Source organism: Lentzea cavernae (assembly GCF_014653695.1).
In the GTDB taxonomy this organism is placed as follows: Bacteria; Actinomycetota; Actinomycetes; order Mycobacteriales; family Pseudonocardiaceae; genus Lentzea; species Lentzea cavernae.
This window is the reverse complement of record NZ_BNAR01000010.1, coordinates 111,960-167,614: the sequence shown is the minus strand read 5'-3', so window position 1 is coordinate 167,614 and position 55,655 is coordinate 111,960. Positions and strand designations below refer to the sequence as shown.

Below are 55,655 nucleotides of genomic sequence, written 5' to 3'. Positions count from 1 at the left end.
CGAACCGATGGACTGGTAGCGGCCGAAGCCGCGGCGGGTTCAGGTCACCTTCTCGACCTGGGCCCGTTTGATCACGTTCTTGCCGGACTCCCCGACCAGGTCGAAGGCCGCGCTGTTCACCACGACGCAGGCCGATCCGACACCGACGACCGGCACGGTCGTCTGCTTGCCGTTGTCCAGGTTGGTGATCCGAACCGACGTCCCCACCGGCAACTGCGATGAGAACGCCCCAGGCGCCCCGCCCACCGCCGACAACCCGACGGTCGCGCCGTCGCACACGACCTGCCCGACGGTTCCGGACTGCCGGACCCGGGAGGCGGACGCGCGTGTGGTCGGTGTGGACACCGGCGCCGGAGCGTTACCGACGATCTCCACTCGAATGCCGCGGAGAACGCTGCTCGCCCCGCCTGCCTCATTCTCGGCTGAGGACAGGGAATCGAGTGCGGCGGTGTTCAGCACCGCGCAGCCGGTCGAGGTTCCGATGACCGAGACGGTGATCGCTCGGTCGTTCGCGGGGTTCGAGAGGCGCAGCAGAGTTCCCACCGGGAACTGGTCCGACAGCACGCCCGCGGGACCTTTGGCGTTCGCCGCCTTCAGCTGCTGGCCGCTGCACACCTCTTTGCCCGCCACCCCCGACTGCGATGAGGGCGCGCCGGATCCGGCAAGGGCGAAGGCCGCACCCCCGATGACCGTGACGACCGAGAAGACCCCGGCGCCTGCGATCCAGCCCTTCGACCAGCGCATGCACAACACCCGACCTTTCTGTCAGGCCTACGGCCCGCAGATCGGGAAGGTTCAACGGCGCGTGGCGCGGAGCAGTGCCGTCGGGTCGCACGACGCCAGGTGATCGCGCAGGGCGACGTGGGCGAAGCGGTACTCGCCATCGACGCGGGTGAGCAGCAGGCGGTCCTGCGCGAGGTGGAGCAAAGCCTTGCGGCGGAATGACAACTCGCCCAGTGACAGGGGGCGTGTGACGCCTTCGGCGGCGACTTCGGCGAGTGCGTCGAACGGCCAGACGTAGTCGCGTGCGGCGGTGGGGGTCACCAGCAAACCGAGTGCGATTCCCAGTGCGGTTCCCCAGGAACCCAGCGCGCCCATTCCGCCCAGCAGGCCGACCGTGCCGAGTACCGGGACAGCGGGCTGTACCCACCACGGGCGTCCCAGGCGCATGCGTTGTTCTTGTGCCGGGCGCACCGTGCGCCACACACGTCCCACTGCGGCGGCGAAGACTCCGCCTGCCACGCCGGCGGAGAAGCCGACGCCCATACCCGCCAGCACGGTGTAGGGGCCGGTCCAGATCATCGACACCCCTGGGGCGGCGGCGATCAGCAACGCCCACGGCACGGGTGCGACACCCGGTATGAAACCCAACGCCAAGAAGAATGACGCCACCACCACGAACACGTACGCGACGAGATAGGGCCACGGCGTGCCGATCTCACCCAGCCACAAACCGGCGAGCCCGACGAGCAATCCTCCGAAGACCCCGGCGAGGAAACCCAGGGCGGCAGTCACGATGCCGTGCGCGCGTCCGGGTGGATGGAACACGTGCGGCAATTTGTTCACCAGCACGAGCAACGAAGAAGCAGCCACCACGAACACCAAGGCTGGCCACAACCCGAGGCGCAGTCCCGTCATGAACGCGACGGCGCACACACCACCGGCATATGCGGCAGGCACCGCGCGCACGAACAGCAACCACAACGGACGCGTCGGCAGCAGCGGGAGCCACGCACGGCGGTGAGGCATGTGCACGGGCGCGCCGAGGTCCGGGCGTCCCAACCGTGCGAGGAACTTCAACGCGCGGATGGTGGGGCCTGCGCCGCGTTGCCCGGAAAGCCTTTCCACGACGAAGGAGCCCACGAAGTCGGTTCCGATCGTGTCGACCTGCTTGTCCAGGTGCGTCAGGGCCAGCAGGTTCAACGCGAGTGGTGAGTCCAACCGCTCCCAGATGTCCGGGGTGAGGGCTGCTTCGAGGCTGTCGAGCCGAGGGCTGACCGAGGCGATGTACTCGAGGACCTGACCCCGCGACAACGGTTCCACGCACACCGAGGGGAGGTTCTCGATCGGTCCTGTCGAGCAGACGACCGAGGCGAAGGGGGCGAGTTCGGACTCGCAGTGCGCGCGGTCGACAGACGGCACTTCGTCCAGGCCGTCGATGAGCACGGCCACGCGCTCGCGGCGGAGCCAGATCGTTCCGGCCGAGCGGCTGATGCCGTAGCGGCGGTTCATCTCGCGCAGCAGCCACGCGGTGAACTCCGTCGGTTTGCGCGTGCCGTACGCACGCCATGTCGCGAGGTCCACGACGACGGGGATCGGTGCGTCCGGATCGTTTCGTGCTCGTTCGACCAGCACCAGGCACAGTTCGCGCAACAACGTCGACCGCCCGCTGCCGATGGGACCGACCAGGACCATGCTGTGGCCGAGGCGGTCGTAGACGCTCGCGAGGTCGGTCGACGAGACCTCTTCGCCCTCCACGCGCACGGAGAGCTTGGGCTGACGCAGGGCGCCGAGCTTGACCTGCGTCTGAGCCGCCAGGGAGGCGGCGAGCAGTGCTCCGACCCGCGACTCGACGCGGGCGAGGGCGGCGGTGCGGTTGCTGGTCTCATGCCCGCGGAGGCGTTCCCAGAGGGCGAGACCGATCGCGACGAGCACCATCACGCCGACTGCGGGCCACAGCCACCGGCCGAACTCGCCGAAGAAGCCAGGCAGGGCCCCGCCGGTGCTGACGCTGATGGCCGCCGGAAGCAGCAGAACGATGGTGACCAGGCACAACGCGGCCAACGCCGTCAGCCGTGCCGCTCTCGTCACCCCGCTCGGATCCACCTTCACCTCCGCGATCCCGGCGAACGACGGTAACCGTGTCGCCGGGATCGCGGTAGTGAATCCGATCAGGCTTAACTCACACGCGAACCAACCGCCTGTGGCGCCTCAGAACCCACTCCACACAGGTTCTGTCACTGCTGTTGCTGGCCGCCGAAGTTCCGGAGGCCTTCCTTGAGCTTGTCCTCGCCCTTGTCGATGTGCTCGCTGTGCTTGCCACCGGTCTTGTCGTCGGCGAACTGGCCCGCGCGCTCGACACCGTCGTCGACCTTGTCGCCGTGCTGGCCGATGAGGTCCTTGGCCTTGTTCTTCAACTCGTCGAATCCCATGACTGCATTACCTCCCTATGCAGTTCGGGTACCCCACCTGGAATCCCGTACACCTCACTGGATCGGGTGAAGTGCCGCGACCGGGCTCGTCCGTGCCGCGTACCAGGGACAGCTGAGTGATCCGTTAAGGCTTGCCGGGCCGCCACCGGCTCGGCTAGGAAACGCGCATGAGGCGAATCGCAGCTGGACTGGCAGTGGCGGCGCTGGCCGTTGGTTTCATCACGACGGGCACGGCGTCCGCGGACGGTCAGACGGCCCGGCCCGACTGCGGCTACACCGCGACCCCGGAGGAACCGGCCGCGCGGCCCGTGTCGATCCCGCGCGACCCGTGGTTCACCAAGGGCAAGGTCCTGGTCAAGGTGAAGACCAACCAGGGCGACGTCCCGCTGGTCCTCGACCGCACCAAGGCCCCGTGCACCGCGCACAGCTTCATCCACCTGGCGCTCCGCGGGTTCTACAACCAGACCGAGTGCCACCGGCTCACCGCGTACCCGACGCTCAAGGTGCTGCAGTGCGGCGACCCGTCGAACACCGGCGAGGGCGGCCCCGGTTACAAGTACGAGGACGAACTTCCGACTGACCTGCAGCCGGCTCCGAACGACCCGACCGGCGAGCGCCGCATCTACCCGCGCGGCACGCTGGCCATGGCGAACGCCGGCCCCGACACGAACGGCTCCCAGTTCTTCCTCGTGCAGTCGGACTCGATCCTGCGCCCGAACTACACGGTGTTCGGCCAGATCCTGCCCGAGGGCCTGAAGACCCTGGACAAGATCGCGGCCGGCGGCATCGCGGGGGAGAACCCGCTCGACGGCCGCCCGAACGTCAAGTCCGAGCTCAAGTGGGTGCTCCCGCTCGGCATCTAGCGCGAGGCCCAGCCCGTGAGCGCGCCGTAGAACGCGTCGGAGAGCCGCCGGACCACCTGATCGTCAGGTAGTCCGGCGGTTTTCGTGAGGTCGAGGATCTCCCGCGGGTCGAACAACGCGTTGTGCAGGAACCGCGCCACGTCCAGCAGGGATTCCGGCAGCCCCAGGACTGCCAGCACGCCCTTCAACGCCGGGTCCCACGCGTCGCCCGACAGCGCCGCCATCGACTCGGCGCCGCGCAGGCGCTCCAGGAACCCGCGCTGCGAACCGGACCGCACGATCACCGGGCCGTGCACCTTCTGCAGCTTCACCCAGCACGCGGCTTGGTGCTCGAACAGTTCCTTGCCGGTCTTGCGAGATCGTTCGCCGTGTTCGACCAACGACGTCATGACCTCTACGTGATAGGCCACCACGAGAGCTTCCACGGACGGAAAATGCCGATACGCCGTCGCCTGTGAAAGCGCCGCCTTGCGCGCGATCGACTGCATCGTCGCCGTTGCCGGTTCAGCCCGCAGGACGTGCGTCGCGGCGTCCAGCAATCGTTTGCGGTTGCGACGCGCGTCACTGCGGCTGTTTGTCTCCTCCGCCAGAACGTCCTCCCACCCGCGAACCCAGTGCGAGGTGCAGGATAGGGCGAACGATCAACGAAATGAGGCGATTCCGGTCAACGCGTGGCCGATGGATAGCAGGTGGATGTCGGAAGTGCCCTCATAAGTCAGCACGGATTCCAGGTTGTTGGCGTGACGCAAGGGCGAGTACTCCAAAGAGATGCCGTTCGCGCCGAGGATGGTCCGGCTTTCCCGCGCGATCGCGATCGCCGACTCGACGTTGTTGTACTTGCCGACGCTGATCTGCTCGGGCTTGAGCGTGCCGGCCTCCTTAAGTCGCGCGAGGTGCAACGCCAGCAGCATCGAGTTGCTGACCTGCACCGTCATGCTCGCGAGCTTGCGCTGGGTGAGCTGGAACGCGGCGATCGGCTTGTCGAACTGGATGCGCGTGCCCGAGTACTCGAGCGCCGCCTGCAACGAATCCCGGGCGGCCCCGACAGCGCCGAACACGATCCCGAACCGCGCCTCGCTCAAACACGTGAGCGGCGCGCGCAAGGAAGTCGCGAGCGGCAGCCGAGCGCTTTCCGGCAGCCGCACGTCCTGCAGGACCAACTCGGAAGTGACGGATGCTCGCATTGACAGCTTCTGCTTGACGTCCTGAGTCGAGAATCCCGGCGTGCCGCGAGGAACGAGGAATCCTCGAATTCCCTCCTCGGTCCGGGCCCACACCGTCGCCACGTCCGCGAGGCCGCCGTTCGTGATCCACATCTTGGTGCCGTTGAGCACCCAGTCCGCACCGTCGCGCACGGCTCGTGTGCGCATGCCGGACGGGTTCGAGCCGAAGTCCGGCTCGGTCAGCCCGAAGCACCCGATCGCCTCACCGGCGGCCAGCCGCGGCAGCCACTCCTGCTTCTGCTCCTCCGACCCGTACTTCCAGATCGAGTACATCGACAGCGACCCCTGCACCGACACGAAGCTGCGGATGCCGCTGTCCACGGCCTCCAGCTCCAGGCACGCGAGCCCGTACGCCAGCGCCGACGTGCCCGCGCACCCGTACCCCTCCAGGTGCATGCCGAGCACGCCGAGCTTGCCGAGCTCCCGCGCCAGCTCCCGCGCCAGCTCCCGCGGCAGGATCCCCTCCTCGAACCAGGAGGCGATGTGCGGCCGGACGTGGTCGGTCAGGTAGGCCGCGACCGTGGCCTGGATGGCACGCTCCTCGTCGCTCAGCAACGACGGGATGTCCAGCAACTCCAACGGGTCCTGCACGTCACTGCTCCAGCTTCGGCGGGCGCAGCCGGTAGGTCACCGGCGTGCGCGACAGGCGGATGGGGTTCGCGACGAGCGTCATGTCGCCGATCATCGCGGTGGGGCCGAGGCCCAGCGACTCGGCGAGCGCGAACGCCCGCGCGACATCGTTGACAGGACCGCACGGGACGCCGAGGGGTGTCAGAGTCTCGAACCAGTGCTGCGCCGGACGCGCCCGCAGCCGCGCCGAGAGCACCTCGAACAGCTCGTCCACGTGCTCCACCCGGACGGAGTTCGTGACGAACCGCTCGTCGGTGGCGAGCTCCGGCACGTCCAGCACCGAGCACAACCGGCGGAACTGCCGGTCGTTGCCCACCGCGAGCACGATCGGCTGGTCAGCCGTCGGGAACACCTCGTACGGCGCGATCGACGGGTGCCGGTTGCCCATCGGCTTCGGCACCGAGCCGGCCAGCGTGAAGCCCGCGCTCTGGTTCACCATGCTCGACAGCAACACCGTCAGCAGGTCCAGCTCGACGAGCTGCCCCAGCCCCGTCGCCTCGCGGTGCCGCAACGCCGCCAGGATGCCGACGCACGCGTGCAACCCCGTCAGCACGTCGACCAGCGCCACACCGGTCTTCACCGGCTCGTAGGGACCGGGCCCCGTCACGCTCATCAACCCGCCCACGGCCTGCACGAGCAGGTCGTAGCCGGGCAGGTCCGCGCCCTTGCCGGAACCGAACCCCGAGATCGAGCAGTAGACGAGGTCGTCACGCCCCAACGACTCGTAGTCCAGCCCGAACTTCTTCATCGTGCCGGGCTTGAAGTTCTCGACGACGACGTCCGCCCGGGCGATCAGTTCGCGCGCCTCCTCCCGGCCCGCCTCCGTCGACAGGTCGATCTGCACCGACGTCTTGTTCCTGTTGACGGACAGGAAATACGTCGCCTCGTCCTCGTAGTGCGGCGGACCCCACGTGCGGGTCTCGTCGCCCCTGCCGGGCTGCTCGACCTTGACGACCTCGGCACCGAGGTCGCCCAGCACCATCGTCGCGTAGGGCGCCGCCAGCACCCGGCTGAAGTCCGCGATCACCACGCCTTCGAGCGAACTCATGCGCACCGCCTCTGCTGCTTCGACATCGTGTGCCCGGCGCGCCTGTTTCCGCGCACGCCGGCACGCGGCACGGGTCCACGGCCGCCAACCCTTCCGGCCGGCTCGCGTGTTTCCGCGCACGCTTCACACACCGCCGCAAGGACGCGGCACGTGGCCGCCACACCTCGCCGCGGCCTCACGCGACCCGGCCCTTCAGCTTCATCGCGGCCAGCACGCGTTCCTGCGCCAGCTCCCGTGCCGCCACATGTGTTGTGACGCCACGACTTCGGGCCTCGGCGACGATGTGTGCGGCGTTCGCCCGCAGCTTCTCCGACACGGCCTGCAGCACCGTCGCCGGGTTCACCGGGAACGGCGAGTACCGCGCGTCCATCCCGAACGCCGCCGCGACCACGCCGCCGGCGTTCGCGATGAAGTCCGGCACGACCGTGATCCCGCGCCGCGCGAGAACCTCCTGCGCCGCAACGGAAGTCGGCAGGTTCGCGCCCTCGACCACCAGGGTGGTGTCGAGCTCGCCCGCGAGGTCCGCGTCGATCACGTCCTGCAACGCCGCCGGCACCAGCACGTCGCACGGCACCCGCAGCTCCACGCCGAGGGGACGCACGCCGCCGTACTCCCGCACCGCGAGGTCGCCGAACTGGCTTCGCAACGCGAGCAGTCGTGCGACGTCGAGGCCACCGGAGTCGACCACTGCGCCGTGCACCGACGACACGGCGACGACGACAGCGCCGAGCTCGGCGAACCGCTTCACCGCCGCGGCGCCGACCGCGCCGAAGCCTTGTACCGCCACGCGTGTGCCGCGCAGCTCCACCAACTCGTCCGCCACCTCGGCCACGCCGTACCCGGTGACGCCCAGCTCGTCGTACGGAAGACCGCCGAGTTGAGCCGGTCCGCCCATCATAGCGCCGCGGTCCGACAGTTCGTCCTGGACGATCGCCGCGTCCCGTTCGGTGAGGCCCATGTCGAGCCCCAGCACGTACTCGCGCGGCACCTCGTTGGAGAGCTTGCGCGCGAACGACCGCAGCGCCGCCTCCTTGCCGGGAGAGGAAGGATCGAACGCGATCCCCGCCTTCGCACCGCCGAAGAACAGGTCGGCCCCCGCCCACTTCCACGTCATCACGCGCGCGAGACGCGCGATCTCCTCGACCGTCACGTGCGGGCTCATCCGCGTGCCGCCCTTGCCCATGCCGCGCGCGGTGTTGTCGATGACGAGCACGCCCTTCATGCCGGTGCGGCGGTCGGACACGCAGACGACCTTCTCCGGCCCCCACTCGTCCATGAGCTCGAGAACGTCCATCCCATTCCTCACACGCAGTTGAGTTCCGGCCGTGCCTGGTCGGCGGCGAACCTCGACGCGTCCAAACTGGACACGTCGACGAAGGGCTCGCGACCGAGCACGAGGTCGCGCACGACCTCGCCGACCGCGGGACCCTGCAGGAAACCGTGCCCGGAGAACCCCGTGGCGTAGAAGAACCGGCCCGCCGAGCCGATCAGCGCGTTGTGGTCGGGCGTCACCTCGTACAACCCCGCCCACCCGTTGCGAACGCCGACGTCCAGCAGCCTGGGCGCGCGTCTCCCGATCGCCTCGGTCAGGCGGGGGAGCCACGCGTCGGACACGTCCAGCTTGAAGCCCGGCGTCTCGTCCGGGTCGGACATGCCGAACAGCAGTCCCGGCCCCTCGCGGTGGAAGTAGAAGGTGCTGCCGAAGTCGATGGTGAACGGGGTCACCCGATCGTGTAGCTCCGGCATGGGCTCGGTGAACATGATCTGCCGTCGCAGCGGGGAAACCGGCAGGTCAACGCCCACCATCTCGCCGATCTGCCGCGACCACGCACCCGCCGCGCACACCAGATTTCGGGCGTCAACGGTCCCCCGGCTGGTCTCGACGCGAAAACTGTCGGACCCCGTCCCTAGTATCGATTCCACGGTCGTTCTGGTGCAGAAACGGGCACCGGATCGGCGGGCCGCGGTGGCATAACCGAGGACGACGGATTCAGGCGTGCAGTGCCCGTCGTCCGGGGAGAAGGTCGCCGCGAGCAGGCCGTCCGTTTCGATCAACGGCGACATCCGCCGGGCTTCCTCGACAGTCAGCATTCGACTGGGCACGCCGAGGGAGTTCTGGAGGTCGACGTTGCGCTCGAACGCCGTGACGTGTTCCCGAGAGGAGAGGAGGAACAGATAGCCGACCTGGTGCAGATCGATCTCCTGCCCAGGGCGCTGCGGAAAGCGTTGGAACAGTTCGATGGATCGAGCTCCGAGCCTGATGTTCAGTTCGTCGGAGAACTGGGCGCGCACTCCACCCGCCGCTTTGCAGGTGGAGCCGGACCCCAGTTCATCCCTCTCCACGACCACGACATCCCGGACTCCTGCCTCGGCCAGGTGAAAGGCGATGGATGTGCCGATCACCCCGCCGCCGATGACGACCACCTCCGCCCGAGCGGGCAGCTCAGGCGAGGCGGTGGTCAAGGTCCGCCTCGATCTCGAGAGTGTCCATTCGCGTTTTCCGCGGTGCCCCCGCGCGGTCCGAGTTCGCGGACTGCCGGAGGGCGGGGCGGTCGAGCACCGACACGCCCGGCTGCCGGGAGCCGTTGCCGCTCCTGCCGTCTCCGCCGAACGGCAGGTGCGCCTCGGCCCCGGACGTCGATCCCGTCGGCCTCGCCGGACGTGTCCGGCGGGTCGTGGAGACGTGGGCCATGCATCCCACCCTGGTAGGTGCGTGGTGGTTGCGCCAGAGGTCGCAGAACGAAACCTCGCGAAGCCGAGCATAAGCTGGCCTGGTGCTCAACCCGGTCCATCTCCGCACGCTCGTCGAGGTCGTGAAGACGGGTTCCTTCGCTGAGGCCGCCCGTCGTCTCGGCTACACGTCGTCGGCCGTGTCGCAGCAGATCTCGGCGTTCGAGCGTGCGGTCGGTGTGCCGCTCTTCGAACGCGAGGCGCACTCGATCAGGCCGGCCGCCGCCGCACTGCTCATCGCCGACCGCGGCGGTGAGCTGCTCGCCGCGCTCGACGGGTTCGAGCACGAGGTGAAGGCGATGGTGCAGGGTCTGCGCGGGCGCCTGCGGATCGGCACGTTCCCGACGGCGAGTTCGCGGATCGTGCCCAGGGCGCTGGCGGCGTTGCAGGCCGAGCTGCCGGGCGCCGAGTTCCGCCTGGACGAGGCGGAGCCGGACGACGTGCTGCCGCTCGTCCTGACCGGCGAGCTCGACCTCGCGCTGGTCTACGCGTACGACCTCGTTCCGCGCACGTGGCCGGGGGAGCTGACCGTGCTCCCGTTGCTGGACGAGTCCCTCCTGGTCATGGTGCCGGCCGGGCACCAGGCCGCGAAGAACAACGTCAGGCTCGAAGACCTGCGGGACGAACGGTGGATCGCGTCGCGTGACGGGACCTCCGGTGCCACCTGCCTCACGCGGCTGTGCGCGGCGGCGGGTTTCGCTCCCAGGATCACGTTCCGGAGCAACGACTACGAGGTCGTGCAGTCGCTCGTGGCGGCAGGCGTCGGTGTCGCACTGGTGCCCGCGCTCGGGTACAAGGAGCTGCCGGGCACGCACGCGATGCCGTTGCGGCACAAGCCGTTGCGCAGACACGTGCACGTCGTCCACCGCACGGCGAACACCAACCCGCTGTTGCGTGACGCGGTGAACGCACTCCAGGACGTCTGCCGCAGCGGTGTGGGCAGCTACACGAACCAGCCGTGACGGAGGACCGTCGTCACTCGCCGGTCTGGCCGTCGGCGAGTTCGCGCAGCAGGTCCAGGTGGCCGACGTGTCGTGCGGTCTCCTGCGCCACGTGGGCCAGGATCCACCGCACGGTGCGCTCGCCGTCCGCCGCAGTCGCGTCGGGGGCCAGCTTCTTCAGCGCCTCGGCGTTCGCCCATTCCTCGCGATAGGCCTGGATGAGCGATGCGGGGGTGTCGTCGGCGTCGAGGTCCCAGGACGGGTCCGGGTCGCCCTTCCACAGCGACGGCAGGTCGAGACCCGCGCCCGCGATGCCCAGCCAGTAGCGCTCGACGGCGGTCAGGTGCTTGAGCACGCCGAGCGCCGTCAGCTTCGGGGACGTCGCGATCGGGGCCGTCGCGGCCTGCTCGCGGGTCAGGCCGTCGACCTTCAGCACGGCGGTCTTGCGGAGGAAGTCGAGGAACTCCCAGGCGAGCACGCCTTCGTCGGTGGCGTGCTTCTCGGGCCAGGTTCGGGTCACCGGGCGAGTTTGTCAGCCTTCGTCGCGGCGAGGAACGCGGACCAGGCGGCTGTTCCGAGTGCGATGCGGGAGGCGGGAGCCTTGCTGTCCCGCACACCGACGCCGCGCCCGATCTCCACGCAGTCGGTGCCGTTGGGGCTGTAGCTGCTCTTACGCCATTCGGTCATCGCGATCGGCTCCTCAGGAGATGATGCTGACGATCAACTCCTTCGATTCTTCCACGCCCAGCGCGGTCTGATCGAGTGCCTTGAGGATGCGCGAGTAGGCGTCGATGGAGGCTTTGTCGTCGAGATAGACGCCGTGGTTCTCGGCGTCGATGAAGACGACGGAAGGCAACTTGTCGAACTTCATGAAGGTGAAGGAACCTGCCGTGCCCGCGTGAGCGCCGATCGACGTGGGCACGATTCGGTAGGTGATGTACGGGCGGACGCTCATGGTCACCAAGTGGTCCAGCTGATCCGACATCACCTCAGGGCTGCCGATGGGAAGCCGCAGCGCCTGTTCGTGGATGAAGAAGGTCATCGCGCACCGGCGGTTGATCAGCTGTTGCTGGCGCGCGGTCCGGGTGGCGACGCGTTCGTCGGCTTCCTTCGCGGGTGAGTTCGGATTGCCTGCGATCAACGCGCGCAGGTAGTCCGGGAGTTGGAGCAGACCGGGGATGAGATGCGTGCTCCAGCAGATCACCTCCGTGGCGACCTTCTCGTTCTCGCCGAGGGTGCGCGGCCAGCCGGGGGACCTCTCGCCGTGGACCTGGAGCCAGCCGGACCGGTCCGCCTCGCGGAACATCGTCAGCAGGTGGTCCGACTCGGCGATCGGGGTGCGGCACACGCCCAGCAGCCGGACGAGGTCGTGCTCGCTGATGCCGCCTTTGCCGTTCATCAGGTCGGACAGCTTGGCAGGATCCCACCCGGCGAGTTGTGATGCGCCTCGGCCGGTGAGGCCTGCACTTTCGATGGCCGCGCGTATGCCCGCGCCGAACTCGCGGCCTCGGACCGTGGAGTCTCTCTTTGGCATGAAATGACGTTAGGGCCAAACAACGAGCGATTCCAACAGGATCCGCCGAATTCAGCCGAAGAGGGGTGCGTGGTGGAAGGCTTCCAACGTCCTAAGTGGCCGGTGTTGTTTCAGTAGTAGTGACGCAGTTTTGGCCAGAAGGTGTCCCATGGTTCCGTTGGTGCCGTGCACAGCTTTATCTCCGTGCCGTCTTCTTCGTTCTCCACGGGGTTGTGGTGCTGGGCGACGACCTTGCACTCGTTGAACGGCGGCTCGCGGAATCCGACCAGGAGCACCTGCCTGGCGCCGGAGGGTGGAGGTCCCCAGTCGTAGAAGGACATGTGGCCGGAGAAGACGGGGAGTCCGGTGTGGGTTTCGATCGCGCCCGCCTGGCCGTAGTTGCGGGTGATGATGACGGGACGGTCGTTCGCGAGGTGGGTGTCCTGGACGGTGAGGGCCAGTTCGCGCCAGCCGACCTGTTCGCCCTGTTCGGGGTTGATGGCGATGACCGGGGTCAGGGCGCCGGCCGGCAGGACCGGTAGGGAGCCGATCACGGCCGGTGCGACGCTCAACGCCACCAGGACGCTGCCGATCGCCTTGCGGCGCAGCAGCCATTCCTGGGCTTGGCGTGCTCCTGCGGCCATCAGCACGAGGAGCAGCGGGACGGCGTAGTAGGGCTTGCCGCCGGTGATGAGGCACAGGACGCAGAGGATCGGGTAGGCAAGCGCGATCGAGCGGAAGGTCCTGTCGCGCCACAGGTTCCGCAGGCCGATCACCCACACCGGCACCAGGAACGGGGACAGCAGCAGGAGCTGCATGGGGATGAACATGATGCGGTTCTCGGTGCCGTCGTCCTCGCTGATGCCCTGGGCGACGGTGAGCAACGGGAAGTCGTGCAGTGCTTGCCAGATGACGACGGGTGCGGCGAGCACCGCGCACGCCGCGAGGCCGGCGAGGAGCCACCAGGTGCGCAGGACGTTGCGCGGGCCGACGGCGAGGAGTGCGATCGTCATGGACGCCAACAACAAGAGCAGCAGCCACTTGTTGGCGAGGCCCACGCCGGCCGTTGCGCCGAGGGCGAGCCACCAGCGGCCGTCGCCGGTCTTGAGGAGCTTGATCGCGAAGTAGCCGATGAGCACCCAGACCAGCAGGTCGACGGTGGCGGTGGAGAGCATGTGGCCCAGGGCCAGGACGAACGTCGACGTCGCCGAGGCGGCCGCCGCGAAGATCGAGCCGCCGCCCAGTTCCTTCGCGATCAGGGCTACGACGACGGTGGTGGCCAGGGCGAGGGGGGTGGCGATCACGCGGAGTCCGGCGGGGGTCTCGCCGAACAACTCCGTCGTGAGGCGGGCGAGGAGCGGGGTGATCGGTGGCTGGTCGACGTAGCCCCAGTCGGGGCGTTTGCCCGCGGCGATGAAGTAGAGCTCGTCGCGGTGGAAGCCGTAGCGGCCCGACAACGCGGTCAGCACCAACGCCTGCACGGCGAGCACGATCCCCAGCCCACGTCCCATGGACGGACGGTACCCAGCGGGTGCGTGATCAAGTGGTGGTTTTGCGGTACCAGCGCGGGGATGTGGTGATCGGCGGCTTGAGGCTCGCGTTGACCACGATCATGTTCGGGCCCTTCGCCGCGGAGAGGGCGGTCCTGAGGTCGTCGAAGCCGGTGAGGGTGACAGCGGGGATGCCGAAGCTCTCGGCGAGCTTGGCGAAGTCCGGGCGGGTGAGGTCCACGCCGCTGATGGTGTGGTTCGCGATCTGCTGGTCGTAGCGGAGCATGCCGTAGCCGCCGTCGTCCACGAGCACGATGGTGAGCGGGAGGCCCTCCTGTTTCGCCGTCGCGAGATCACCGCATGCGAAGAGGAAGCCGCCGTCGCCGACCACGGCGATCGTGCGGTGGTGGACGGCCGCTCCGATGGCCGCGGGGAAACCGAAGCCGAGCGTGCCCCAGCCGACCGGGTAGGCGAGGCCGCGGGGTCTGGTGACGTGGTGGAAGCCGCCGATCCAGTAGCCGGGGATGCACATGTCGGCGACGATCGTGGCGTCGGTGCCTTCCAGTGCCTGCAACAGTTTCACGGCTTCCGGCGAGTCGGCTTCGGCCAGCGCGCGCACCTCGGTGCCGACCGCCGCCAGGTCGACGCCGGCCTGCTTGGAGGTCACCTCGGCGGCGAGGGCGGCGGTGACGGTGGCCGCGTCGCCTTCCAGCGTGACGTCCGCCGGGTAGTTCTTGTTCGCCTCGGCCTTGTCGATGTTGACGGCCAGCAGGGCGCGCGGCCGCGGTTGCAGCCAGTTCTGGGTCATCATGCCGTCGAAGTCGGTGCCGATGGCGATGACCAGATCGGCGTCGTCCCACAGCTTTCCGACGGGCGGCGCGTGCACTGGACCGCGCACGACGTGAGGGCTGTCCGTGAGGCCGCGCGCGCCGTACGTCGTGATGATCGGTGCCTGCAGCTTGGCGGCCAACGCGCTGACGGCGGTGCCTGCCCCGGACCGTGCCGCACCGCCGCCGGCCCAGATGAGGGGCCTCGACGACTCGGCGACGAGTTGTACGGCTTCGGTGAGGTCGACGGTCGTGTGAGCGGGCTCGATCTTCGTCACGGTGTGGTGCGGGGCTTCGGCGGACAGGAAGTCCGTCGGGACGCCCAGGTACACCGGGCCGTGCGGGCTTCGCAGGGCTTGCCGGACGGCCTTGTCGGTGTGCGCGCCGAGTTGCTGAGCGGACGGCACGTCGAACGACGCCTTGGTGACGGACGCGAACATGGCCTTCTGGTCGCGTGTCTCGTGCAGGACGCCGCGGTGGACACCGGGCCGGCGGAGCGTCGACGGGATGTCCGTGGCGATCACGAGCACCGGGCTGCCGGACGCCCACGCCTCGCCCGTGGCGCCCAGGGTGTTCGCCGCGCCGGGCCCGGTGGTCACCACCGCCACGCCGAGCTTGCCGGTGGCGCGTGCGTAGCCGTCTGCCGCGTAGACCGCCGTCTGCTCGTGGCGCACGCCGATCATGCGGATGCCCGGATTCCGTTGCAGTGCCTCCCAGATCGCGAGGTTGTGCACTCCTGGCAGGCCGAACACCACCTCGACGTCGTGCGCGGCCAGCACTTCCAGCAACCTCTCGGCACCCCTGGGCATGCGTCCGACGCTAAAGCCCGTTCACCGGGTGGGCAACGAGTGCGGAGCAGCTCTGGTGCTCAGCGTCAGCGGTGCTGTGAACGTTCCGGGCCGGGGAATGGTCTTCTGGATCGTGCAACGGAATTCGAGCGGGGGTTTTCGCTTTGTCGAGTGAATTGTCCGCCGGTCCCTGAATTGTTTTCGCATGTGATTGACATGTGAACCATGTGCGGCAAGTGATTCTTGTGCCACGATGTGCGGCGACCGCACGACCTGGGGGTGGAGATGCTGTACTTCGGTGGGCTGTTCGGAGTGCTGATGCTGGGACTGACGATCTTCGCCGTGGTGGACGTCATCACGACGGATGAAGGCTCGGCGCGCAATCTGCCGAAGTTGTTGTGGCTTCTCCTGGTCCTGCTGTTCCCGTTGGTGGGGTCGATCGCCTGGCTCGTCGCGGGCCGTCCGGTGGGGACCGGGCGCGCGCGTTTCGCGGCACACGAGCGCGGCGCTCCTGCCTTTCCCGAGTACGACCGGCCGGGACGTTTCTCGGCCACCGATGCTGACGACGACCAGGAGTTCCTGCGCCGCTGCCGTGAGCGCGCGGAGGAACAACGACGCAAGGGACGCGAGAACCAGTGAGGATTGTCCTGCTGTTCTTAGTTGTTCTGCTCGCCGGTTGTGGCGGAAACGCGCAAATGGCGGCACAACCCCCCTCCCCGCAGACGTCCACTTCGGACAGGCTGGCGCCGGCCGACTTCCAGGCGCGCTGGTGGACCTGGGCCTCCCAGCCCTCGAACAGCAACCCCGTCTCCGACACCTCCGGGCGCTACTGCATGCGCGACCAGCCCGTCGAGGTCTGGCTGCTCGCCGGGTCGCTCGGTGAGGAGCCCGTCGAGCGGCAGTGCCGGGTCCCCGCCGACAAACCGTTGCTCGCGCCCGTCGTGAACCTCGCGAGCGACATCGCCTCCTGCGAGACGTTCATGAAGAGCGCGCAGGGCGAGGTGCTGGTGGACGGTTCCACCCAGACGCTCACGAAGGTCTCCGCCACGCCGTTCACCTACGTTGCCCGCGCGGGCAACCCGTACGGCGCCCAGACGGGCCGGATCAACTCGGTCGGGTGCGGCCTCTACGCGTGGATCCCCGCTCCCGCGTCCGGTGAGCACGAGCTCGTGATCCGCGGGTCGGCGGGCGGCAGGGCGGTCGACGTCAAGTACAAGCTGATCGTGGGCGCCGACTAGAAAATCAGGTGCGCCGGTCCGGTACCGTGGTTCCTGGCGTCCGAGCAGACGTGAGGCTGGAGCCGCTCCCCGGCAGTGAGCGGCACTCTCCGCCGCAGTGTTCAGCAACTCCTGCTCGCCGAAGCGAACCGACCACGTAGACGCGTGACACATGCGTCCTTGTCTTGCCGAGCCGGGCGGCGGAAACGAGGACTGCTGTCATGGCACGTCTGTCCACCACGGACCAGCTGGCCGATCTGCGGCGCACCTACACGGGCGAGAACCTGTCCCAGGCGGTTCCCGCCGTCCGCGACGGTGACACGCTGCTGCCCGAAGCGACCACCGACGCCCAGCGCCGGCTCGAGGCCGAGGTGCTGCTCGCGGGCTGCGCCGCGGCGAGCATGCTCCAGCTGATGCCGCCCGCGAGCATCATCAGGCCCGCCCACGCGTTCCGGACCGTGGAACCGGGGGAGCCCCTCAAGCTGCACCTGGGCGACCGGGCCCTCGGCCCGCTGCTGTTCGAACTGCTGCCGCGCACCGAGGGCGGCTTCGGCATGGGCGTCGCCGGTCTCGGGCACCGCCAGTACCGGCGCTCGGCCGAACTGACCACCGGAGATGCCGGGGTCGTGCTGGCCGGGGTCGACGAGCAGGCCTGGAACCTGGGCATGCGCTACGTGCGCTGGATGCACGAGCACCGCGGTGTCGAGTACACCGACGGCGGCGGCAACGACGACGAGGTCGCGGAAGCGGCCACTGGGAGCGCCCTGCTGCGCCGGGTACACCTGTGGCATGACGCGAGCTGGTTGCGAGCACTCCCGATGGGCGGGACCTGGTTCGTCGAGTGGGCGGGCGGTCCTGCGGAGGACGAGATCCGGCAGAAGCTCGGCCACCCGGACTTCGGGACTACCCGCCCCGTCACGCTGCGCCGCATCGACGCGCCCACCGAGGACGTCGAGGAGGGCATGCGGAGCTATCCGTGGCCTGAGGAGTTCGTGTCTGCCGTCACGGCTGGTGAGCCTGATCAGCGGCCTGACCGCCGGTAGACTGCGCTTTCGCCCGCAGGAACGATCGTCAGGAGGACCCCGGTGACCCAGCAGGCTGCCGAGGCCCAGTCCGATGCCACGCGCAAGGCCCCCCGCGTGCTCGTCGCCGAGGACGAGGCGCTGATCCGCCTCGACCTCGTGGAGATGTTGCGCGAAGAGGGCTACGACGTGGCGGGCGAGGCCGCAGATGGTGAAGAGGCCATCAAGCTCGCGACCGAGCTCGACCCCGATCTGGTGATCCTGGACGTCAAGATGCCCAAGGTCGACGGGATCGAGGCGGCGCAGCACATCGCGGGCAACAGGATCGCGCCGGTCGTGATCCTCACCGCGTTCAGCCAGCGCGACCTGGTCGAGCGCGCCCGCGACGCGGGTGCGATGGCCTACCTGGTCAAGCCGTTCGCCAAGCGGGACCTCGTGCCCGCGATCGAGCTGGCGATGAGCCGGTTCAGCGAGCTGGCCGCGCTGGAGCAGGAGGTCGCCGGGCTCACCGAGCGACTGGAGACCCGCAAGACGGTGGAACGGGCCAAGGGCATTCTCATGACCAAGCAGGGTCTGAGCGAGCCGGAGGCGTTCCGGTGGGTGCAGCGCACCGCCATGGACCGCCGCACGACGATGAAGGCCGTCGCAGAGGCCGTCATCGAGAACTTCGGCTGAGTCAGCGTCAGCTGAGCTCGAGTCACACGGAGTCCGTCTGCCGCCCCGGATCGTCGGGGCGCAGGCGGACTTCGACGTTGTGGCCACCCTTCAGCGAGAACCTCGGCTCGTGCCGGCCGTCTACGCCGCCGGGAATCGTCGCGGTCGCCGCGAGAGAGCTGTCGACGTACGCCTCGAAGCCCGCTAACGGCGCCACTGAACGCGCCGGAGTGGCGTCGAGGGTGATTACCAGCGCCACGTCGTTCGGGGTCACACGGACGAACTCAGCCGTCATCACGGGCAAAACGGACGCCGTCTTGCACGACGCGCACATCGTTATCTGTCAGCACCGCTTCGAATCGATGCAGAACGCCTGCTCCGCGCGTTCCGGGGCCGCGGAGTCGTCCACCACGACACGGATCGCATCAGCAGGAGGTATGGGTCCGAGGTGATCCGGGCTTCCGGAGCCCGTGGTCTCGGGCGATGCGACGAGTGTTCCGGCAGCCTCGTACCCGGCCGCGCCGTCCACGGGCGGGCCATTGGACTCGTCCGTCGCTGCTCCATACGGAGGACGGCGGGCTGAGCGGGGGCGGTCGAGTGGAAACCTCGACGAAATCTGCCGTGTACTTGGTCGAGCGAACGGCCCCCGAGCTGGGCTTCTTCGAGGCATCATCGGTAGGGCGCAACACCGGCACGGCCGCCGCCTGAACCGCGGCCGCGGCGATCGCGGTGATCACTCGGCGACGCGGAGTCATACGTCCACGTTATGGCAGCCGTCCAAAGAGTGAACGAAGGTTACAGTCTGTGAGATTGCTTAAGTAAAACATAACGCCGAGTTGCGTTATGGTCACGAGCCCATTGGCTTTGATGACTGCGGTCACAGTCATCGCCTAGGTTCCGGCCATCCCTCAGGAGAGGGTGATGGAGCGGCGCGCGGAGATCTCGCGTGGCCGGGAGCAGGGATATAGGAGGGACATCACGTGCGTAAGCACTCTGTGAAGTCCGCAGCGATCGTCGGCGCCTCGCTGCTTGTTCTTGCAGCCTGTGGCTCGAACAAGACCGAGGGCGGCGGCACCACCGGGGGCAGCTGCGACACGTCGAAGGGCACTCTGACCGTCGGTGTTGTCGCCCCGTTGTCCGGGAACCTGTCCGCTCTCGGCGTCGGCATCAAGCAGTCCGCCGAGCTCGCCGTGGACGAGGCGAACAAGAAGTGCACGGTTCCGGGCTTCAAGCTGACCGTGTCCGCCCAGGACGACGAGGCCAACCCCGCCAAGGGTGCCCAGGCCGCCACGAAGCTGTCGACCGACCCGAACGTCGTGGGTGTCGTCGGCACGCTGAACTCGTCGGTCGCCCAGACCGTGCAGCCGATCCTGCGGGACAAGAAGATCCCCCAGGTGTCGCCCGCCAACACGAACCCGTCGCTCACCAGGGGCAACGACTTCCTGACGGCCCCGAAGCGGCAGTTCGACAACTACTTCCGCGTCTGCACCACCGACGACCTGCAGGGCCCGTACGCGGCCAACTACCTCGTCGAGAAGGCCGGCAAGAAGAAGATCGCGATCATCACCGACGGCAAGACCTACGGTGATGGCCTCGCGGCCGAGCTGTCGAAGCAGGTCGCCAAGAAGGGCGGCACGATCGTCGGCACCGAGAAGGTCGGCGAGAAGGACACCGACTTCTCCGGCGTCATCGCCAAGATCAAGGCTCTGGCCCCGGAGGCCGTCTACTACGGCGGTGAGTACCCGGTCGCCGGCCCGCTGTCCAAGCAGATGAAGGACGCCGGTCTCGACGTTCCGGTCATGGGCGGCGACGGCATCTTCGACGGCAAGTACATCGAGCTCGGCGGCAAGGAGGGCGACCTCGCCACCTCCGTCGGTGCCCCGACCGAGTCCCTGGCCACGGCCAAGGCCTTCGTCGACGCGTACAAGGCGAAGTTCGGCAAGGAGGACTACGCCGCCTACGGTGCGTTCTCCTACGACGCCGCGAACGCGATCATCGGTGGTCTGGCCAAGACCGTCGAGGGTGGCACCTGGGACGAGTCGAAGCGTGACGCCATGCTGACCAACGTCGGTGCCTACAGCGGTTCCGGCGCCACCGGTGCGGTCAAGTTCGACCAGTACGGCGACAGCACGAACAAGGTCCTGACCGTCTACTCGGTCACGTCCGGCAAGTGGAAGGACGTTCAGACCGGCGAGTTCACCGGCTGATCGACTACCTGATCACTGATTGAAGACACGGCGGGGGCGGGCGTTGTTTGCTCGCCCCCGCCGTCTACGGAGGTAGTCGTGTCAGTCCTGCTCCAACAGCTGGCCAACGGGGTCATTCAGGGTGCGTTGATCGCCCTGATCGCCCTGGGGTACACGATGGTGTACGGCATCATCCAGCTGATCAACTTCGCCCACGGCGAGGTTTTCATGGTGGCCTCGTACGGAGGCCTCGCCACGTTCACGCTTCTTCCTGACGACCTCAAGAAGTCGCCTGCCGTGGCCCTGCCGCTCATGTTCGTCGGCGGCATCGCGGTGGCGGTCCTCGTCGCCGTGATCATGGAACGGTTCGCCTACCGGCCGCTGCGCAACGCACCCCGGCTGGCACCGCTCATCACAGCGCTCGGCGTGTCCGTGTTCCTGCAGGAGGCTGTGCGCGTCTTCTACCCGAACGCCAAGTCCAACCTGCCGTACCCGAAGGTCTTCCCCGAGGGCAACCTGACGATCGGCTCGGTCAACATCTCCTGGACCGGCATCCTGCTCGTCGTGCTCTCGGTGGGACTCGCGGTCATCCTGCAGACCTACATCAACCGCTCCCGCATGGGACGCGCGATGCGAGCCACCGCGCAGGACCCCGACACCGCGAAGCTCATGGGTGTCAACCCCGACCGCGTGATCGTGCTGACGTTCATCATCGGCGCCGTGCTGGCCGGTGTCGCGGGCATCATGTTCGGCGGCTACCTGAACAACATCAACATCGACATGGGCTTCCAGAACGGCATCTTCGCCTTCACGGCGGCCGTCCTGGGCGGCGTCGGCAGCATCCGCGGTGCGGTCATCGGCGCGTTCATCATCGGTCTGATCAAGACCGTCGCCGGTCAGTACATGCCGGGTGGCACCCAGTACGACTACGTCTGGATCTTCGTCGTGCTGATCCTCGTGCTCGTCTTCCGCCCGCAGGGTCTGTTCGGTGAGCCGGAAAGGGTGCGCGCATGAGTACGGTCGACACTTCTTCTGGCAAGCGCTCAGCGCTCGCGCCCCTCGGCAAGCCGTTCGCGGCCGCCGGTGGCGTCCTGGGCATCGTCGCGGCGCTGCTGCCGTGGGTCACGTTCACGCTCAACGACGGCAACTGGCCGGACAAGTCGACGCTGCAGTTCTTCGACGCGCCGTTCCTGGTCACCGGTTTCCGCTGGCACCTGCTGGTGCTGGGAATCCTCGTCCTCGTCGCGGCCTTCGCGCCCGTCCCGTCCAAGGGCCGGGTCGTCCGGGCGCTCGGCTGGGGCCTCACCATCGTGTCGTTCGTCAACGCCGCGTACATCACGGTCAAGGGCGGCGGCCTCGGCGCCATCACGGCTCTTGACGGTGCCACGGCGTTCGGCGGCGTCGTCGGCCTCATCGCCGGCGTGCTGACGATCCTCGCGGGGTACGGCATCGGCATCGAGCCGGTGGGCGAGTGGAAGTTCAAGGTCTCCACCCCGGTGGCGTACCTGGTGCTGCTGGTGTCCTTCGGCGCGGTGCTCTACGCCGTCGCCGCGATGCTCACGACCGGTGGCGTCGGCTCCGCCAACCCGTACGCGGGTGCGATCTTCCTGTCGTTCCTCGGGTTCGCCGGCGGTCTGCTCGCCGCGCTGAGCGGCGTCGGGTTCGTCCGCTGGATCTCGGTCCTGTCGGAACAGCACCGCGTGTTCAGCGTGATCGTGCTGGCGGCGTGCGCGCTGCTGCTGCCGTTCACCGAGGCGGGCAACGAGTACTGGATGACGGTCGCGGCGAACATCGGCATCTACGCCGCCACCGCGATCGGCCTGAACATCGTCGTCGGCCTCGCGGGTCTGCTCGACCTCGGGTACGTGGCGTTCATGGGCATCGGTGCCCTCGTGGCAGCGAACTTCTCCGGTGCCGCCACCGCGTACTTCGGCTTCGACCTGCCGTTCCCCGTCGCCGCCGTCATCGCGGCCGTCGTGGCCGGCATCTTCGGCGCCATCGTCGGTTCGCCGACGCTGCGGGTCCGCGGTGACTACCTGGCGATCGTGACGCTGGCGTTCGGTGAGATCTTCACCCGCTCCGCGCAGAACGACATCGGTGGCTTCACCAACGGCTCCAACGCCATCCCGGGCATCCCGGCGCTGTCGTTGTTCGGTGCCGAGTTCAACAAGTCGTTCACCATCGGCGCGGTCAAGCTGCCGGCCGGTGTCCTGTACTACGTCCTGATCGTGCTGCTCGTCGCGGCGACGATGGCGGTGTTCGCGAACCTCAAGTTCAGCCGCATCGGCCGCGCGTGGATCGCGATCCGCGAGGACGAGGACGCCGCCCGCGCCATGGGCATCCGCACCGGCAAGATGAAGATCCTCGCGTTCCTCATCGGTGCCATGCTCGCGGGTCTCGCGGGCGCGGTGTTCGCGCACAAGAACGGCACCGTCTCGTACGAGTCGTTCAAGTTCCTCGAATCGGTCACGCTGCTCGCGGCGGTCATCCTCGGCGGCATGGGCTCGATCCCCGGCGCCGTTCTCGGTGCCGCGCTGCTGTTCGTGCTGCCCGAGAAGCTCCGCGACTTCGAGGACTACCGCCTCATGATCTTCGGCCTCGCGCTGATCCTGATCATGCGGTTCCGGCCGGTCGGCCTGATCCCCGATGCGCACAGGCGCGCTGAGATGGTCGAACGCGCCGACGAGAACGCCGATGAGGCGCATTTGGAGGCGAAGAAGGCATGAGCACGCCAGTTTTGGAGGCGCGCGACGTCTCGATGGTCTTCGGTGGCCTCAAGGCGTTGAAGGGCGTCACCCTGACGCTCGAGGAAGGCAAGATCGTCGGCCTGATCGGCCCGAACGGCGCGGGGAAGACCACGTTCTTCAACTGCCTGACGGGTCTGTACACGCCGACCACCGGGCAGGTGCTGCTCAAGGGCAACGTCCTGCCCGGCGACCCGGCGAAGGTGACGGACGCGGGCGTGGCCCGCACGTTCCAGAACATCCGCCTGTTCCCGAGCATGACCGTGCTGGAGAACGTCATGGTCGGCCGGCACGTGCGGATGAAGCAGGGCCCGCTGGCCTCGCTGTTCCACGGTCCCGCCTACCAGCGCGGTGAGAAGGCGGCCCGCGAGCGGTCGCGGGAGCTGCTCGCGTTCGTCGGCCTGAACAACGTCGAGGACGAGCTCTCGCGCAACCTCCCCTACGGCGACCAGCGCCGTCTGGAGATCGCGCGTGCGCTGGCGACGGACCCGGCGGTGCTGCTGCTGGACGAGCCCACCGCGGGCATGAACCCGCAGGAGACGGAAGCGACGCAGGCGCTGATCTTCCGCATCCGCGAGACGGGTGTGTCCGTCGTGGTCATCGAGCACGACATCAAGTTCATCTTCGGTCTGTGCGACTCGGTCTCCGTGCTCGTGCAGGGCGAGCTGCTCGTCGAGGGCAGCCCCGAGGTCGTGCGGGCGGACCCGCGGGTGGTCGAGGCGTACCTCGGCAAGCCGCCGGAGGAAGTCCAGCACGACGTCGAGGCCGCCGCTGCTGCTGAGGAGGAGCAGGCATGACCGCGCTGCTCGAAGTCCGCAACCTCTCGGTCTCCTACGGGGCGATCGAGGCCGTCCGCGACATCTCGTTCACCGTCGAGGCCGGCCAGATCGTGTCTCTGATCGGCTCGAACGGTGCGGGCAAGACCACGACCCTGCGCACCATCTCGGGTCTGTTGCGGCCGACCAACGGCGAGATCCTGTTCCAGGGCAAGCCGATCCACAACGACGCGGCGCACGCGATCCTCGGTGAGGGCATCGCCCACTGCCCCGAGGGCCGCCGGCTCTTCCCGCGGATGACCGTGGAGGAGAACCTGCAGCTCGGCGCCTACGTCCGCAAGGACGACGGCGTCGAGGCGGACATCCAGCGCGTGTACGACCTGTTCCCCGTGCTGGGGGAGCGCCGGCAGAACAAGGCCGGCCTCTTCTCCGGTGGTGAGCAGCAGATGCTGGCCATCGGCCGCGCGATGATGTCGAAGCCCCGCCTGCTGATGCTCGACGAGCCCTCGATGGGTCTCTCGCCGATCATGACGCAGAAGATCTTCGACACCATCAAGGAGCTGCAGTCGCTCGGCACCACCATTCTCCTGGTGGAGCAGAACGCCCTGGCGGCGCTGGCGTTGTCGGACCACGGGTACGTGATCGACCTCGGCAAGACCACTCTGGACGGTCCGGGGCACTCGCTCCTGGCCGACCAGCGGGTGCGCGACGCGTACCTGGGCGAGGCTCACTGAGGTTTCTGCTTGTGAGAGCGGGGTGGAGGACCTGGTCCTCCACCCCGCTTTCGTTCACCCGCGGGGAGGTCGGCCGAGCAGGGCGAAGGGTCGGCCTCCGCCCTGCCCTCTGTGCTCCGGCCGGCGCGCCGCCGTCAGGTGCGGTCGAAGTCGGCCAGGATCTGCGGCAGGGCCAGCTTGGCGGCCTTGCCGTGGTCCACGTCCGCGCCGAGGTCGATGAGCGTGCTGCGGGCGTGGTGCTGCTTGAGGCGCTGGTCGCAGTACGCGGAGGTCTCCAGCAGCGTGTCCTTGTCGCCCGCCGAGGAGTAGATCTTCACCGGGACCCGGGGACGCCAGTCGCAGTAGCTGTCGGCCTCGCGGAGCTTTGCGCGCAGGACGCCCGTGGGGTGCCGCATGCGCTGGAGGTAGGAGTCGGTCAGGAGCTCTCGCATGGTGGCGGGAAGGTGCTGGAAGATCTCCTCGTTGCGGTGCTCGCCGTCGAAGAGCGCTTCGACCGACGGGTCGCGGAAGACCTCGGCCGGGGTGTCGTAGAGGTCGAAGAGGCGGTTCCAGGCCACTGTCCAGTACGCCATGTACGCGACGCCGTTGGCGATCTCGTCGTTCAGCGCCCTGGCCACCAGCAGGCTCGGCTTGAACGGGCCGCCGATCGGAGCCAGGGCGCCCACCTCCAGGCGTGGGTCGGCGCCGCGCTCCAGGGCCTGGCCCAGCGCCATGGCCGCGTGGCCGCCCTGGGAGTGGCCGGTGATCATGACGCGCCGCTCAGGGCGCAAGCCCTTCGACGTGGCGTAGGAGCGGGCTGCTCGCAAGGCGTCCATCGAGGCCGTGACCGTGGACGGGGCGTCCACGTACGGGTGGAGGCCCGGGCCGGTGCCCAGGCCCAGGTAGTCCGGGGCCGTGGTCAGGTAGCCGGCCGAGGCGAAGAGGTAGGTGGCGGCCCTGTCGTTGCCGTCCGCCACCGAGGCCACGGAGCCCCGGTAGCCGGTGGTGCCGTGCAGCCACGTCACCTGGCGCGGCGATCTGTCGCCGTTGCGCGGCAAGGCGATCAGGGCGCTGGCCGTCGTCGGTTTCCCGAAGGCGTCGACGGTGCGGTAGGTGATCCGCTTCGCCTCCACGGCGAAGCGGACGCGCGAGGCGTCCAGGGAGCGGTCCGCCAGGTACGTGGCCAGCTGCCCGGTGTCCATCGTGGACACCGGGACGACGTCGAGGAGCTCGCCGCGAGCCGTGCGGGCGGACGCGGTGGCCGGGACCGAGGCCGCGGCCAGCGCTCCGCACAGGACCGCCGCCGTCAGTCGGGTCGTGAGGGTCATGCGGTCCACGATCTCGGGCTGATCTTGGTCGCGCACTGGGGCTGACCGCACAACAGGGGTGTGGTTCACCCCAGTGTTCAGGCGCCGGGCGGCTTGGGGCGCAGGAGACAGGTGAGGCGGGCGGTGCAGGTGCGCTTGCCCTCCTCGTCGGTCACGACGATCTCGTAGGTCGTCGTGCTCCGTCCCAGGTGGATCGGGCGGGCCACGCCGGTGACGACGCCCTCGCGCGCCGCCCGGTGGTGGGTGCAGGACAGCTCGAGCCCGACGGCGATGAGGTCGAACTGCGCGGCGTGCATCGCGGAGGCGATCGAGCCCAGCTGTTCGGCGAGCACCGCGTTCGCGCCGCCGTGCAGCAGACCGAACGGCTGGCGGTTGCCCTTGACCGGCATCGTGCCGGTCATCTCCTGGACATCCCATCGGGTGATTTCGATGCCCATCCGAGCGTGCAGTTGCTCGTCGGCGAACTCGATTGGCAGGTCGAAGGTCACGCGGGCTCCCAAAATGGCCGAACGCAGTGCTCGGGGCTCAAGCAGAACTGTCAGACCCCCACCCTAGACTCGGGCCCGTGACTACCTCAGACGTGAAGCGGCTCCTGCTCATCGACGGTCACTCGATGGCCTACCGAGCGTTCTACGCCCTGCCCGCCGAGAACTTCGTGACGAAGACGGGCCAGGTCACGAACGCCGTGTACGGCTTCACGTCCATGTTGATCAACATCCTGCGCGACGAGAAGCCCACGCACGTGGCGGTGGCGTTCGACGTCTCGCGCAAGACGTTCCGCTCCGAGCAGTACCCCGAGTACAAGGCCGGTCGCACCAAGACGCCGGACGAGTTCCGCAGCCAGGTCTCCCTGATCAAGGACGTGTTGGCCACTCTCCAGATCCCGACCATGGAGAAGGAGAACTACGAGGCGGACGACATCATCGCGACGCTGACCACGCAGGCCGTGGAGCAGGGCGTCGAGGTGGAGATCGTCACCGGCGACCGAGACGCGTTCCAGCTGGTCAACGACAAGGTCACGGTGCTGTACCCGGTCAAGGGCGTCTCGGAGATGGGCCGCTTCACCCCGGCCTACGTCGAGGAGAAGCACGGCGTGCGGCCCGACCAGTACGCGGACTACGCGGCGGTGCGCGGCGACTCGTCGGACAACCTGCCGAACACCCCCGGTGTCGGCCCCAAGACGATCATCAAGCTGCTCAACCAGTTCGGCGGGCTCAACGAGCTCGTCGACCGCGTCGACGAGGTGCCGGGCAAGGTCGGCGAGGCGCTGCGCGGCAACCTGGCGAACATCATCATGAACCGCCAGCTCACGGAGCTGATCAAGGACGTCGAGCTGCCGTACGCGATCGACGGCCTCGAGGTCCAGGTCTGGGACCGCGACGCGGTGCACCGCCTGTTCGACGAGCTGGAGTTCCGCGTCCTGCGCGACCGTCTCTTCCAGACGCTGACGACCGCGGAGCCCGAGGCCGAGGAGGGCTTCGAGGTCTCCGGCGGCGCGGTTCCCGCGGGCACGCTCGCGAAGTGGCTCGACCAGCACGCGCGCACGACGCGGGTCGGCGTCGCGCTGCGCATCACGACCGACCTCGAGGGCGTCGCGCTGTGCACGGCCGACGGCGAGGGCGGGTACGTCGACGTCACGGAGCTGAACGAGGCCGACGAGCAGGCGCTCGCCGCGTGGCTGTCCGACGAGTCGGTGTCCAAGGCAGGCCACGACCTGAAGCTGCCGTTGCGCCGCGTGCGCGCTCGCGGCTGGAAGCTGCGCGGTCTGTCCTCCGACACGGCGCTGGCCGCGTACCTGGTGCGTCCCGGCCAGCGCTCGTTCGCGCTGGACGACCTGGCGCTGCGCTACCTCCAGCGCGAGCTGCGGGCCGAGGAGTCCGGCGACGGCCAGCTGTCGCTGCTCTCCGACGAGTCCGAGGAGGCGCAGAAGCTCGCCACCGGCACGATCCTGCGCGCGCGGGCCGTCGCCGAGCTCGCCGACCGGCTCGACCAGGAGCTGGTCACGATCGGTGGCACCGACCTGCTCGCGAACCTCGAGCTGCCGCTGATGAACGTGCTCGACGAGGTCGAGGCCGTCGGCATCGCGATCGACGTCGACCACCTCTCCGAGCTGGAGTCGCACTTCGCTGCGGGCGTGAAGAACGCAGCGCAGGAGGCGTACGCCGTCATCGGCAAGGAGATCAACCTCGGCAGCCCGAAGCAGCTGCAGACGGTCCTCTTCGACGAGCTGAACATGCCGAAGACGAAGAAGACCAAGACCGGCTACACGACGGACGCCGACGCGCTGCAGAACCTGTTCGAGCAGACCGAGCACCCGTTCCTGCAGCACCTGCTGTCGCACCGCGACGTCACGCGCCTGAAGTCCACTGTGGACGGCCTGCTGAAGTCGGTGGCCGACGACGGCCGCATCCACACGACGTTCCACCAGACGATCGCCGCCACGGGCCGGCTGTCCTCGACGGACCCGAACCTGCAGAACATCCCGATCCGCACGGACGAGGGCCGGCGCATCCGCCAGGCGTTCGTCGTGGGCGGGGGCTACGCGGAGCTGATGACCGCGGACTACAGCCAGATCGAGATGCGGATCATGGCGACGCTGTCCGGCGACGAGGGCCTGATCGCGGCGTTCAACAGCGGCGAGGACCTGCACACCTACGTGGCCTCGCAGGCGTTCTCGATCCCCACCTCCGAGGTGACGGGCGAGATGCGCCGCCGCATCAAGGCGATGTCGTACGGCCTCGCGTACGGCCTGTCGGTGTTCGGTCTGTCGCAGCAGTTGCGCATCCCGACCGAAGAGGCCCGCGAGCAGATGGAGGCGTACTTCTCCCGCTTCGGCGGCGTGCGCGACTACCTCAACGAGATCGTCGAGAAGGCCCGCAAGGACGGCTACACCGAGACCGTCCTCGGCCGCCGCCGCTACCTGCCCGACCTGACGTCGGACAACCGCCAGCGCCGCGAGATGGCCGAGCGCATGGCGCTGAACGCGCCGATCCAGGGCAGCGCGGCGGACATCATCAAGGTGGCCATGCTGGGCGTCTACCGGGCGCTGGAGTCGTCCGACCTGCGCTCGCGGATGCTCCTGCAGGTCCACGACGAACTGGTGCTGGAGGTCGCCGAGGGCGAGCGCGAGGCCGTCGAGGCCCTCGTCCGCGACCAGATGGGCAACGCCTACCAGCTCCAGGTCCCGCTGGAGGTCTCGGTCGGCGTGGGTCGTTCCTGGGACGACGCCGCCCACTAGGCCGTGTCCCGGAAGTTCGTCCGGTGGCAGGCGCGGGCGAGAGTTCCGGAGGCGGTGCCGCCGCGATGTCCTCATACCGCGCGTATTCGGGCATCGCGGCGGTGCCGTCTCCGGGGCCCTCGCCCGCCACTGCCGCCCGATGGGACTTCCGGGACACGGCCTAGGGCCCACAACGCGAATCAGCCCGTCCGAGCCGAGTGCTCGGGCGGGCTGTGTGGTGCAACGGGGATTCTTTCTCCCATTGGAACTTATAGCGCGCCCCGGGGCTTGCCGCAAGACCCGGGGTCGCCCCCACAATTCGTGGCCTCACCAGGGAATTGAGGGGTTTCGCGATGAGATTTCTGCTGTCCACAATCGGGTCACGGGGAGAGGCGCAGCCGGTTACCGCGCTGGCCGTGCGGTTGAGGGAACTCGGCAACGACGTCGAGGTCGTCGCGCCGCCGGACTTCGAGGAACTCGTCACCGGCAACGGCATCGGCTTCACACCGGTCGGCCCGAACCTGCGCACCGCCACGGCCGTCAAGACCACGCCCGACGACCTGCGCCGGCTGGTGGAGGAGTCGGTCAGGGAACAGTTCCGGGTCGTCACGCGTGCGGCGGACCGAGCCGACGTCCTCGTGGCGGGCGGCGCGCTGCAACACGCGACCCGTTCCGTCGCGGAAAGCATCGGTGCGCACTACGTCTACGCGAGCTTCTGCGCGAACACACTGCCCTCCCCGCACCACGCTCCGCCCGCGATGCTCGGCCGCGTGCCGGTGAACGGAACACCCGAGGACAACCTTGCGCAGTGGGACCGACATCGGCACTACTTCACAAGTTCGCGCGACACCCTCAACGCCGAACGCGCCAAGCTCGGCCTCGCTCCGATCGACGACGTTCGCGACCACATCTTCGGCGACTCCCCGTGGCTCGCAGCCGACCCGGTGCTCGGCCCGTGGCCCGGCCCAGGAGACCTCGTCCAGACCGGCGCCTGGCTGCTCGACGACCACCGCCCGCTCAGCCCGGACCTGGAGGCGTTCCTGGACGACGGCGAACCGCCGGTCTACTTCGGCCTGGGCAGCATGCGCGGCACACCGGACATGGCCTCCCAGGCCGTCGAGGCGGCCCGAGAACTGGGCAGAAGGGTTGTCCTGCAACGAGGTTGGGCAGACCTCGAACTCACCGACGACGCCAAGGACTGCATCACGATCGGCGAGGTGAACCAGCAGGCGCTCTTCCGCCGCACGGCCGCGATCGTGCACCACGGCGGCGCCGGCACCACCACGACGGCCGCGGCGGCGGGCAGGCCGCAGGTCGTGCTGCCGCACATGTACGACCAGTACTACTGGGGCAGTCAGGTCGAACGGCTGAACATCGGCCGCTCGGCGACAGCCGTGACGGCCGAGGTCCTGGCCGAGGCGCTCGGCCTCACCGAAGAAGCCGCCGAGGTCGCCACCCAAGTGCGCACGGACGGTGCAAGGGCAGCGGCAGAACGGCTGATGGCGCTGCAATTCGACTGATGCGGGCGGTGACCGCGTGGTAAGCCAACGGCATGAAGATCCTCGCCGTCGTGCTGCTCCTCGCCCTCGCCGCCTGCACGGCCACCGAGCCGGGCACGCCGGCCAGGGAGGAGTGGCTCACCGGCAAGCTGACCTTCCGCGCGGTCCAGGGCCAGGCCCCGACCACCAAGCCGTCGGCCGGCTACCCGGTACCGCAGAACGAGGCGGGCGACCCGGCGGTCCAGACGGCGCGGGCGACCAGGCAGAGCACCGACACCACCGTCCGCGAGCAGGCACTCGGCACGCTCGACTGCACCGCCCCCGACCCGCTGGTGGGCAACGACGACGCGGCCGCCCCACTGGTGACCTGCGACGCCGGTGAGTTCAAGTACGACCTCGGCCCGGTCTTCCTGGACGGCGAGCGGGTCAAGGCGGCCACGGCCAGCCCCAGTGAGTACGGCGGTCACGTCGTGACGGTCGAGTTCGACGCCGAGGGCGCACGGACCTGGAGCGACTTCACGACCGCCAACGTGAGCAAGCAGGTCGCGATCCTGATCAACGGACGCGTGCTCAGCGCGCCGACAATCCAGTCGCCGATCACCGGTGGCACCACGCAGATCTCCGGCAAGTTCACCGCGGCGGAGGCCGACCAGCTCGCGAGGCAACTGGTCGGCCGGTGATCCGGGCACGGGATCGACGAGCCCGGCGGGTGAACCGACCCGGCTGAGACGTACGTGTAGTGGGTGTCCGCAGTGAGGGGTGACCCGCATGTCGTACCAGGTTGGGCTCGATCTCGGATCCGCAGGCACCACCGTCGCCACCGCGAGCGGCGTCACGACCAACGGCCGGCGTCAGCAGGCGGCGGCCAGGGAGATCGCGCAGGTTCTCGACGAACTCGCGCAGCGGCACGGGGAGTCGCCGAGCCGGGTGGCCATGACGCATCCGTTGTGCTGGCCGCACGAGCACCTCGAGCAGTTGCGGCAGGACCTCATCAACGCGGGGCGTGCGGACGTGTTGTTCGTGCCGGCGCCGCATGCTGCTGCCATCGCGTTCGACGCTGACGTGCAGATGCCTGAGCACAGCACGGTGGCGGTGTTCGACTTCGGGGCCACCGGGTGTGACATCACGGTGTTGCGCAAGCAGGGCGTGTTGTTGCTGGCGGGGCAGCCCGAACGGGTTGAGGTCGGTGGGTTCTACATCGACGAGCTGGTGGCGGAGCACGTGATCGCGAAGATCGGCACGCACAGTCGTGAGCTCGTGCGCAGCTGTGTTGAGGCGAAGGAGCTGCTCGGCAGCTATCCGGAGGTGCGGATTCCTTATGTCGCAACGAGTGGTGAGGTGCGTGAGGTTCGGCTGAGCCGGTTGGAGTTCGAGGCGGTGGTGCGGCCGTTGATCGAGTCGGTGGTGGACGCGCTGGAACGCGTGGCCGGTAGCGCGGGGTTGTGCCTGCCCGACGTCGTCCTGCTCGTGGGCGGGTCGTCGCGGATTCCGTTGGTGGCGCGGGAGATCGCGGAGCGGTTGCAGATTCCGGTGATGCGGGCTCCTGACGGTGCGGCGGCTACGGGTGCGTACCTCGAAGCGAAGCAGTTGGAGCCTGAACCCTCGGAGGAGCCGACCGTTGAGGTTCCCGTGCCGCGGGAGGAGGAGTCGAAGCGGCGGATTCCGACGACGCCGTTCATCGCGGCGGGGTTGCTGGCACTTGTTCTTGGAGGTGGGTGGGTCGCGCACGACGCGATGAACCAGCCACGGACGGAGAACACCAGTGTGCGGCTCGCGCCGCCCGGGGTGGCGGAGTTGCCGCGGATCAGCGCGCCAGGGCGCTGATCTCCCGGAGGGTCCGGTCGATCTCCTCCGGGGTGTTGAGGATCGACGTGCCGATCCGCGCGTACGGGATCCGGTACGACGCCGTGGTGATCTGGATGTCCTTCTGGCGCAACAGGTCCACCAGTTCGGGGCCGGTGTGGCCCGCGATGTCGAAGCACACCATGCCGGCGGACGTCGCCGGGTCGCGCGATGTGTGGATCACGGTGCCGGGGATGTCGGCGAGGCCGTCCTTGAAGCGGCCGGCCAGTTCGGTGATTCGGGACGCCACGCGGTCGCGGCCCAGGCGCTGGTGGAAACGCACCGCCGCCTGCACGGCGAAGTACTGCTCGAACGCGTGGAAGCCGCCGGGGCCGAGCAGGGCGGTCGTGCTGCGGTCGCTCAGGCTCGGCAGCAGCGGCACGATCTGGTCGCTCACCTCGGGGTTCACCCAGACCATGCCGGTGCCGCGCGGCCCGAACAACCACTTGTGCGTGCCGGCGACGAACACGTCCGCGCCCATGCGCGCCGCGTCGTCGTCGACCGCCGCGAGGCCGTGCACGCCGTCTACGACGAGGAGGCAGCGGTCTTCCCGTGCGCGGCCGCGGTTCGCCTCGGCGACGACCGAAGCGCACGCTCGCACGGGCATTCTCAAGCCCGTGCTCGACTGCACCCAGGTGATGCCGACGGCGCGTGTCTGCGGGGTGATCGAGTTCCGCAGCCGGGTCGCGATCTCGTCCTCGGTGGCCTTCGCCGGGTTCTCGAAGAGGGTGCCGACCCTGACCTGGGCGCCGGCGCGGGTCGCCGCGAGCCTGGCCGCCTGCTGGTGCCACGCGTGGTCCTGGTCGCTGAGCAGCAACTCCTGGCCGGCGCGCAGTTTCAGGCCGCCGTAGACGATCGAGAGCCCGATGGTGGTGTTGGGCACGAACGCGATGTCGTCCGCGGCGCCGCCGACGTACTGCCCGAGCGCGACGGCGACCTCCTGCGCCTGCTCGGGCATCAGGTCGTGCGAGTTGGCGTCGAGCCTGCGCTGGAACTCCTCGACCGCGTCCCGCACCTCGCGCGGGTTCGACGCCAGGTAGAACAGCCCCAGGTTGGTCAGCGCGGGGTCGAGCCGGAACTCGCGCCGGACGGAGCCCCAGTCCACTCCCCGCGCGGCCGACGACGAGGTCGGCGCCACGGCGAGCAGTCCTGCCCCCACGAGGAAGTCACGACGTTCCATGCCGTCCATTGGACAGCTTCTCCGGTGCGAACGGCAGTCCTGTGTTCAACGCCTTCGCGCCCACGGCGCACAGCTCGCCGAGCATGCCCACGCCGATGGACAACTGGATCGGCGCGTGTCCGCCGATCAGCAACCCCAGTCCGAGGCTCACCCCGAGCGACCCGGCCCAGACGACCAACGTCCACGGCGTGTACCGCTGCCACAGGTGGCCGTCGCGCTCGAACAGCTTGATCGTCATGCCCCGGAGCACGCCGAACGCGAACCCGGCGGCGAGCGGGAGCAGGTAGGCCAGGTGGAACTCGTCGACCGCGCGGACGCCGAAGAAGAGCAGGAACGCGGGCGGTGCCAGCAGGTCCCTGGCGTTGAGCGGTTCTCCCCTGAACCGGCGCACGAGCACGTACAGCACACCAGCCGCGATCAGCGCATACGTCATTGCATCCCCCTAAGTAGCATGACCCTGCTACTTAAACTAGCAGGGTCATGCTACAAAAGGGAGGTGTCACCGAGAGTCGTGGATCCCGCAGTGCGCCGCCAAGCCGTCGCCGAGGCGGTGTTCCGCGTGGTCGTGCGCGACGGCGTCGAACAGGCCTCGCTGCGCAACGTGGCGGTGGAGGCGGGTCTCGCGATCGGGTCGATCCGCCACTACTTCGACAGCCACGACGACATGATCCTGTTTGCCGTCGAAGCGCTGATCCAGTCGATCGACCAGCGCGTTCTCGCCCACGTGCGGTCGCTGGGAGATCGCAGCGACGTCCGCCGGCCCGCGGAACGCGTGCTGTCGGAGGTGCTCCCGCTCGACGACCGCCGGCGTGACGAGGCCGTGCTGTGGCTGGCGTTCGTCACCGCCGCCCGCACCCGCCCGTCGCTCGTGCCGCACGCCGAACGCCTCTACGACGGCCTGCGCCGGCTCTGCCACCGCGTGCTGACCGTGATGACCGAGGCCGGGACCATCGCGGCGGCGCACGACCTCGCGCTGGAGTCCGAACGGCTGGCGTCGTTGATCAACGGCCTCACCGTCGACGGCGTGCTGCACCCGGACCGGATGACGCCGGAGCTCACGGTGTCGTTGCTGTGCGGGCACCTCGACTCGCTGAGGTAGTTCCGGCATCCTTCTAGGCGTTTGCCCGGGGATGGGGGTGGGCGTGAAAGCGCTCGTGTTGGGGCCGATCGAGGTGTGGGTCGGCGACAGACAGGTGGGCCTCGGTGGTCCGAAGCCGAGGACGTTGCTCGCCGCGTTGTTGTTGCAGCCTCGTCAGGTCGTACCGGTCGAACGGCTGGTCGACCTGATCTGGGGGGAGTCACCGCCACAGACCGCGGGTGCGTTGGTGCACACCTACGTGTCGTCGTTGCGGCGCGCGGTCGGCCAGTCGCTGGTCACCAGGGCGCCGGGGTACCTCCTCGACCTGGACAGCGACGTCGAGGAGTTCCACCGGCACCTGACCACGGCGCGGCAGGCGGAGCGGTCCGGCGACCACGCCACCGCGATCACGCACCACCAGCACGGCCTCTCGTTGTGGCGCGGTCCGGCGTTGCACGGGGTCGACGCGCCGTTCGCCCGCGGGCACGCGCTCGCGCTGGAGGAGTCCCGGCTCAGTGCCGAGGAGGGACTCGGGCGCTGCGAGCTCGCGCAGAACCGGGTCGAGGACGCGATCACGCGACTGTCCGCGCTGGTCAACGCCCATCCGACGCGCGAGGAGACGCGGGAGCTGCTCATGCGGGCGCTCCACCGCGCCGGACGGCAGGCGGACGCGCTGCAGGTCTACCGCGACGCGCGCGAGCACCTGCTCGACGAGCTCGGCATCGAACCGGGCGAGAAGCTGCGCGACCTGCACGCTCAGATCCTCAACGGCACCGTCGAAGCCTCTCCTCCGAAGCTGACGGTGGTGGCGGCGCCCGTCGCCGTCACCACGCACCAGGTCGTCCCGCACCACCTGCCGCCCGACATCAGCGACTTCATCGGACGCCAGGAGGCGCTGAAGCAGGTGCTGGGTCTCACCGAAGGGCGGGACGAGGGCACCGCGACGCCGACCGCGGTGGTGTCCGGCTTCGGCGGCGCGGGCAAGTCCGCACTGGCCGTGCACGCCGCGCACCTGCTGCGGAAGTCGTACCCGGACGGCCAGCTGTTCGCGGACCTGCGCGGCGGCGGGCGCGACCTCGAACCGCAGGAGGTCGTCGGCCGGTTCCTCGCGCTGCTCGGCGTTCCCGGCCAGGACCAGCCGGCGGCACCGGACGAACGCGTCGAGCTGTACCGGCGCACCGTGTCCGACCGGCGGCTGGTGATCGTGCTCGACAACGCCCGCAGCGAGGCGCAGGTCAGGCCGTTGCTGCCGGGCAACGCGAACTGCTTCGTCATCATCACGAGCCGTCGCAGGCTCACCGGGCTCGAGGGCGTCGAGCCGGTCGAGCTCGGGTTCCTCAGCGAGGAGACCAGCCTCGAGATGCTTCGGCGGATCGTCGGCCCCGGGCGGATCACCGCGGAACCCGAGGCGGCGCACCGGATCGCGCGGCTGTGCGGTGGTGTGCCGCTCGCGTTGCGGGCGGCGGGGGCGAAGCTGCTGGCGCGTCCGCACTGGCCGTTGAAGACGCTCGCCGAGCGGCTGTCCGACGAACGGCGAAGGCTCGACGAACTGGAGATGGGCGACCTCGCCATCCGGTCGTCGCTCCGGCTGACCTACGCCGAACTGGACCCGTTGCACCGCAAGGCCTTCCACCTGCTGTCGGTGCTCGACCTGCCGGACTTCGGCGCGTGGGTAGCGGCGCCGTTGCTGGACATCTCGCCGTACGACGCGGAAGACGTCGTGGAGCACCTGGTGGACCTTCGGCTGGTGGACGTCGCCGGTGTCGACCAGATCGGCCGGGTGCGCTACCGGTTCCACGACCTCGTGCAGCTCTTCGGCGCCGAGCAGGCGTCGGGCGAAGCCGCCGCGGAGGCCGTCACGCGCCTGCTGGAGACCTGGCTCGCGCTGGTCGAGGCCGGGGTGCGGAAGCTGCCGCGGGTGACGCTGGGGCTGCGGCCGCGCCTGCACACCGAGATCGACGTGGACCCGCGGCTCGAGGAGGACGTCGAGGAGGACCCGACCGGCTGGCTGCACTCCGAGACGGACGCGGTCGTGCGTGCCGTCGAACGAGCGCACGACCTCGGTGTCGACGAGCTGACCACCACCGTGATCACGTCGCTGCTGTCGTCGCCCTTCGCGGCGCGCAACGAGTTCGGCAACTGGCAGCGCACCCACCTCGTGGCGCTGCGCTCGGTGCGCGAACGCGGCAACCGGCGGGCCGAGGCCGTGCTGCTCGCCGGGCTCGGCCAGCTGCGCTACGAGCAGGACGACTTCGCGGCGGCGCTCGCGCACTTCGAGCAGGCGGCGGACATCGCGGAGGACATCGGCGAAGCAGGGACGCTCGCCGTCGCCCTCGTCGGCACGGGCACGGTCCTGCGCGACCTCGCCGAGTTCGGCCGGGCCCGTGAGCTGCTCGACAGGGCGATCGCGCTGGGGGACGACGGTGTCGTCGCGGCCGCGAGCTACGGCGTCGGCGCGATCCACCGAGACCACGGTGATCTGGCCGAGGCCAGGAAAGCGTTCGAACGCTGCGTGGAGCTGTACCGCGTGCAGGAGGACAGACGAGGCGAGGCGTTGGCGTTGCGCGCGTTGAGCCTGTGCCACCGTGCGGCGGGAACGTACGCGGAGGCGGCGGAACTGAGCCGGGAGGCCGAGCGGATCCTGCGCGAGGCCGGGGACGAACTCGGTGCCACGTACGCGGTCCAGTCGCTGGCGAAGGCGTCGCTGCGGACGGGCGCGCTGGACGGCGTGGACGACCTCCTGGCCGAGTGCCTGGAGGTCTGCACGCGTCAGCACGACCGGTTCGGCGTCGCGCTGATGACCAGGACGCTCGGTGAGCTGGCCCTGGCGCGGGGGCGTGACGGCGAGGCGGCGGACCTCCTCGCGGACGCGCTCGACCAGTGGACCGCGCTCGGGCTGCCGATCTGGCAGGCGCGCACCATGCGGGACCTTGCGGCGGCGACCGCGGACGACGGGATGTGGTCGCGGGCCGCGGAGTTGTTCGTGTCGCTGGGGGCGAGGGAGGCGCGGGAACTGGAGGGGACGAGCGCCGCCGGGTGGCGTGCGAGCCTCGAGACGGACTAGTCGGGCTCACTGCCTGGCCGTCACCTCCACGTCGCGCGCGCTCAGTTCGGCGCCGCACCCGGTGCACTCGACCTTCGCCCGCACACCGCCGCCGCAGTCGCGGTGGTGCAGGTGGAACGACTCCTCCTCGTCCGGAGCCATCCACTTCTCGCCCCACGTGCGCAACGCCATCAGCACGGGGTAGAGGTCGCGGCCTTTCTCCGTGAGGCGGTACTCGTGCCGTGTGCGGCCGTCCTCGCTGTAGGGCACGCGCTTGAGCACGTTCTCCTGCAGGAGCACGTTCAGCCGGTCGGTCAGGACGCTGCGCGAGATGTCCATCGTGGCCTGGAAGTCCTCGAAGCGGCGGGTGCCCAGGAAGATCTGGCGGAGCAGCAGCAGCGTCCAGCGCTCGCCCAGCAACGCCGCGGGGCGGCTCAGCGTGCAGGGCATGCTCGCGAAGTTCGAGTACGGCATGACACCAGGATATCCCTTGCGTTCGATTTTCGAACTCAGCTACAGTTCGGATTCCGAACCCAGGGGGTAGGTCCTCATGCGCGTCACCGAGCTCGACCGCGACACCGCGCCGGAAGCTGTCGACGCGGTGTTCGAAGGACTGTCCGCGCGCAGCCGCTACCTGCGCTTCCACTCGCCGACGCCGCGGCTGACCGCGTCCGCGCGCCGGGTGCTCTCCGACGTGGACGGCGAACGGCACGCGGCCGTGTGCGCTCGCGTCGGCGGTGACCCGATCGGCATCGCGCGGGTGATCAAGACCAGTGAGCGCGGCGCGGAGATCGCGGTCGCGGTGGTCGACCTGTGGCAGCGCCGCGGCGTCGGCCGCCTGCTGCTGGAGGAGCTGACGTCGGTCGCGGCCAGGATGGGCGTCGCGGTGCTGCACGGCGACGTCCTGCCCGACAACCACGCGATGCTCGCGCTGGTGCGCAAGGTCCTGCCGGGCGTCCGGCTGACCAGGGACGCCGATTCCGTGCAACTGAGCTACCCGCTGGCCTGGGTGACCGCCGAGATCACCGACGCGGACCTTGTAGAGAGCTTGCAGGAGATTTAGAGGTCCCGTCCGGACCATGGCGCCGTGACCACCGCACGTGCCGCCGGCCGCCTGATCCACCGCTCCGAGATCGTGGAGCGCGCGTGTTCCTGGCTGCGCGACTCGGTCCCGTACAACCAGACGAGGTTCCACCAGAACGAGCACGGCATCTACCGCGCCGACTGCTCGGGCTTCGTGTCGATGGCGTGGGGCCTGCCGGGAAGGCCGGAGGACCGGCACGGCGGTTTCGACACCCGCGGCCTGGCCGTGGTGAGCACCCTGATCCCCGCCGAGGACCTGCGGGCGGGCGACGTGGTCATCCGCACCGACGGCACCAACCTGACCCGGCACGTCGTGATCTTCGCCGCGTGGGCGGAGGAACCGGGCCGGTACTGGGCGTATGAGCAGGCCGGTGGTCAGCGCACGCGGTTGCGCGCCGTCACCTACCCCTACGAGACCGGGCCGGAGCTGTACGTGCCGCGCCGGTACCTGAGCGTGTCGGAGTAACTGGATGGGCCGTTCCGCCGATGAACGGACGACGACGCACGCCCCGGAAGGTCAGGTCCATCTGTGAGCAACCGCCCGTTCGAGGTTCCCGTGAACCTGTCCGATCCGGCACAAGACAAGACGTTCGACCGGACTGAAACTTCACACCGCCTTGCTAACGTGACCGGCATGAAACGGTGGGGGATGTTGGCGGTGGCAGCGGCGGCCATCACTTTCGGCTCGACGCTGGCCATGCCCGACGTGGCCGTCGCGGCCGAGGGCGGAGTCTTCTGCGGCGCGTACGAGGCCAACTCGAAGGTCACTCGCAGCGAGGTCCTGGCGCGCTCGCGCACCTGGCTCGCCGCCCGCGTGCCGTACAGCCAGAGCGACTGCTTCGGCAACAAGTACGGCGCCTACCGCACCGACTGCTCCGGCTTCGTCTCCATGGCCTGGGGCCTGCGCATCTCCTACACCACGCACATCCTCGAGCAGGTCGCGCACCGCATCGACTGGAAGGACCTCCGTCCCGGCGACGCGCTCAACGACCGGCTCAACCACGTCGCGCTGTTCATCGGGTGGGCGGACGCGGCCAAGACGCGCCCCATCGTGCGCGAGCAGGCGGGTCCGGACGGCAGCAGGCCCGTGCAGCGCGTGTGGAGCGCCGCCACTGCCAGCCGGTACGTGCCGCTGCGCTACAACAACATCGTCGAGGCCGGCAGCGGTGACACCGGCAGCGAGACGCCGGTGACGGACAAGCTCGTCGTCAGCTCGGGCCCGCAGATCTCGAACACCGGCCAGCAGCAGCTCGAGATCTTCGCGCGCGGCGTCGACGGCACGGTGATCACGAACTTCCACAAGACCAGTCGCTGGAGCGGCTGGCAGCAGCTCGGTCCCGAGGTCTTCGCCGGCGACCCGGTCGCGCTGATGAACCCGCAGACGAAGATCGTCGAGGTGTTCGCGCGCGGCACGGACGGCAAGGTCTACCGCCGCGTCGACGGCCAGTGGCTCGCGCTGGGCGACACGGCCGTCGCGGGCGAGCCGACGCTGGTGTGGAACGACAGCACCAAGACCGTCGAGGTCCTGGCCCGCGGCGTGGACGGCTCGCTGCTGCGCTTCACGGACAAGTGGGCGCCGGTCGGCGACCGCAAGATCGAGGGTGACCCGGCCGTCGCCGACAAGGACGTCTACGCGCGTTCCGCCGACGGCAAGCTGATCAAGTGGGACGGCACGACCTGGGCCGACCAGGGCGACAAGAAGATCGTCAGCGACCCGAGCACCGCCGTCGACCAGGTCTTCGTGCGCACCGAGTCCGGCAGCGTCGAGCAGTACGCGGCGGGCGTGTGGACGACGCTGGGCGGCAAGGGCACCGGCACGCCGTCCGCGGTCTTCAACTCGACGACCGGCTCCATCGACGTCGTGCAGCTCGGCGAGGGCGGCTACGTCGAGCACTCCCGCGCCACCGACAAGGGCTGGACCCCGTGGGCGCGGCTCGGCACCACCAAGGTCTCCGGGACGCCGACCGCGATGTACCACGCGCAGACGAAGACCGTCGAGGTCTTCGCCCGCACGGACGACGGCAAGCCGATCCGCCGCTTCTTCAAGGAGAAGGCGGGCTGGAGCCAGTGGGCCGTGCTGGGGGACAAGACGGTCAGCTGACCTGATCACGTGACAAGGCCGCGACTCGGACTCCGGGTCGCGGCCTTGTCGTTTCACCCGGAGGAGGTCGCGAATGGCTCGCAGGCGCTACGCGGTGGTCGGCACGGGCTCGCGGGCGGAGCGGCACGTCCACGCCATCGCGGTCGAGCACGCGAGCACTTGCGAGCTCGTCGCGTTCGCCGACGTGAACCGCACGAGGATGAACGTCCACAACGACCGGCTCACCGAATCGGGTGTGGAACCGGTTCCGGCCTATGACGCCGGGGACTTCCTGAAGATGCTGGACGAACAACGCGTCGACGTCGTCGTCGTGACCACTGTCGACCGTCACCACGAGAAGTACGTCGTGGAGGCGTTGGACGCGGGCCGCGACGTCGTGACGGAGAAGCCGATGACGACGGACGTCCCGTCGGCCCGCAGGATCCTCGACGCCGTGCACCGCAACGACGGCACCGTCACGGTCACCTTCAACTACCGCTACAACCCGGTCCACGAGAAGGTGCGCGCGCTGCTCGCGGACGGCGCTGTCGGCGAGATCGGTTCCGTGCACTTCGAATGGTTGCTCGACACCCGGCACGGCGCCGACTACTTCCGCCGCTGGCACCGCGACAAGGCGAATTCCGGTGGCCTGATGGTGCACAAGGCGACCCACCACTTCGACCTTCTCAACTGGTGGGTCGGTTCGGTGCCCGAAACCGTGTACGCGCACGGCCGGTTGTTCTTCTACGGCGAGGAGAACGGCAAGCGCCACGGCTACGCCCAGGACGAGCGGTTCGACATGAAGCTGGAACAGAACGACTGGCTCAAAAAGCTTTACGTCGACGCACAGCACGAAGACGGCTATCGGCGCGACCAGAACCCGTTCGAACCTGGTGTGTCCATTGAGGACGACATGTCCGTGCTCGTGCGTTACGCCAGCGGCGCGAACCTGACCTACCACCTCACGGCCTACTCGCCGTGGGAGGGCTACCGCCTGATGGTCAACGGCAGCAAGGGGCGTCTCGAACTCGAAGTCGTCGAGAACTCGTGGGTGTCGAGTCAGAACCCGTCGGTGCACGGCGTCACCGCCAACCCGGAGCAGGGCTGGGCGAAGCTCTCGGTGCAGCGGCTGTTCGAGGAGCGCGAGGACGTCCCGCTGGAGTACGACCGGGACGGGCACGGCGGTGCCGACCGGCGCATGGTCGACGCGCTGTACGGGCCGCCCGGGCAGGAGGACCCGTTGGGACGCAAGGCGACGCACCACGACGGCGCGCTGTCGCTGCTGACCGGGTTCGCCGCCAATCGCAGTTTCGAGACCGGGCAGCCGGTCCACGTCGCCGACGTCCTCGACCTCCGGTGAGGACCCCTTAGCGGTCATCGTGCTCCCCGCGCCATTGCCCGTTCGGGTGGCGGCGTTGACCGCTGTTGCCCGGAAGCTGTCGCAAACGTGTCTTGGTTGGCGCGGTGCATTGATATTCCAGGCACGGCGGCTGATGCTGGTGGGCGCGGTGGAGTCCGCCCGAGAAGGGTGAGAGCGATGCGTGTTGCGCTGGTCGGTGCTCGTGGGCATGGGGCGCGGCACGTGGAGAACCTGGTCCGGCTGGGCCACGACGGGCTCGCCACGTTCGTCGGCGTGGTCGACGTGGCGGACGTCGACGTGCCGGTGCCGTCGTATTCGGACCTGCAGACGCTGGCCGCCGAGCTGCACCCCGAGGTCGTCGTGGTGTCCTCACCGCCCTCGACGCACCGCGACCTCGTGCTGGCGGCGTTCGAACTGGGCTGCGACGTGCTGGTCGAGAAGCCGGCCGTGCTGTCGGTGGCGGACTTCGACGAGATCCGCACACAGGCCGAGAAGCTCGGTCGCGTGTGCCAGGTCGGGTTCCAGACGCAGGGGACGGGGTCGTACCGGCGCCTGTGCTCGTTGATCGGCTCCGGTGCGTTGGGGGACATCTCCGGTATCGGCGCCGCAGGGCGTTGGGTGCGCACGGACTCCTATTACGAGCGTGCGGAGTGGGCTGGACGGCAAGGCGAGGACGGGACGCTCGTGAACCCGTTCGCACACGCGCTGCAGAACGCGCTGCTTCTCGCCGATGTCGAGGAACGGTCCGACATCTCCGTCGAGTTGGAGCTGTACCGGTGCCGCGACACGATCAGTGCGGACGACACGGCCTGTGTGCGAGTCACGGCCGATGGCGCGCCTCCGGTCGTGGTCGCCACCACGCTCTGCGCGGCGACATCGTTGCCACCGGTTGTCTTGGTGCACGGATCGCTCGGGCAGGCCGTCTGGTGGTACGACGACGACAGGCTGACGGTCAACGACCACCGCATGGCCGTGGCACCGTCGGTCGACCTCCTGGAGAACCTCATCCGGCACCGGCAGACCGGCGAACCGCTGGTCGCGCCGCTGGCCGCCGCGCGGGCGTTCACCGCCGTGGCCGAACAGTGCGGCAAGGCCGACGTGCCGCCGCTGCCCGCCCGCCGCGTCGGCGACCGGGTGGTGCTCGACGGCATCGACGAGGTGGTCGTGCGGGCCGCGGAGAAGATCGCCACCTTCGCGGAACTGGGCTGCGGATTCGGGCGGTAGTCTCCCCGCCGAGTCCGCCGTGTCCGGGGAGCGTTTGCGTTGGACATCTACATCGACCTGAAGGACGTCCGGGTCACCGGGTACGTCAGCATGGGTCTGATCGCGCTGGTCGCCCTCGAGTCGATCTGGGGCACGATCAACGACTGGCAGGGCGGCTCGTCGTCGTGGAGCTTCCTCGCCATCGTGCTGATCATCCCGGCCGCCGTGGCGTCGATCGTGTGGTACCGCGGCGCGACGCACAACGCCGAGGCGATCGCGCTGCACGGCGTGCGGATGGTGTCGCAGGTGTGGAAGGCGAGCGATCCGGCTCAGCGCGAGGTGCCGTTCGAGCAGCGCGTCGCGAGCCCGTTGATCAAGCCCTGGCAGTACGCGTTCCTCGCCATGGTCGTGTGTGACGTACTCGAGTCCATGTTGCTCGACACACCCGCATACGTCGTGTTCTCCACCCTTTCGACGCTGTGCGCGATAGGGGCCGCCGCTCTCGCGTGCTTCCTCGTGCTCCGGATTTCACTCATGCAGCAGAGGTTCGCGGTACCTCAGCGCAAGCGCGGCTAGTTTCGGGTACACTTCCATGTTGGTTGCGGTTTTGTGTTCGTGTATTGCACGCTCGCCAAACTTCAGTTGCGAGCACTTCTCCATCTTCACGGTTGGGGCAAGTCGGCTCATGACCAACCACGGAGCGGTCGCACAGTGCGGCCCGCTCTTCAGTAATCAAGGAGAAGCAGTACATGGCTAACGGCACCGTCAAGTGGTTCAACGCTGAAAAGGGCTTCGGCTTCATCGCCCCCGAGGACGGCGGCGCTGACGTCTTCGTCCACTACTCGGCCCTCAACGGCGGCGGCTACCGCAGCCTCGAGGAGAACCAGAAGGTCTCGTTCGACATCACGCAGGGCCAGAAGGGCCCGCAGGCGACGAACGTCACCGCTCTCTGACGTTGTTTCACCCGCAGGGCCCCCGGGACTTCCCGGGGGCCCTGCGGTTTTTTGTTGCCAGCACTGGGTTCTCGCCCGGGGGACCTGGCCGCTAGCCTGGCTCGATGCCGTTGCTCGGACCAGCTGATCCGCTGCCGCACGTGCCCCGGCGCGTCCTCGTCGCCGGCAACGCCGGGTCCGGCAAGTCGACGCTCTGCCTGCGCATCGCCGAGCAGCACGACCTGCGCCGGGTCGAGCTGGACAGTCTCTACTGGGGTCCGCGGTGGACGCCCCGGCCGGAGTTCCTGGCCGAGGTGGTGGCGTTCGCGCGGGAGGACCACTGGGTCACCGAGTACCAGTACAAGGCGGCGCGGCCCGCGTTGCTCGCGCGGGCGGACACGGTGGTGTGGCTCGACCACCTGTTCCCCGTCGTGATGGGACGGCTGGTGAGCCGGACCGTCCGGCGTCGCGCGGCGGGCGTGGAGTTGTGGAACGGTAACCGGGAACGGTCGCTGTGGTCGGCCTTCACCGACCCCGAGCACATCCTGCGGTGGGGCTGGAAGAGCTACCGGCGCAACAGGGCCAGGGTGCTCGCCCTGGTCGACGACGTCGTGGTTGTGCGGTTGCGCGGGCAGTGGCAGGTGGAGCGGTGGCTCTCGGGACCGCTCGCCTCGGTCGGGGAGGAGCGTGCTCGGTGAGAACGGCACTGGTGCTCGGCGGGACAGGCATGCTGGCCGGATGTGCGGGCCGGCTCGTGGCACGCGGCTGGCGGGTGGTGCTGCCCTCGCGCAGACAGCCGCTCATGGCCGACGACGGGCCGGGACGGGCGGCGCGCGCGTCGATCTCACGGGGCCACCGGCCGACGTGGGTCCGCGCCGACTGGGCCGATCCCGCGAAGCTCACGTCGGAGGTCGAGTACGAGCTCGAAGGCCACCTGGTGAACCTGCTGGTGGCGTGGGTGCACGACAACTACCGCGTGAGCGTGCTCAACTCCGTGCGGCACCTTCTCGCCGAAGGAGCGCCGGTGGTGGAGGTGCACACGTCCGCGCCTGTGCCCGACCCCGTGCTCCCGCACCCGACGCAGCAGATCCTTCTCGGCCACTTCACCCACGACGCGATGGTGCGCACGAACCGTGCGGTGCTGGAAGCCGTCGAACGAGGGCTGGAAGGACGGGCGCCCTCGCTGCACCACGAGGACGCCCGCTGAGCTCTCAGCCCTTCTGGATCTTGGCCCGGCCGATCTCCGCCTGCACCTCGATGCCGGCGGCCACGGTCGCGAGCTGGCGGACCACCACGTCCTCGTTGCGGATGTCCGCGATCTTCTGCTTGGTCTCGGTGACGAACTCGAACTCCGCGACCTCCGCCGCCTTGATCTCGGCGACCTCCTGGAACTCCTTCGTGAAGTCGACGATCACCTCGGCGTTGTCGAGGACCAGGAGCTGGTAGTCCGACGGCAGGTCCGAGGAGAAGCCCTTCTGGAACGTGCCGGTGACCTTGATGCCCTCGGGTGTCTCCACGAGGTCGAGGACTCCGTCGACCGGGGTGAACAGCGCTTCCTGGAAGTCGGCGGTGGCCTTCACGGGCTCGGGGTCCGCCAGCGCCGGGGACGCGGTGAGGGCGGCGGTCGCGAGCAGGACGGCGGCGATGCTCAGGAGTTTCGGCATGTCTTCGTTCGTACCGGCGGGGTTTTGGCCCCGCTCGGTCAAACGCATCGCTCGATCGGGTCGTCCGGTCAGCGCGCCGAGCGCATGCCCCGCACCAGCAACATGACCGACTCCCGCACCTCCGCCCGCGACCGCTCCGGCTGGAACACCTGCCAGTCGAGTGCGATCACGAGCAACGTGCCGAACAACGCCGCCGACGCGGTGCCGACCTCCACGCCCTCCGGCAGGCGGCCGGCGTCGGACAGGCGCTTCATCTGACCGCGCACGATCGACACGATGTCGTCGCGCAGCAACGAGAGAGTGCCGTGCCATTGGCCCGGTGTGCGCCACAGCTCCGAGACGAGCAGCTGGCCGAACGCCGGGTACTCGGCCCAGAAGCCGAGCATCTCGTCGACCAGCGCCTCGAGCGAGTCCTCGGAGCCCTCCGCGGACCGCAGCCGGCCCGCGAGGATCTCCACGCCGTGGTGCAGCAGCGCTTCGACCAGGGCGTCCTTCGAGGCGAAGTTGTAGTAGATCGTGCCCTTGGCGACGCCCGCCTCCGCGGCGATCTCGTCGACGGTCACGGAGGCCGCGCCCCGTTCGCCGACGAGCTTCAACGCCGCGTCGAAGAGCTTCTGCTTGGTCGCCGTCGTCCGCGCGCTCACAGCACGAGCTCCGGCTTCAGCTTGGACGCTGTCCACACGCGCTGCTTGTAGGCCGCCACGGACGTCAAGGCTAGGGCTCCGAGCAGCCAGGCGAGAAGGATCAGCGCGTCCTTTCCGACGCTGCCGAGGTCACCGCCGTACATCAGGTGGCGCAGACCGTCGACCGCGTAGCCCATCGGCAGGCCGTAGTGCAGCGGGTACAGCGGCACCGGGATGGTCTGCCACGGGAACGTGCCACCCGCGCTGACCAGCTGCAGGATCAGCAGGATCAGCCCCAGGAACTTGCCGACGGCGCCGAACGCGGCGTTCAGCGCGTGCAGGATCGCCACGAACGTCAGCGACATCAGCGCGAGGAACCCGAACGTGCCGATGGGGTTCGACGGCTCGATGTCCACCACGAACCGCACGACTGTGAACATCACGAGCACCTGCACGATGCCGAGCAACGCACCCGGCAGCCAGCCGCCCACCGCGACCCTGAGCGCCGACTGACCGGCGGCGAGCGCACGGCGTGAGAGCGGGCGCAGCAGCAGGAAGAGCACGAACGCGCCGATCCACGTCGCGAGGCCCAGGAAGAACGGGGCCAGGCCCGCGCCGTACGTGGCGGCCTTCGTCTGGGACAGGCCGCGGACCGCCACCGGGTCGCCGATCGCCTGCGCGATGGCGGCGCGGGTCGGGTCGTCCTGGTTCGGGATCTTGTTCACGCCGCCGGACAGGCCGTCGCGCAGCTGGGCCGAGCCGTCGGCCACCTTCGCGGCGCCGTCCTTGAGCTGCGGCGTTCCGGTCGCCGCCTTCTGCAGTCCGTCGCGGAGCTGGGCGTTGCCGTCGGCGAGCTTCGTGGCGCCGTCGTCGAGCTTGACGACGCCGGCGACCAGGCCGGGCATCTTCGACGAGAGCTGCTCGGCGCCGTCGGCCACCTGGTCCGCGCCGGTCGCGAGCTTGCGCAGGTCGCCGGCGGCGCCCTGGACCTTGCCGTTCGCGTCGTCGACGGGCTTGCGGACCTGGCCGAGCGTGGCCATCACGTCCTGGACCTGGTCCTCGGTGAAGCCCGCCGCGCGCAGCCGGGCCGCGATGTCGCCGTTGACCTGGTCGAGCGCGCCGACGAGGGCCTGGGCCTTCTTCGCGTACTCCTCGGCCTGGGTCGCGGCGGTCTCGTTGCCGGTCGCGACCTGACGTGCGCCGTCGGCGATCTTCTTCGCGCCCTCGGGCAGCACCGCGGTCTGCGAGCGGAGCTCGTGCGTGCCGTCGCGGAGTTGCGCGGCGCCGTTCGCCGCCGTCACCGCGCCCGTGGAGAGCTGCTGGACGCCGCCGTCGAGCTCGCCGAGCTTGTCGCGCAACGTCGCGCTGCCGTCCGCGAGCTGCGTGGCGCCGTCGACGGCCTTGGTGGTCTCCTGGCGGATCGTGGAGAAGCCGAGCAGCAGCTTGTCGGCGGCCTCGGTGGACACCTTCGCGGTCACCGCGCGGCGCACCTCGGAGACGACCTGGTTCGCGATCGTGGAGCCCAGGTAGTTGTTGGCGTCGTTGGTCGTCAGGGTCAGCACGCCCTGGCGAGGCTTGTTCTGCTCCGCGGACGTGAGCGCCTCGGAAAAGTCCTCCGGCAGCGTGAGGGCGAAGATGTAGTCGCCCTTGCGGACGCCCTCGTCGGCGTCGTCGACGACCTTCCAGTTGAACTTCTTGCCCGTCAGCAGTTCGTCGGCGACGTCCTTGCCCGCGTTGAGGTCCTTGGCGCCCTTGTCCTTGACGACCAGTGCGGCGGGCACGTGGTTCAGGTTCGCGTACGGGTCCTTGTTGGCGTAGAGGTACAGCGACGCGTACAGCAGGGGCACGAGCGCCAGGGCCAGGACGGCGAGCTTGGGGAGCTTGCCGGAGGTGATCCGGCGGAGCTCGTTGAAGGCCATGCGAAGGGCGCTCATGCGGGGATCTCCATCTTGGTGTCGTCGTTGTCCTCACCAAGGCGCGCGTGCGGGATGTCGAGGATGTGGGCCGAGGAGTTCGAGCACAGGACGACGACGGACCGTTCGGGGGTCACGAAGTCGTGGGCCAGTGCGAACCACTCGCGCGGGTTCGGGTGGTAGCGGTCGGGGCAGTCGAGGACCAGCGCCGTGACGCCGGGGCGGGCGGCGGCCAGGTCGAGCATCACCGCGCACCGCGTCTGTGCCGGGACGTGCTCGAAGCGCTTGTCCGCGTGCTCATCGGCGGCGTGCTCCACCAACCAGTCGTGCACCGCCTTCTTGCCGGAGGGCATGCGGTTCATCGCGAGCTCCTCGCCGACGACGGCGGACAGCGTCAGCGCCTCCTCCGGCTCGTTGACCTCCGGGGCGTCGACCAGCACGACGCGCTTGCGCAGCGTCTTCGCGTCCGGCGACACCGTGCCCGTCGACGGCTTCATGCGGCCGGAGAGCAGGAGCGCGAGCGCCGTGTGCCCGCCACCGGGCTCGCCCGCGACCAGGGTCAGCTCACCGGGCTTCACGCTCAGCGAAGTCGGCCGGAGCAGGGGACCATGGCCCCCGTTGACGCCTGCGCGACTGGCGTGGATCTCCACGGCTTTACCTTCCTTTTAAACTGACCGGTCAGTACAAATTCTCCTCCAGTCCTCTCCCCGTGGCAACTCGGACATAGGTCACCTAAGGGCTGAGGCGGGGCGTACTTCCCAGACGGTCCACAGCGGCCGGTAGCCCTGACGGGGCCAGAACACGCTGCTCAGGGGGTTCGGCGGGTTGTAGTAGAGGTACGTGCCGACCGTGCCCATGCGGTGGAGCTCCTGGTGGGCGTGGGCGAGGAGCTGCTGGCCGATGCCCGTGCCGCGGGCACCGGGGAGCACGGAGACGCAGTTCACGTACCCCCAGCGGCCGCGGGGGAGCCGCGCGGCCGCCGCGGTGCCGGGTTCGGACGACACGATCGCGCACTCGGCGAGCGCCACCGCGATGCCGTCGCGTTCGGCGAGCCAGATCGGGCTCGCGTTCTTGAGGCGTTCGGTGAGTGCGCGGCGCTTCACGTGGGCGGCGTTCTCGCGCACGACCGTCGAGCCGACGTTGGAGGAGTACTCCAGCTCCGCGAGCGACAGTTCGAGAACCGTCTCCAGGTCGTTCGGAGTGGCTCGGCGAATGGTGAGCGTGCGCGAGACGTGCTGCGCCGGCGTCCTCAAGCGCACGGTGAGCACCGACAGCGGTACGAGCCCGTGGTCGAGGAACGCCCGTGCGGCCTTCGTGTCGCGGCTCGGCCAATGCACCACGCACGCCGTGTCCTCGTGCACGTCCTGCGTGTCGAGGTACCGGCGGAAGCGCGTGAGCAGCGCGTCCATGCCCTGTGAGCCGCCGACCAGCGGCAGCATCTCCCACACCTCCGCCGCCGACCACAGCCGCGTGACCGAGTGCGGTTCGAAGGTCTCGTGGCTGACGACACCGGCGACACGCGTGCCGTCCGCCAACGCCGCCGTGAGGACGTGACCGTCCGCGGGAGGTTCGGTGGCGGGTGGGAGCAACGGGTCCAGTGAGGCGAACCGGGCTGACTGGGCCGCCACTAGTCCGCGTGCCGAGGTCATGGCACGTGAGGTTACGACGTCAGGCGGGTCCGGAAGATCGCGGTGCCGGGGAAGAGCTTGCCGCGCAGGGGGCTCCACTGGCCCCAGTTGCGGGTGTGGCCCTTCGGCCACTCCGGCTCCACCAGGTCCTCGAGCACGAAACCGGTGTTCGTGAGCGCGCGGACGTAGTCGCCGAGCGTGCGGTGGTGCTCGACGTAGGTCGCCTTGCCCTCGTCGTCCACCTCTACATAGGGCGTGCGGTCGAAGTACGACTGCGTGACGGTGAGGCCGAGCGGGCCCGGGTCGTCGGGGAAGATCCACCTCATCGGGTGGTTGACCGCGAACACCCACGGCGCGCCGGGCCGCAACACGCGGGCGACCTCGCTGAAGACCTCCTGGACGTCCGCCACGAACGGCACGGCGCCGAACGCGCTGCAGGCGGCGTCGAAGGAGTCGTCGCGGAAGGGCAGCTGGTCGGCGCTGGCCTGCACGAGAGGCACGTCGATGCCCGTCTCGGCGTTGTTCCGCTTCGCGTGCCGCAGCATGCCCGAGGAGATGTCGAAGGCGGTGACGTCGGCCTTGTTGTCCTTGAGCCAGCGCGCGCACATCGCGCTGCCACAACCGACCTCCAGGATGCGCTGACCAGCGATTTCACCCAGGAACCGGGCCTCTTCCTCGCGCAGGCCCTCCGGGCACCAGACGAAGTCCGCCGCACCCAGGAACTCACCGTGCGTGCGGTGGTAGTCGTCGGCGTCCGCGTCCCACCAGATCCGGTTCGCCACCCGCGACTCGGCGGCGTCCGCGCCGCGCTTGACGATGCCGGTCGTGCCGAGCGCCTGCTCCGCGCTCGCGTGCTGGTTGGACACACTGCTCCTTAACATGGGGCCTGGTTTGCTTGCCGGTCTCGCAGCCGCGTACGATATCGCGTGCGTAGTGGGTTAGCGCTGCCCATGATCCAGAACTGTCGGGATTCAAGGTCTCTGCGACGCTGCGCGCGCACCACTACCAAGCCATCGATGCCAATCCGTACCGGAGCCACCTACCTAATGTCCACCGACACCACCACCGCCCCCGTTGCCGCTGCTCCCAAGCAGGTCGCGATCAACGACATCGGGACGGAGGAGGACTTCCTCGCAGCAATCGACGCGACGATCAAGTACTTCAACGACGGCGACATCGTTGAGGGCACGATCGTCAAGGTCGACCGGGACGAGGTCCTGCTCGACATCGGCTACAAGACCGAGGGCGTCATCCCCTCGCGTGAACTGTCGATCAAGCACGACGTCGACCCCAACGAGGTCGTCAAGGTCGGTGACGAGGTCGAGGCGCTTGTTCTCCAGAAGGAGGACAAGGAAGGCCGTCTGATCCTCTCCAAGAAGCGCGCCCAGTACGAGCGCGCGTGGGGCACCATCGAAGCCCTCAAGGAGAAGGACGAGCCCGTCAAGGGCACGGTCATCGAGGTCGTCAAGGGTGGTCTCATCCTCGACATCGGCCTCCGCGGCTTCCTCCCCGCCTCGCTCGTCGAGATGCGTCGCGTCCGCGACCTCCAGCCGTACGTCGGCCGTGAGCTCGAGGCGAAGATCATCGAGCTGGACAAGAACCGCAACAACGTGGTCCTGTCCCGCCGCGCGTGGCTCGAGCAGACCCAGTCCGAGGTCCGCAGCGAGTTCCTCAACCAGCTGCAGAAGGGCCAGGTCCGCAAGGGCGTCGTGTCCTCGATCGTCAACTTCGGTGCCTTCGTGGACCTGGGTGGCGTCGACGGTCTCGTCCACGTCTCGGAGCTGTCCTGGAAGCACATCGACCACCCGTCCGAGGTTGTCGAGGTCGGCCAGGAAGTCACCGTCGAGGTCCTCGACGTCGACATGGAGCGCGAGCGCGTCTCCCTGTCGCTCAAGGCCACGCAGGAAGACCCGTGGCGCCAGTTCGCCCGCACCCACGCGATCGGCCAGATCGTGCCGGGCAAGGTCACGAAGCTGGTTCCGTTCGGCGCGTTCGTCCGCGTGGACGAGGGCATCGAGGGCCTGGTCCACATCTCCGAGCTGGCCGAGCGCCACGTCGAGATCCCGGAGCAGGTCGTGCAGGTCGGCGACGACGTCATGGTCAAGGTCATCGACATCGACCTCGACCGTCGCCGCATCTCGCTGTCGCTCAAGCAGGCCAACGAGGGCTTCACGGTCGACTCCGAGTTCGACCCGACCCAGTACGGCATGGCCGCCGAGTACGACGACCAGGGCAACTACATCTACCCCGAAGGCTTCGACCCGGAGTCGCAGGAGTGGGGCGAGGGCTTCGACAAGCAGCGTGAGGAGTGGGAGCGCCAGTACGCCGAGGCGCACACTCGTTACGAGGCCCACATGAAGCAGATCCGCAAGGCCGCCGAGGCCGAGGAAGAGGCTTCGGCCGAGGGTGCGGGCAACTACACCTCCGGTGGCGACGCTCCTTCCGCTTCCGTCGGCGCGCCGGCTCAGTCCGGTGGCACGCTGGCTTCCGACGAGCAGCTTGCTGCTCTGCGGGAGAAGCTGTCGGGCGGCATGTGAGTCGCTAGTTAGGCTGTTCGAAGGCCCCTGCACCCTTTTGGGTGTGGGGGTTTTCGTTTTGCGTCTTGTGGGTTGGGGTTGGGTTGCTTGCGGTCTGTTGCGTTGCGTGCTTCCCCTGGGGCTCTGCCCCAGACCCCGGCAATCTGAGATGGGGGCCTGCGCCGTTCGTGGGTTGATGGCACGCCTGTTGCGTCGGGCGGCTGCCTGTTGGTTAGTCGGGTGCGGTCGGCGGTGGGGTCCCATCACAAGCCGCACCAAGAGCGGGCCACACCTGAGTAGGGGTGTCAACTCGACGAAAAGCGTGTCGAGTTGACACCCCTACTCAGGTGCAGCAAGTGCTGTGGCGCGACTCGTGATGGGACCCCACCGCCCAAGCCTCTTGGTAAAGACGGCTCGCCTGCGGCTTCGCGGGGCGATCTGCGTATCCCTCGCCCTCGCTTTCGCCGCTATCCCTTGCCTCGCCTGGCCTCTGCGCGCGGCGTCTCACGACTACGTCGTCGCCCTCGCGTCTCTCCCCGCTTCGCCCGCGACGTCGCCTCGCTCGCCCCCTCTTCGGGCCGCCCGACTCGCGCTCGCCTGCCCTGGTGGGGCAAGGCGTTGGGGGCGGGGCAAAGGTGCGGTCAGGTCCACCCGTTCACTCTGTGGTGGAGGGCTGAGGTCGTTGTGTAGGTTGACAAACCTATGCGTGGGAACAAGTTCTTCGTGGTGTTGGGCGCGGGTGTGCTGGCGGTCTGTGCGGGCTGCTCTGCTGCCGTGCCGCAGACTCAGGCGCCGCCGCCGCAGATTCCGAAGATCACGCCGCCCACTACGCCGTCGCGGACTCCGGTGATGGTCGATCGGCCGGCGTTGCCTGATGACTGCGAGCTCGTGGTGCCCGTTGAGGTCATGAACGCGACGCTCGGGGCGGAGCTTCCTGGGGAGCCTCGGATCATCGTGGGCGTCAAGGAGCCCGGGATCGGGCGGACCGGGAAGATCGATTGCTACTACGGCATTCCCGAGAAGAAGAACCTGACGGACGCGAAGATCGTCATCGGGTTGTCGACGTATGCGGACGATCTGACGGCTCGTACTCGTGTCGGTGAGAGCGTTGAGGCCGAGAGGGCCGAGGGGGCGAAGATCACCGAGGTCGACGTCGGCAAGCAGAAGGGGACGTTGGTCGAGGGCAAGGACGAGCAGTTGCTCATCGGGTCGCTCGGGAAGTCGACGTTCGTGGTGCGGAGCCGGAACAACTTCATCCCCAAGGAGAAGCTGGTCGCGATCCTGCCGGTGCTGGCCGCGCAGTCGATGACGCCGCCGGTCTAACCTGGGCGGCATGCTCAGGGTGGGGTTGACCGGGGGAATCGGGTCCGGGAAGTCGACGATCGCGCGGTTGCTCGTGGAGCGCGGGGCCGTGGTCGTCGACGCGGACAAGCTGGCGCGTGAGGTTCTGGAGCCCGGTACCGAGGGGCTCGCGGAGGTCGTCAAGGCGTTCGGTGAGGACGTGCTGCACGAAGACGGCACGTTGGACCGGGCCGCGTTGGCTGCCAAGGCGTTCGCGACCGAGGAGGCTCGGCAGACGCTCAACGGGATCACGCATCCGCGGATCGGGGCGCTCACCGGGCAGCGGATGGCCGAGGCCCCCGAGGACGCCGTCGTCGTGCACGACATCCCGTTGCTGGTGGAGCGGGACATGGCGGCCGTGTACCACCTCGTGATCGTCGTGTTCGCGGATTCGGACACGCGGTTGGGGCGGTTGGTCGGCAGTCGTGGCATGGACCGGCAGGACGCCGAGAAGCGGATCGCCGCGCAGGCCACCGACGAGCAGCGGCGGGCCGTGGCGGACGTGTGGCTCGACAACAGCGGTGAGGTTCCGGACGTCACGGCGTTGTGGGATCGGTTGGTGGCGTTCGAGAAGAACGTGCGCACGCAGTCCTACGCGTCTGGAGCGCCGGTGGTCGTGCCGTACGACGAGACGTGGCCCGCGCAGGCGAGCAGGATCGCGCGCCGGATCGCGATGGCGGCCGGTGGGCGGCACGTCGAGCACATCGGGTCCACGTCGGTGCCGGGGCTCGCGGCCAAGGACGTGCTGGACTTCCAGCTCGCGGTCGAGGACATGGAGACCGCCGACGGGCTGCGGGACGCGCTGGCGCAGGCCGGATTCCCGTACGTCGGGCCGTACGAGGACACGGTGCGTGGGGAAGGCGTGTGGGACAAGCGGGTGCACGCCAGTGCTGATCCCGGCCGGCGGGTGAACCTGCACCTGCGGGTCGAGGGCGCGGCGAACTGGCGGTGGGCGGTCGACTTCCGCGACTGGCTGCGGCACGACGCGCAGGGCCGCGAGGAGTACTCGAACCTCAAGCTGGAGCTGGCACAACGGTTCGCGGCCGACACCACCGGGTTCGCCTACGGCGAGGCCAAGGAACCCTGGATGGTCGCGGCCGCGGGGCGCGTCGAGGCCTACAGGGGCGGCCAGGCGTCGTAGATGCCCTGCCACGTCAGCCACGAGGTGAGGTTGTGGTTGACGTTGCTGAGCTCTTCGAGGGTGCGGTGGACCGTGCGCAGCGCCTGGTCGGCGTCGCCCGGTCGCAGCACGCGGCCGGCGACCGCGGCGGCGAAGTCCTCGCTGCGCACGATGCGGGCCGTGGTGCCGCCGGGGACGGCCAGGCCCAGCAGCAGGTCGGTCGTCTGCCAGTGGCGGTGGTCGCGTTCGACCCGCACCGCGGACAGCACGCTCGGACTGCTGCGGGCGTGCCGCGAGCGCGGGCGGTAGGTGGTCAGGCGCAGGCCCAGTTCGGGCATCAGCCAGGTGACCTCGGAGTCCGAGAACGGGTCTTCCGGTGTGGGATGTTCGATTCGCAGACCCCACCGTTCGGCATAACACGAACTGAGCGTTCGCGAACCGCCGGACGAATACGAGCGCACGCCCGAAATGGTGTCGACGACATCGAC

57 protein-coding genes (1 of these 57 only partly in view) are annotated in these 55,655 nt (G+C 68.9%); 30 read left to right on the top strand and 27 right to left on the bottom strand.

What is annotated here, in order from left to right; all coding sequences use genetic code 11:
* Positions 1-19, top strand: partial view of a DNA helicase RecQ gene (gene recQ, locus IE307_RS29805; RefSeq protein ID WP_191302707.1) — the end only. It extends 2,003 nt beyond the left edge of the window; 19 of the gene's 2,022 nt are visible here — the last part of the coding sequence; the start codon falls outside the window, past its left edge; the stop codon is at positions 17-19.
* A gap of 20 nt (positions 20-39) precedes the next feature.
* On the opposite strand, the gene IE307_RS29800 is transcribed toward recQ, so the two are convergent.
* The 3 genes from IE307_RS29800 to IE307_RS29790 form a co-directional block, all read right to left on the bottom strand.
* Positions 40-744, bottom strand: a complete 705-nt coding sequence (locus IE307_RS29800; protein ID WP_191302706.1) for an RlpA-like double-psi beta-barrel domain-containing protein — start codon at positions 742-744, stop codon at positions 40-42.
* Between the two features lie 51 nt (positions 745-795).
* Positions 796-2,826, bottom strand: a complete 2,031-nt coding sequence (locus IE307_RS29795) for an NACHT domain-containing protein (RefSeq protein WP_229905205.1) — start codon at positions 2,824-2,826, stop codon at positions 796-798.
* Between the two features lie 131 nt (positions 2,827-2,957).
* Entirely contained in the window at positions 2,958-3,152 is a 195-nt protein-coding gene (locus IE307_RS29790; RefSeq protein WP_191302704.1) for an antitoxin, read from the bottom strand.
* 167 nt (positions 3,153-3,319) lie between these two features.
* Between IE307_RS29790 and IE307_RS29785 the strand changes: the two genes are divergently transcribed.
* Positions 3,320-4,015 carry a peptidylprolyl isomerase gene (locus IE307_RS29785; protein WP_191302703.1) on the top strand — a complete coding sequence of 232 codons (696 nt, stop codon included), beginning with the start codon at positions 3,320-3,322 and terminating at the stop codon, positions 4,013-4,015.
* Here IE307_RS29785 and IE307_RS29780 read toward each other — a convergent pair.
* From IE307_RS29780 to IE307_RS47010, 6 genes are all read right to left on the bottom strand, one after another.
* A complete protein-coding gene (locus tag IE307_RS29780) occupies positions 4,012-4,554 on the bottom strand; it encodes a TetR/AcrR family transcriptional regulator (protein WP_191302702.1) in 543 nt (180 codons plus the stop codon). The two genes, IE307_RS29785 and IE307_RS29780, sit on opposite strands and share 4 nt — an antisense overlap.
* Positions 4,555-4,656: 102 nt before the next feature.
* A complete protein-coding gene (locus tag IE307_RS29775) occupies positions 4,657-5,829 on the bottom strand; it encodes an acyl-CoA dehydrogenase family protein (protein WP_191302701.1) in 1,173 nt (390 codons plus the stop codon).
* Between the two features lies 1 nt (position 5,830).
* Entirely contained in the window at positions 5,831-6,916 is a 1,086-nt protein-coding gene (locus IE307_RS29770) for a CaiB/BaiF CoA transferase family protein (RefSeq protein ID WP_191302700.1), read from the bottom strand.
* Between the two features lie 175 nt (positions 6,917-7,091).
* The gene (locus IE307_RS29765; RefSeq protein ID WP_191302699.1) at positions 7,092-8,210 is read right to left on the bottom strand and encodes a Glu/Leu/Phe/Val family dehydrogenase; all 1,119 of its coding nucleotides are present in this window, start codon (positions 8,208-8,210) and stop codon (positions 7,092-7,094) included.
* An 8-nt stretch (positions 8,211-8,218) separates the two neighbouring features.
* Entirely contained in the window at positions 8,219-9,379 is a 1,161-nt protein-coding gene (locus IE307_RS29760) for an NAD(P)/FAD-dependent oxidoreductase (protein ID WP_229905201.1), read from the bottom strand.
* Entirely contained in the window at positions 9,360-9,608 is a 249-nt protein-coding gene (locus IE307_RS47010; protein ID WP_229905200.1) for a hypothetical protein, read from the bottom strand. The genes IE307_RS29760 and IE307_RS47010 overlap by 20 nt, the downstream gene beginning before the upstream one ends.
* Positions 9,609-9,690: 82 nt before the next feature.
* On the opposite strand from IE307_RS47010, the gene IE307_RS29755 reads away from it, so the two are divergent.
* Positions 9,691-10,608: a LysR family transcriptional regulator gene (locus IE307_RS29755; RefSeq protein ID WP_191302697.1), complete on the top strand. Its 918-nt coding sequence runs from the start codon at positions 9,691-9,693 to the stop codon at positions 10,606-10,608.
* 13 nt (positions 10,609-10,621) lie between these two features.
* On the opposite strand, the gene IE307_RS29750 is transcribed toward IE307_RS29755, so the two are convergent.
* The 5 genes from IE307_RS29750 to IE307_RS29730 form a co-directional block, all read right to left on the bottom strand.
* The gene (locus IE307_RS29750; RefSeq protein WP_191302696.1) at positions 10,622-11,107 is read right to left on the bottom strand and encodes a DinB family protein; all 486 of its coding nucleotides are present in this window, start codon (positions 11,105-11,107) and stop codon (positions 10,622-10,624) included.
* The gene (locus tag IE307_RS29745) at positions 11,104-11,274 is read right to left on the bottom strand and encodes a DUF397 domain-containing protein (RefSeq protein WP_191302695.1); all 171 of its coding nucleotides are present in this window, start codon (positions 11,272-11,274) and stop codon (positions 11,104-11,106) included. Before IE307_RS29745 ends, IE307_RS29750 begins: the two co-directional genes overlap by 4 nt.
* Before the next feature lie 13 nt (positions 11,275-11,287).
* Complete coding sequence (locus IE307_RS29740) at positions 11,288-12,121, bottom strand: helix-turn-helix domain-containing protein (RefSeq protein WP_191302694.1); 834 nt, start codon at positions 12,119-12,121, stop codon at positions 11,288-11,290.
* Positions 12,122-12,231: 110 nt separating this feature from the next.
* Positions 12,232-13,611 carry a glycosyltransferase family 39 protein gene (locus IE307_RS29735; RefSeq protein WP_191302693.1) on the bottom strand — a complete coding sequence of 460 codons (1,380 nt, stop codon included), beginning with the start codon at positions 13,609-13,611 and terminating at the stop codon, positions 12,232-12,234.
* A 28-nt stretch (positions 13,612-13,639) separates the two neighbouring features.
* Positions 13,640-15,226, bottom strand: coding sequence for a thiamine pyrophosphate-binding protein (locus IE307_RS29730; protein WP_191302692.1), 1,587 nt, complete (start codon positions 15,224-15,226; stop codon positions 13,640-13,642).
* A gap of 264 nt (positions 15,227-15,490) precedes the next feature.
* On the opposite strand from IE307_RS29730, the gene IE307_RS29725 reads away from it, so the two are divergent.
* The 4 genes from IE307_RS29725 (at position 15,491) to IE307_RS29710 (ending at position 18,119) form a co-directional block, all read left to right on the top strand.
* On the top strand, positions 15,491-15,844 hold the full coding sequence (locus IE307_RS29725; protein WP_191302822.1) for a PLDc N-terminal domain-containing protein: 354 nt from the start codon (positions 15,491-15,493) through the stop codon (positions 15,842-15,844).
* 56 nt (positions 15,845-15,900) lie between these two features.
* Positions 15,901-16,443 (top strand): signal protein, encoded by a 543-nt coding sequence (locus tag IE307_RS29720; protein WP_191302691.1) that lies wholly within the window; start codon positions 15,901-15,903, stop codon positions 16,441-16,443.
* A 200-nt stretch (positions 16,444-16,643) separates the two neighbouring features.
* Positions 16,644-17,465, top strand: coding sequence for a hypothetical protein (locus IE307_RS29715; RefSeq protein WP_191302690.1), 822 nt, complete (start codon positions 16,644-16,646; stop codon positions 17,463-17,465).
* Between the two features lie 42 nt (positions 17,466-17,507).
* Entirely contained in the window at positions 17,508-18,119 is a 612-nt protein-coding gene (locus tag IE307_RS29710; protein WP_191302689.1) for an ANTAR domain-containing response regulator, read from the top strand.
* 22 nt (positions 18,120-18,141) lie between these two features.
* On the opposite strand, the gene IE307_RS29705 is transcribed toward IE307_RS29710, so the two are convergent.
* A complete protein-coding gene (locus IE307_RS29705) occupies positions 18,142-18,393 on the bottom strand; it encodes a hypothetical protein (RefSeq protein WP_191302688.1) in 252 nt (83 codons plus the stop codon).
* A 685-nt stretch (positions 18,394-19,078) separates the two neighbouring features.
* Between IE307_RS29705 and IE307_RS29700 the strand changes: the two genes are divergently transcribed.
* The 5 genes from IE307_RS29700 to IE307_RS29680 all read left to right on the top strand — a co-directional run bounded on the left by IE307_RS29700 (position 19,079) and on the right by IE307_RS29680 (position 24,538).
* A complete protein-coding gene (locus IE307_RS29700) occupies positions 19,079-20,305 on the top strand; it encodes a branched-chain amino acid ABC transporter substrate-binding protein (protein ID WP_229905198.1) in 1,227 nt (408 codons plus the stop codon).
* 78 nt (positions 20,306-20,383) lie between these two features.
* Positions 20,384-21,298, top strand: a complete 915-nt coding sequence (locus IE307_RS29695) for a branched-chain amino acid ABC transporter permease (RefSeq protein WP_191302687.1) — start codon at positions 20,384-20,386, stop codon at positions 21,296-21,298.
* A complete protein-coding gene (locus tag IE307_RS29690; RefSeq protein WP_191302686.1) occupies positions 21,295-23,010 on the top strand; it encodes a branched-chain amino acid ABC transporter permease in 1,716 nt (571 codons plus the stop codon). Before IE307_RS29695 ends, IE307_RS29690 begins: the two co-directional genes overlap by 4 nt.
* Positions 23,007-23,825 (top strand): ABC transporter ATP-binding protein, encoded by an 819-nt coding sequence (locus IE307_RS29685; protein WP_191302685.1) that lies wholly within the window; start codon positions 23,007-23,009, stop codon positions 23,823-23,825. The genes IE307_RS29690 and IE307_RS29685 overlap by 4 nt, the downstream gene beginning before the upstream one ends.
* Positions 23,822-24,538: an ABC transporter ATP-binding protein gene (locus IE307_RS29680; RefSeq protein ID WP_191302684.1), complete on the top strand. Its 717-nt coding sequence runs from the start codon at positions 23,822-23,824 to the stop codon at positions 24,536-24,538. Before IE307_RS29685 ends, IE307_RS29680 begins: the two co-directional genes overlap by 4 nt.
* A gap of 134 nt (positions 24,539-24,672) precedes the next feature.
* Here IE307_RS29680 and IE307_RS29675 read toward each other — a convergent pair whose 3' ends face one another.
* Together IE307_RS29675 and IE307_RS29670 are read right to left on the bottom strand one after the other, a co-directional pair.
* Positions 24,673-25,845: an alpha/beta hydrolase family protein gene (locus IE307_RS29675; protein WP_191302683.1), complete on the bottom strand. Its 1,173-nt coding sequence runs from the start codon at positions 25,843-25,845 to the stop codon at positions 24,673-24,675.
* A gap of 77 nt (positions 25,846-25,922) precedes the next feature.
* On the bottom strand, positions 25,923-26,282 hold the full coding sequence (locus IE307_RS29670; protein WP_191302820.1) for a hotdog fold thioesterase: 360 nt from the start codon (positions 26,280-26,282) through the stop codon (positions 25,923-25,925).
* A gap of 128 nt (positions 26,283-26,410) precedes the next feature.
* On the opposite strand from IE307_RS29670, the gene polA reads away from it, so the two are divergent.
* The 4 genes from polA to IE307_RS29650 all read left to right on the top strand — a co-directional run bounded on the left by polA (position 26,411) and on the right by IE307_RS29650 (position 32,385).
* Positions 26,411-29,083 (top strand): DNA polymerase I, encoded by a 2,673-nt coding sequence (gene polA, locus IE307_RS29665; protein ID WP_191302682.1) that lies wholly within the window; start codon positions 26,411-26,413, stop codon positions 29,081-29,083.
* Positions 29,084-29,415: 332 nt separating this feature from the next.
* On the top strand, positions 29,416-30,582 hold the full coding sequence (locus IE307_RS29660; protein ID WP_191302681.1) for a glycosyltransferase: 1,167 nt from the start codon (positions 29,416-29,418) through the stop codon (positions 30,580-30,582).
* Positions 30,583-30,614: 32 nt separating this feature from the next.
* Positions 30,615-31,241 (top strand): SecDF P1 head subdomain-containing protein, encoded by a 627-nt coding sequence (locus IE307_RS29655; RefSeq protein WP_191302680.1) that lies wholly within the window; start codon positions 30,615-30,617, stop codon positions 31,239-31,241.
* An 88-nt stretch (positions 31,242-31,329) separates the two neighbouring features.
* Positions 31,330-32,385, top strand: coding sequence for an Hsp70 family protein (locus IE307_RS29650; RefSeq protein ID WP_191302679.1), 1,056 nt, complete (start codon positions 31,330-31,332; stop codon positions 32,383-32,385).
* Here IE307_RS29650 and IE307_RS29645 read toward each other — a convergent pair.
* Positions 32,366-33,583 (bottom strand): aminotransferase class V-fold PLP-dependent enzyme, encoded by a 1,218-nt coding sequence (locus IE307_RS29645; RefSeq protein ID WP_191302678.1) that lies wholly within the window; start codon positions 33,581-33,583, stop codon positions 32,366-32,368. The two genes, IE307_RS29650 and IE307_RS29645, sit on opposite strands and share 20 nt — an antisense overlap.
* Positions 33,570-34,016 carry a DUF1453 domain-containing protein gene (locus IE307_RS29640; RefSeq protein ID WP_191302677.1) on the bottom strand — a complete coding sequence of 149 codons (447 nt, stop codon included), beginning with the start codon at positions 34,014-34,016 and terminating at the stop codon, positions 33,570-33,572. Before IE307_RS29640 ends, IE307_RS29645 begins: the two co-directional genes overlap by 14 nt.
* Positions 34,017-34,094: 78 nt before the next feature.
* On the opposite strand from IE307_RS29640, the gene IE307_RS29635 reads away from it, so the two are divergent.
* Both IE307_RS29635 and IE307_RS29630 read left to right on the top strand, forming a co-directional pair.
* The gene (locus IE307_RS29635) at positions 34,095-34,682 is read left to right on the top strand and encodes a TetR/AcrR family transcriptional regulator (RefSeq protein ID WP_229905195.1); all 588 of its coding nucleotides are present in this window, start codon (positions 34,095-34,097) and stop codon (positions 34,680-34,682) included.
* A gap of 43 nt (positions 34,683-34,725) precedes the next feature.
* Positions 34,726-37,725 (top strand): AfsR/SARP family transcriptional regulator, encoded by a 3,000-nt coding sequence (locus IE307_RS29630; RefSeq protein WP_191302675.1) that lies wholly within the window; start codon positions 34,726-34,728, stop codon positions 37,723-37,725.
* A gap of 6 nt (positions 37,726-37,731) precedes the next feature.
* On the opposite strand, the gene IE307_RS29625 is transcribed toward IE307_RS29630, so the two are convergent.
* Positions 37,732-38,178, bottom strand: coding sequence for a winged helix-turn-helix transcriptional regulator (locus tag IE307_RS29625; protein WP_191302674.1), 447 nt, complete (start codon positions 38,176-38,178; stop codon positions 37,732-37,734).
* Positions 38,179-38,254: 76 nt separating this feature from the next.
* Here IE307_RS29625 and IE307_RS29620 point away from each other — a divergent pair, with 76 nt between their 5' ends.
* The 9 genes from IE307_RS29620 to IE307_RS29580 all read left to right on the top strand — a co-directional run bounded on the left by IE307_RS29620 (position 38,255) and on the right by IE307_RS29580 (position 45,569).
* Complete coding sequence (locus IE307_RS29620) at positions 38,255-38,767, top strand: GNAT family N-acetyltransferase (protein WP_191302673.1); 513 nt, start codon at positions 38,255-38,257, stop codon at positions 38,765-38,767.
* A 24-nt stretch (positions 38,768-38,791) separates the two neighbouring features.
* Complete coding sequence (locus tag IE307_RS29615) at positions 38,792-39,253, top strand: NlpC/P60 family protein (protein ID WP_191302672.1); 462 nt, start codon at positions 38,792-38,794, stop codon at positions 39,251-39,253.
* A 168-nt stretch (positions 39,254-39,421) separates the two neighbouring features.
* Positions 39,422-40,888, top strand: coding sequence for a DUF8189 domain-containing protein (locus IE307_RS29610; protein ID WP_191302671.1), 1,467 nt, complete (start codon positions 39,422-39,424; stop codon positions 40,886-40,888).
* A gap of 73 nt (positions 40,889-40,961) precedes the next feature.
* The gene (locus IE307_RS29605; RefSeq protein WP_191302670.1) at positions 40,962-42,227 is read left to right on the top strand and encodes a Gfo/Idh/MocA family protein; all 1,266 of its coding nucleotides are present in this window, start codon (positions 40,962-40,964) and stop codon (positions 42,225-42,227) included.
* A 177-nt stretch (positions 42,228-42,404) separates the two neighbouring features.
* On the top strand, positions 42,405-43,451 hold the full coding sequence (locus IE307_RS29600; RefSeq protein ID WP_191302669.1) for a Gfo/Idh/MocA family protein: 1,047 nt from the start codon (positions 42,405-42,407) through the stop codon (positions 43,449-43,451).
* Positions 43,452-43,490: 39 nt separating this feature from the next.
* Complete coding sequence (locus IE307_RS29595) at positions 43,491-44,006, top strand: hypothetical protein (RefSeq protein WP_191302668.1); 516 nt, start codon at positions 43,491-43,493, stop codon at positions 44,004-44,006.
* A gap of 173 nt (positions 44,007-44,179) precedes the next feature.
* On the top strand, positions 44,180-44,383 hold the full coding sequence (locus IE307_RS29590) for a cold-shock protein (RefSeq protein ID WP_030476842.1): 204 nt from the start codon (positions 44,180-44,182) through the stop codon (positions 44,381-44,383).
* Between the two features lie 104 nt (positions 44,384-44,487).
* Complete coding sequence (locus tag IE307_RS29585) at positions 44,488-45,060, top strand: P-loop NTPase family protein (RefSeq protein WP_191302667.1); 573 nt, start codon at positions 44,488-44,490, stop codon at positions 45,058-45,060.
* Entirely contained in the window at positions 45,057-45,569 is a 513-nt protein-coding gene (locus IE307_RS29580) for a Rossmann-fold NAD(P)-binding domain-containing protein (protein ID WP_229905193.1), read from the top strand. The genes IE307_RS29585 and IE307_RS29580 overlap by 4 nt, the downstream gene beginning before the upstream one ends.
* A gap of 4 nt (positions 45,570-45,573) precedes the next feature.
* Here IE307_RS29580 and IE307_RS29575 read toward each other — a convergent pair whose 3' ends face one another.
* The 6 genes from IE307_RS29575 to IE307_RS29550 all read right to left on the bottom strand — a co-directional run bounded on the left by IE307_RS29575 (position 45,574) and on the right by IE307_RS29550 (position 51,071).
* Complete coding sequence (locus IE307_RS29575) at positions 45,574-46,026, bottom strand: hypothetical protein (protein WP_191302666.1); 453 nt, start codon at positions 46,024-46,026, stop codon at positions 45,574-45,576.
* Between the two features lie 68 nt (positions 46,027-46,094).
* Positions 46,095-46,670, bottom strand: coding sequence for a TetR/AcrR family transcriptional regulator (locus tag IE307_RS29570; protein ID WP_191302665.1), 576 nt, complete (start codon positions 46,668-46,670; stop codon positions 46,095-46,097).
* Positions 46,667-48,583: a YhgE/Pip domain-containing protein gene (locus tag IE307_RS29565; RefSeq protein ID WP_191302664.1), complete on the bottom strand. Its 1,917-nt coding sequence runs from the start codon at positions 48,581-48,583 to the stop codon at positions 46,667-46,669. Before IE307_RS29565 ends, IE307_RS29570 begins: the two co-directional genes overlap by 4 nt.
* Positions 48,580-49,212 (bottom strand): ATP-binding cassette domain-containing protein, encoded by a 633-nt coding sequence (locus IE307_RS29560; protein WP_191302663.1) that lies wholly within the window; start codon positions 49,210-49,212, stop codon positions 48,580-48,582. The genes IE307_RS29565 and IE307_RS29560 overlap by 4 nt, the downstream gene beginning before the upstream one ends.
* 78 nt (positions 49,213-49,290) lie before the next feature.
* The gene (locus IE307_RS29555) at positions 49,291-50,211 is read right to left on the bottom strand and encodes a GNAT family N-acetyltransferase (RefSeq protein ID WP_191302662.1); all 921 of its coding nucleotides are present in this window, start codon (positions 50,209-50,211) and stop codon (positions 49,291-49,293) included.
* An 11-nt stretch (positions 50,212-50,222) separates the two neighbouring features.
* On the bottom strand, positions 50,223-51,071 hold the full coding sequence (locus IE307_RS29550; protein WP_191302661.1) for a class I SAM-dependent methyltransferase: 849 nt from the start codon (positions 51,069-51,071) through the stop codon (positions 50,223-50,225).
* A gap of 165 nt (positions 51,072-51,236) precedes the next feature.
* Between IE307_RS29550 and rpsA the strand changes: the two genes are divergently transcribed.
* The 3 genes from rpsA to coaE all read left to right on the top strand — a co-directional run bounded on the left by rpsA (position 51,237) and on the right by coaE (position 55,188).
* Positions 51,237-52,727 carry a 30S ribosomal protein S1 gene (gene rpsA, locus IE307_RS29545; RefSeq protein WP_191302660.1) on the top strand — a complete coding sequence of 497 codons (1,491 nt, stop codon included), beginning with the start codon at positions 51,237-51,239 and terminating at the stop codon, positions 52,725-52,727.
* 681 nt (positions 52,728-53,408) lie between these two features.
* Positions 53,409-54,029 carry a hypothetical protein gene (locus IE307_RS29540; RefSeq protein WP_191302659.1) on the top strand — a complete coding sequence of 207 codons (621 nt, stop codon included), beginning with the start codon at positions 53,409-53,411 and terminating at the stop codon, positions 54,027-54,029.
* 10 nt (positions 54,030-54,039) lie between these two features.
* A complete protein-coding gene (gene coaE, locus IE307_RS29535) occupies positions 54,040-55,188 on the top strand; it encodes a dephospho-CoA kinase (RefSeq protein WP_191302658.1) in 1,149 nt (382 codons plus the stop codon).
* Here coaE and IE307_RS29530 read toward each other — a convergent pair.
* Positions 55,164-55,505, bottom strand: coding sequence for a hypothetical protein (locus IE307_RS29530; RefSeq protein ID WP_229905191.1), 342 nt, complete (start codon positions 55,503-55,505; stop codon positions 55,164-55,166). The genes coaE and IE307_RS29530 overlap by 25 nt on opposite strands.
* Between the last annotated feature and the right edge of the window lie 150 nt (positions 55,506-55,655).

Bases quoted from the DNA above. Each gene is read 5' to 3' on its own strand.
- IE307_RS29800 (WP_191302706.1), bottom strand. From the start codon at position 744: ATGCGCTGGTCGAAGGGCTGGATCGCAGGCGCCGGGGTCTTCTCGGTC.
- IE307_RS29790 (WP_191302704.1), bottom strand. From the start codon at position 3,152: ATGGGATTCGACGAGTTGAAGAACAAGGCCAAGGACCTCATCGGCCAG.
- IE307_RS29785 (WP_191302703.1), top strand. From the start codon at position 3,320: ATGAGGCGAATCGCAGCTGGACTGGCAGTGGCGGCGCTGGCCGTTGGT.
- IE307_RS29770 (WP_191302700.1), bottom strand. From the start codon at position 6,916: ATGAGTTCGCTCGAAGGCGTGGTGATCGCGGACTTCAGCCGGGTGCTG.
- IE307_RS29765 (WP_191302699.1), bottom strand. From the start codon at position 8,210: ATGGACGTTCTCGAGCTCATGGACGAGTGGGGGCCGGAGAAGGTCGTC.
- IE307_RS47010 (WP_229905200.1), bottom strand. From the start codon at position 9,608: ATGGCCCACGTCTCCACGACCCGCCGGACACGTCCGGCGAGGCCGACG.
- IE307_RS29745 (WP_191302695.1), bottom strand. From the start codon at position 11,274: ATGACCGAATGGCGTAAGAGCAGCTACAGCCCCAACGGCACCGACTGC.
- IE307_RS29740 (WP_191302694.1), bottom strand. From the start codon at position 12,121: ATGCCAAAGAGAGACTCCACGGTCCGAGGCCGCGAGTTCGGCGCGGGC.
- IE307_RS29735 (WP_191302693.1), bottom strand. From the start codon at position 13,611: ATGGGACGTGGGCTGGGGATCGTGCTCGCCGTGCAGGCGTTGGTGCTG.
- IE307_RS29730 (WP_191302692.1), bottom strand. From the start codon at position 15,226: ATGCCCAGGGGTGCCGAGAGGTTGCTGGAAGTGCTGGCCGCGCACGAC.
- IE307_RS29725 (WP_191302822.1), top strand. From the start codon at position 15,491: ATGCTGTACTTCGGTGGGCTGTTCGGAGTGCTGATGCTGGGACTGACG.
- IE307_RS29720 (WP_191302691.1), top strand. From the start codon at position 15,901: ATGGCGGCACAACCCCCCTCCCCGCAGACGTCCACTTCGGACAGGCTG.
- IE307_RS29715 (WP_191302690.1), top strand. From the start codon at position 16,644: ATGGCACGTCTGTCCACCACGGACCAGCTGGCCGATCTGCGGCGCACC.
- IE307_RS29705 (WP_191302688.1), bottom strand. From the start codon at position 18,393: ATGACGGCTGAGTTCGTCCGTGTGACCCCGAACGACGTGGCGCTGGTA.
- IE307_RS29690 (WP_191302686.1), top strand. From the start codon at position 21,295: ATGAGTACGGTCGACACTTCTTCTGGCAAGCGCTCAGCGCTCGCGCCC.
- IE307_RS29685 (WP_191302685.1), top strand. From the start codon at position 23,007: ATGAGCACGCCAGTTTTGGAGGCGCGCGACGTCTCGATGGTCTTCGGT.
- IE307_RS29680 (WP_191302684.1), top strand. From the start codon at position 23,822: ATGACCGCGCTGCTCGAAGTCCGCAACCTCTCGGTCTCCTACGGGGCG.
- IE307_RS29675 (WP_191302683.1), bottom strand. From the start codon at position 25,845: ATGACCCTCACGACCCGACTGACGGCGGCGGTCCTGTGCGGAGCGCTG.
- IE307_RS29670 (WP_191302820.1), bottom strand. From the start codon at position 26,282: ATGGGCATCGAAATCACCCGATGGGATGTCCAGGAGATGACCGGCACG.
- IE307_RS29660 (WP_191302681.1), top strand. From the start codon at position 29,416: ATGAGATTTCTGCTGTCCACAATCGGGTCACGGGGAGAGGCGCAGCCG.
- IE307_RS29655 (WP_191302680.1), top strand. From the start codon at position 30,615: ATGAAGATCCTCGCCGTCGTGCTGCTCCTCGCCCTCGCCGCCTGCACG.
- IE307_RS29650 (WP_191302679.1), top strand. From the start codon at position 31,330: ATGTCGTACCAGGTTGGGCTCGATCTCGGATCCGCAGGCACCACCGTC.
- IE307_RS29645 (WP_191302678.1), bottom strand. From the start codon at position 33,583: ATGGAACGTCGTGACTTCCTCGTGGGGGCAGGACTGCTCGCCGTGGCG.
- IE307_RS29640 (WP_191302677.1), bottom strand. From the start codon at position 34,016: ATGACGTATGCGCTGATCGCGGCTGGTGTGCTGTACGTGCTCGTGCGC.
- IE307_RS29625 (WP_191302674.1), bottom strand. From the start codon at position 38,178: ATGCCGTACTCGAACTTCGCGAGCATGCCCTGCACGCTGAGCCGCCCC.
- IE307_RS29620 (WP_191302673.1), top strand. From the start codon at position 38,255: ATGCGCGTCACCGAGCTCGACCGCGACACCGCGCCGGAAGCTGTCGAC.
- IE307_RS29610 (WP_191302671.1), top strand. From the start codon at position 39,422: ATGAAACGGTGGGGGATGTTGGCGGTGGCAGCGGCGGCCATCACTTTC.
- IE307_RS29605 (WP_191302670.1), top strand. From the start codon at position 40,962: ATGGCTCGCAGGCGCTACGCGGTGGTCGGCACGGGCTCGCGGGCGGAG.
- IE307_RS29600 (WP_191302669.1), top strand. From the start codon at position 42,405: ATGCGTGTTGCGCTGGTCGGTGCTCGTGGGCATGGGGCGCGGCACGTG.
- IE307_RS29590 (WP_030476842.1), top strand. From the start codon at position 44,180: ATGGCTAACGGCACCGTCAAGTGGTTCAACGCTGAAAAGGGCTTCGGC.
- IE307_RS29585 (WP_191302667.1), top strand. From the start codon at position 44,488: ATGCCGTTGCTCGGACCAGCTGATCCGCTGCCGCACGTGCCCCGGCGC.
- IE307_RS29575 (WP_191302666.1), bottom strand. From the start codon at position 46,026: ATGCCGAAACTCCTGAGCATCGCCGCCGTCCTGCTCGCGACCGCCGCC.
- IE307_RS29565 (WP_191302664.1), bottom strand. From the start codon at position 48,583: ATGAGCGCCCTTCGCATGGCCTTCAACGAGCTCCGCCGGATCACCTCC.
- IE307_RS29555 (WP_191302662.1), bottom strand. From the start codon at position 50,211: ATGACCTCGGCACGCGGACTAGTGGCGGCCCAGTCAGCCCGGTTCGCC.
- IE307_RS29550 (WP_191302661.1), bottom strand. From the start codon at position 51,071: ATGTTAAGGAGCAGTGTGTCCAACCAGCACGCGAGCGCGGAGCAGGCG.
- rpsA (WP_191302660.1), top strand. From the start codon at position 51,237: ATGTCCACCGACACCACCACCGCCCCCGTTGCCGCTGCTCCCAAGCAG.
- IE307_RS29540 (WP_191302659.1), top strand. From the start codon at position 53,409: ATGCGTGGGAACAAGTTCTTCGTGGTGTTGGGCGCGGGTGTGCTGGCG.
- coaE (WP_191302658.1), top strand. From the start codon at position 54,040: ATGCTCAGGGTGGGGTTGACCGGGGGAATCGGGTCCGGGAAGTCGACG.
- IE307_RS29530 (WP_229905191.1), bottom strand. From the start codon at position 55,505: ATGCCCGAACTGGGCCTGCGCCTGACCACCTACCGCCCGCGCTCGCGG.